Consider the following 57671-nt stretch of genomic DNA (forward strand, 5'->3'; position numbering starts at 1 on the left):
ATTAATCAGCTCCCCCCTTTTTAGGTAAGTTCGATTTTAACGACTAGATCGATTCAATTCGAGCTTTTTGAGCTTCAAATTTAGCAATCGTAGTTTCGAACTCCGCCAGTTTTTCACGTTCTTTGGCGATAACCGCTTCGGGTGCTTTACCAACAAATTTCTCGTTGTTTAGCTTACCTGATACACGGTCTAAGTCTTTTTGTACTTTTTCCATTTGCTTGTTGATACGGGCAATTTCAGCATCTTTATCGATGAGACCAGCCATTGGAATTAAGATTTCCATGCCGCCTAACAATGATGTTGCTGAGATAGGCGCTTCTTCATTATCGCTAAGGATAGTGATAGCTTCTAATTTTGCTAACGAGCTAAGGAACTGTTGGTTTTCGTCTAGACGACGTTGCTCTTCAGATCCGACGTTTTTCAACAAGATTGAGATTGGTTTACTTGGACTGATGTCCATTTCGCCACGAATATTACGGATAGCGATAATGAATTTCTTCACCCATTCTAGATCTTGCATTGATTGCGCATCAACTTTATCTGCATCAAACTCAGGGAATGCCTGTAGCATGATCGTTGCGCCTTCAGTGTGCTTACCAGCAAGTGGTGCAACACGCTGCCAAATCTCTTCAGTGATGAACGGCATGATAGGGTGCATCAAACGTTGTAACGCTTCTAAGATCGTTACTAGCGTATGACGTGTACCACGCAGTTGTGCTTCAGTGCCTTGTGCGAATACTGGCTTCGTTAATTCTAAGTACCAATCGCAGAACTGGTTCCATGTGAATTCGTAAGCGATGTTTGCCGCAAGATCGAGACGGTAAGTATCAACTGCTTCACGGTAAGTTTTGATGGTTTCTTGGAATTGACCTAGGATCCAACGATCTGCAAGGCTGAACTCCATGTCGCCGCCATTTTGGCCACAATCATGTTCTTCTGTATTCATTAATACGTAACGGCTAGCGTTCCATAGTTTGTTACAGAAGTTACGGTAACCATCAAGACGTTTCATGTCCCAGTTAATGTCACGACCAGTCGATGCCATTGCTGCTAATGTGAAACGCAGTGCGTCAGTACCGTGTGCTTCGATGCCGCCTTCGAATTCTTTACGCGTTGCTTTTTCAATTTTCTTAGCAAGTTGTGGCTGCATCATGTTACCAGTACGTTTTTGTACTAGTGACTCAAGGTCGATACCGTCGATCATGTCGAGTGGATCAAGTACGTTACCTTTTGATTTTGACATTTTATCGCCAGCTTCATCACGTACTAAACCAGTCACATAAACAGTTTTGAATGGTACTTGTGGCTTGCCGTTTTCATCTTTGATGAAGTGCATGGTCATCATGATCATACGGGCAACCCAGAAGAAGATGATGTCGAAACCTGTTACCAGTACATCACTTGGGTGGAACACTTTAAGATCTTGAGTTTGCTGTGGCCAGCCTTGCGTTGAGAATGTCCAAAGCGCAGATGAGAACCAAGTATCAAGTACGTCGTTGTCTTGACGAAGTTCAACTTCAGGACCAAAATCATTTTCCGCACGTACTTCTGCTTCATCACGACCAACGAATACATTACCTTCGTTATCGTACCAAGCTGGAATACGATGACCCCACCAAAGTTGACGTGAAATACACCAATCTTGTACGTCGTTCATCCACGAGAAATACATGTTTTCGTACTGTTTTGGCACGAACTGAATTTCGCCGTCTTTTACTGCGTCAGATGCAACTTTCGCCATTGGACCAACACTTACATACCATTGGTCTGTTAGTAGTGGCTCAATCACAACACCACTACGGTCGCCGTAAGGTACTTGTAGTGTATGTGGTTCAATTTTTTCGAGTAAACCAAGTTCTTCAAACTTAGCTACAATCGCTTTACGGGCAGCAAAACGTTCCATGCCTTGGTATTCAGCAGGGATAATGAAGGTTAGTTCTGTGTTTTCTGTGCCGTCTGAGTTGATGATTTCCGCTTCTTCACGGATATCTGCGTTTTCAGTTAGGATGTTGAACATCACTAAGTTGTTACGTTTACCAACTTCATAATCGTTAAAGTCATGGGCAGGGGTGATTTTTACACAACCGGTGCCTTTTTCCATATCAGCATAATCATCAGCAACAATCTTGATGCGACGACCAACAATAGGCAGAATAATGTCTTTACCAACAAGCGCTGTATAGCGTTCGTCTTTCGGGTGTACTGCTACAGCAGAGTCACCTAGCATAGTTTCTGGACGTGTCGTTGCTACAACGATGTAATCTTTACCGTCAGCTGTTGTTGCGCCGTCTGCTAGTGGGTAGCGGAAGTACCACATGCTGCCTTGTTTTTCTTTGCTCTCAACTTCAAGATCAGAAATAGCAGTGTGGAATTTTGGATCCCAGTTTACCAGGCGTTTGCCACGGTAAATTAGATCTTCTTTAAATAAACGTACGAATACTTCTTTTACAGCTTCAGACAGACCGTCATCCATTGTAAAACGTTCACGATCCCAATCTACCGATGTGCCTAAACGACGCATTTGACGAGTAATAGTACCGCCTGATTCGTTTTTCCAATCCCAGATCTTGTCGATAAACGCATCACGGCCATAATCATGGCGTGTTTTGTTTTCTTCAGCAGCAATCTTACGCTCTACAACCATTTGCGTTGCGATACCAGCGTGATCGGTACCCACTTGCCATAGTGTGTTTAGACCTTGCATACGCTTGTAACGTGTTAGCGCATCCATGATCGTTTGTTGGAAGGCATGACCCATGTGTAGGCTACCAGTGACATTTGGCGGTGGGATCATGATGCTGTATGCATCTTTTGTTAGATCGCCGTTTGGCTTGAAGTAACCTTGCTCTTCCCAGTTTTGGTAAAGCGCTTGCTCAATGGCTTGGGGATTGTATAATTTTTCCATAGGTCTGCTTTCTAATTCTCAATGGTGGATTGATTATTCGGCGTTTACAGTTAACAGTTGTAACCCTGTTTGACGATAGTGTTTGTAACGTTCTCGGGCTTGTTGTTTTAAGCCGTCTTGATGCGGTACAAAATCGATAATCTGATTAAAGTTGACTGCAAATTGCGGTGTATGATCGTGCAGGTTGATAAGTACCTGATAACGATGGCGAGGTGATTGAAAACCGATTTCAACGGGCGCGCCATTACGTGGACCTTCACCTTGTAAATTATGTGGTACAAAACTGTTCGCATCTAATTGCCAAAGGTATTCGTCAACCTGATTGGCTGCCGATTCATCGTTGGTATGAATGTAGACGCGTTGTCCTTGCTGATAAAACTCACCAGCCAGTTTACACGCAAGTTCATGGTGCTGTGGCATGCTTGCCTCAACGCCATTTTCAGATGCTTGCATGATATAAAAAGTGACTTTTTTCATCGGTAGTTTTACGCCAAATTACGAACAGCTAAAGTTTAAAACATAACTGCGTATAATAACACAAAGCAGGGATGGGAAAAAACAGTTGTTGCGGTAATATCTGGATATACTGAGCGGTTATGCTTTTTCAGAAACTAAAAAGGTCACCGTAGTGACCTTTTTCATATTTATTTTGCGATCTTTTTATATATTCGTCGTGTGACCTTTTACATATTCACCGAGTAAATATAATTACGCTTCGTCAGCTTGTTGTACTTCGCTGCGTTCTGTACGGTTAAGTAAGAACTGCGTCAACATAGGTACAGGACGACCTGTTGAGCCTTTGTTTTTACCACTTACCCAAGCAGTACCGGCGATGTCTAGATGCGCCCAGTTGTACTTCTTAGTAAAGCGAGATAAGAAACAGGCTGCAGTAATAGTACCGCCACCAGGGCCACCAATATTCGCTAAATCAGCAAATGGACTTTCAATTTGTTCTTGGAAGTCGTCAGTGATCGGTAGACGCCATGCTTTATCAGCTGCTTGGTCAGAAGCATTCAATAATTCATGTGCTAGTGGGTTATGCGTCGATAATAAACCGGTGATGTGATGACCAAGCGCCACAACACAAGCACCGGTTAGGGTTGCTACGTCGATGACGAGTTCTGGATCAAAACGTTCAACATAGGTTAATACGTCACATAATACTAAACGGCCTTCAGCATCGGTATTTAATACTTCCACTGTTTGCCCTGACATCGTAGTGATAATGTCACCTGGACGGTAAGCATTGCTGCCTGGCATGTTTTCACAACCCGCTAGAATACCGATAACATTAAGTGGTAAATCTAGCTTAGCCAATGATTTCATTGCACCAAGTACACCCGCTGCGCCACCCATGTCATATTTCATCTCGTCCATGCCTAAGCCTGGTTTCAATGAAATACCACCTGAATCGAACGTCAGACCTTTACCAATTAAGACAATAGGTTTTGCATCTTTATCTGGATTACCTTGATAATGAATAATAGACATCTTAGCTTCGTTTGCTGAACCTTGAGATACAGCAAGGTAAGATTCCATTTTTAATTCTTTCATTTCAGGCTCACCTAAAATCTGTACAGTGATTTTGTCACTTTCATCAGATAATTGGCGTGCTTGATTTGCAAGGTAAACAGGATTACAGATATTTGGCGGCATGTTTGCTACGTCTTTACATAAACGCATACCACTAGCTACTGCTAGACCATGAGCAATGGCTTTTTCACTTGTTGGTAAGTCGCGACGCGACGTTACGTTGAACACCATTTTACGTAATGGACGACGGGTTTCTTCTTTGTTGCTTTTTAGCTGGTCGAAACGGTAGCGACTTTCGCGTGCTGTTTCAACGGCAAAACGGATCTTCCAATAGGTATCACGACCTTTAACATTGAGTTCAGGAAGGAAACAAACGGCTTCCATCGAACCGGTTTCGTTCAAGGTGTCCATTGTCTTTTTGATTATTTGCTTGTATTGACGCTCATCTAATTCGCGTTCTTTACCACAACCAACTAATAATACGCGTTCGCTTAGTACATTGGGTACATGGTGAAGTAGTAATACTTGACCTGGTTTACCTTCGATATCTCCGCGACGAAGTAGGGAACTTAAATAGCCGTCACTGATCTTATCGAGTTGTTCTGCTGCAGGCGATAAACGACGTGGTTCAAACACTCCGACAACAACACAAGCACTGCGTTGCTTCTCAGGGCTACCACTTTTTACATTGAACTCCATGGACTCTCCGGTTTCCTAAAGACAAAATCAAATATTTATAACATAATAGGGGGTTATACGTATTTAGTTAATCAAAAACTAAACATTTTCAGATAAAATGGGTGTGCAGTTAATTATTTATACTGCCGTTGTAGCTGAGTCTACCTAATTATGAGCTGCATTTCATACAAAACATTAGTCTAATATAGGTTTTAAGTGATAATTTTCCGATATTTATTTGCTGAAACATTGAAATCACAGATCGCAGTGTTATTCATCTTATCACTTATCTTTGTGAGCCAGCAGTTTGTTGCGCTGCTCTCAAAGGTAATGACAGGTGCTTTACCCGCTAACTTCGTGATGGAGATGTTGTTGTATACCATGCCAGCTTTGGGCACATTAATTTTACCCGTGAGTTTGTTCATTGGTATTTTGTTTGCACATGGGCGATTGTATGCCGAAAGTGAGATGGTGATCTTAACGGCCTGTGGTTATACCCCAAGTCGAATTTTGATGTCATCGTTATTATTATCTTCGGTGACTATAGGTCTCGTGGCTTTTAACGCGTTTGTCTATGCACCCACAGCTGAAGAAGGCCGGGTACAATTATTAGAAAATGTAGATGCTGACGTCGGTTTAGCGACCCTAAAACAAGGGCGCTTTGAGTCGCTTGATGGTGGTCGAGCGGTAGTCTACGTCGAATCTTATGACAGTGATAAAGCACTGCGTAAAATCTTTATCGCTAAATCGCCTTCGCAAGATGGTGAACGCCCGTCGGTGGTCATCGCCGATAAAGGTAATATCGAATCGGGAGAGCAGGGTTCGCAATGGCTTAAATTAAGTCAAGGCCTGCGTTATGAAGGTGAGTTATCTCAACCCGATTTTCGTATTGTTGATTTCAGTGCTTATCGGGTATTAATTCAAGAACAAGACGTACGTGAGCGTGGTCGTAGAACCAAGGCATTACCAACGTCATTGTTATGGAACTCTAATGAATTTGAGCATAAGGTTGAGCTGCAATGGCGTATCGCGCAAGTTGTCTCGATCCCACTGCTGACGTTATTAGTGGTACCGCTGGCGATGGTGAATCCACGTCAAGGTCGTTATGCGAAACTCTTTCCTGCGTTACTTATGTTTTTAACCTACTTTATGTTATTGAGTGCAGCGCGCTCTGCCATTTTAGATAAGTCATTACCATTAGCCTTTGGTTTCTGGATCGTCCATCTCGGGGTGTTGACGTTAGCTGTGTGGTTTAATTTGGCCAATTTTTCTTGGTATCACCATGCCGTATATAAGCTAAAACTCCATTTTTCTCGAGGTAACAGCAGTGATTAAAATTTTAGATATTTATATTGGTAAAGCTATTTTATTTGCCACTATGATCTGTTTGTTTACCTTGGTTGGTTTATCGGCTGTTATTAAATATGTTGAACAGTTGCGGGCTGTTGGTCAGGGGACCTATGGTTTAGGTGAAGCATTGATATATGTTTTATTGAAAATGCCTCGCGAAATTACTATCTTCTTTCCGATGGCAGCGTTATTAGGTGCACTGATTGGTTTGGGCGCCATGGCAAGTTCGTCTGAATTAGTGGTCATTCAAGCTGCAGGCCAGTCTCGTTTTAAAATTGTACTTTCAGCAATGAAAACAGCAATCCCGATGATGATCATTGTAATGTTGATGGGTGAATATGTCGCGCCTTATACAGAGCAAAAATCTGCTGAACTTCGTGGTGAGGCTATCTCTGGTCAATCTATTATTCGGGCGCAGAAAGGGGTCTGGGCAAAGGATAAAGAAAACTTTATTAATATCGGCAAAGTGAATAATGGCAGTGAACTACATAATGTCACTATCTATGAATTTGCAGATAGCCAGCGTTTAGTTAAAACGACGCAAGCTGAGAAAGCAATTTATGCAGATAAGTACTGGCAGTTAACCGATCTGCGAATTACCCATTTTGAGCGTGACAGTATTACCGTCACACAGCAGGCTGCACAGCGCTGGAATTCGACACTGACACCTGAGAAATTAGATGTGGTTACGATTGACCCTGAAGACTTATCCATATCAGGTTTGTATTCTTACATTACTTATTTAGACAGTAATAAGCAGGATGCTGACACTTATGAGTTAGCCTTTTGGCGTAAGATATTCCAGCCGGTATCAATTGGTGTGATGGTATTGTTGGCCTTGTCTTTTGTATTTGGCCCGCTGCGAACAGTGACCATGGGTGCACGTATTTTAATGGGTGTGGTTGCAGGCTTTACTTTTTATCTTGCGAGTGAGACCTTTGGCCCAATTAGTTTAGTGTACTCGCTGCCGCCGTTTCTTGGCGCGGTAGTCCCCAGTGCGCTCTTTACCTTTATTGCGGTTGTGCAGTTAAGGAAACATGGTTAGGTGAACGCTTAGCGCGAAAAATGGCAACCAATTGGTTGCCATTTTTGTTTCAGCTTATCGACACTGCCTCGTATTAAGCAGAGATAAGTCGATTATTTTTTCTTTTTCAGTTTGTCCGCATAACGCAGTAATGAACCGTTTTGATCTTTGCTTAAACGTAATACATTACAGTTTGACCAGTGATCTTGAAAGGCACGGTTTTTCATATCAAACGGTACTTGTAAGTTACCTAAGCCACACGCTGCTGTTGCAAGACGAATCATTGCTTGAGTTAAGCTGATCGCGCTGCCATCGGTATTTTGTACGCGTAAACGCCAAGCTCGCATACCAACAGTTTGACCGCCGTGAGTCCAGAACCACAGATAGAAGCCACATACAGAACCCCATACCAGTAGTGCAAACCAAATCTGATGACCTGCATACGCGGCAGTATCAACATAACGCCCAGCAATATCGACAATACCGGATGCAATTAATGCTTCTGCAATACCAAGTCCTACTGCACTGGCAACTGCTGCGATACCAATAACAATCAATGCGTCATAGACAAGTGCACCGATACGCGGCCCAAACTTGGCAATTGATGCGGTTTCGCCTGCTTCAGTTTCTTGTTTTGGTTTTCTTAGTTTATTTTTCTTCGCCATTATTGAATCCAGCCATGTCTTCAGGGTTATCTCGAAAGTGGCAACAGTGTAGCAAAAAAAATGCCCTTGGTAGTGATAAATAGTCTGTGCTGGTGGATAGCGACTGACAGAGTGCAAGGGGAACAGTACTGATATCTAAGGTGTTGATTACCGATTAGGTTACTGCCTGATGCTTTTAAACTGCACTTTGCTTTAATTTTGAACAGTTGTTTTTAGTATTATCAAAAACGCCTTGCTTGGGATCGTTTGCTATGTATAATACTGAGCTATGCCCGAGTGGTGAAATCGGTAGACGCGGTGGATTCAAAATCCTCTTCCGAAAGGAGTGGCGGTTCAAGTCCGCCCTCGGGCACCATATTTAAGTAATAGAGCCTCAACGAAAGTTGGGGCTTTGTTGTTTCTAGCACAATCAAAAGCTTACCTCGTATTCCCTTAAGTCATATCCTCAAAATATTCAGCAATAAACTATCTTTATTACCCTTTGAAAAATTAGCGACTGTCCATATCCGGTACTTTCGCATGTAGAATCTGTGCGCAAGCTATTTAAGTAAAGAGTTCACTAGATCCAACACTGTCCTGTACTTTGAAGATTGTTAACTTTACTGGTGGCTGTAACTGGCAGTATTAGCATGTGAGTAGGTTGGGTGGTTTTCGGTACTTTACGGTCCACTTCTGGTCCTAGTCCTGTCCTTTGGAATTGCTATGCGTAATTTGGTGAATTTATTGCTGGTGAAGGTCGTAGCGATATTGTTTTTCGTAATCGGTTATTGCTAAAAGTACATATGCTATATGAAGCTATGTGGTTTGCTGGTAGGGATAGTTGACATGCTCATCATCCGGCCCCTCCATATTAAAGTAAAGCGGGTATTTAATATGGAGGGAGTTCCTCACACCCTTTACCTTTTCTTAGATAATCATATCACGCAAATAATAGAAGGAAACGTGATGATCCTTTCACCGAAAAAAGGCTGTTTTAATTTAGATGCATCATGTTTAATGACTGAGTGTAGCAAGAAGTATTTCAGAGTCAGTATTGCCGTTTAGCGCTGCTTCATTGAGCCAGTAATGACCTAATTTAATATCTTCATCTTCTATATCACAGGCATTAAATATTAGCTGCAGGGCTAATTCATGCTGTGCTTCTGCTTCCCCATTAGTAGCGGCTTTTTCAAATAATTTAAATGCATAATCCTCATCTTTATCACAATGTTTACCTTGTCGGTAAAGTGAGGCTAGACAAAGCTGAGCGTAACCATCATTAAATGTATCAGCTAGTTTTAAAAAAGGTATGGCGTTAGGGTAGTCAACCGCACAGAGATAATAGCGGTACATGAGTTCGCTAATATCGGCATTATCTACAGCGGATGCTTTAAGTGACGCTAAAAATTCTTCAGATGTTGATTCATCAAATAACTTATCTTCAAGTTGTTGTAAATCTAAATTAGTAAGCTCGGTTTTCATTAATTATTCCATTAAAAAATGTACATAGCATTTAAGATATCAATTCAATTTCATTTAATAAAATCACACCATTTTTAAAAAACCGTTTAAATTTCAATACTCCTTTTGAGGTGTGTTTTTATTTTCATTTGTTTCTCAAATACTTATCTAATTTCACTTTATGTGATCTAGATCTACTATTATTTGTTGGTTTTATATTTAGGTATAATAATGCGGCAGTTTTGAATGATTTGAATCCCGTGTTATGGATAAACTTATTCATGTTATTTGATGATGGCAGGCTAACTTCTATAATGGTCGAGCTCTGTAATGGCTTATTCAAGATTAATAAAACCTTAATTAAATGATAAATTTTTTCCCTGAACTATCCTTAAGCATATACAAAAATGGTATTAACTATTCGGGGTATGGATAATGACGATAGTAAAAAAAGCCTTTATGAGTATCGTGGGTGCTGGCGCACTCGCTCAACTATTACTTGCGGCAGCACCTGTTGCGGCTGAAGAATATAGCATTAAAGATGGAGTACTAAAGCGCCCCACAGGTTACCGAGAATGGATCTATGTCGGTACCCCGGTAACTCCAAATGATATGAATAATGGCAAGGCGGCATTCCCCGAGCATCATAATGTGTATATTGATCCAAAAAGCTGGTCGCATTGGAAAGATACAGGCAAGTTCCGTGAAGGCACTATTTTAATAAAAGAGTTAGTCAGTGTTGGCTCGAAGGCCGCCGTCAGTGGTCAAGGTTATTTTCAAGGTGAGTTTATTGGTCTGGAAGCAACGATCAAGAGTAAGAAACACTTTCCGAATGAACCTGGCAACTGGGCCTACTATAGCTTTTCCACTAAAGATCATAAAACGTTAGCTGCGACAGCGAAACCATTCCCTACAGCATCCTGTAATAGCTGTCACTTAGCCTCGGCATCTGATGACTTTGTCTTTACGCAGTATTATCCAGTGCTTAGTGCAGGTAAAGCAAAGGGTGAAAGTGCTGCGGGTGGTCATGATTCTGACTTGAATAATAGCTATGTTGAGCCAAAGGGTAACTAATTATGCGAACCATCAGATTAAAAAAATTGGGTATAAGTTTAGCGTGTGTAGCGATTGTTGGTGCTGGTTCATTTTCGGTAATGGCGGAGGCCGCATTTTCTCCGTATGTTGATGGTAAAGGCAATATTAGTTTTCCCTTAAACTTTCGAACCAATATGGTTCATTTAGGTTCATGGTTTGTTCCTTCTGGTGGCGCCAGTGGTTTTCATGATGTATATACTGAGAAAAAATCTGTAGAGGCGTTTCGTAAAACGGGTAAATTCCCTGACGGTGCAGTACTGGTTAAAGAGCTTAGGGCATCAAAATCGGGTACTTATACTACAGGGGAAGGTGTCAATTATGCCACGAGTGACATTAAACAATGGTTCGTCATGGTCAAAGATGTGAAAGGCCGGTTTGCCAATAATCCTTTGTGGGGGGATGGTTGGGGTTGGGCTTTATACAAGCCAGGTAATAAAGCCAAGAACGTTGCAACTAACTATAGAACGGACTGCTTAGCTTGCCACGTGCCTGTTAAAGATAAGGACTGGATATATACGGAAGCTTATCCTACATTAAATGCTCAATAGTACTGTACACATCAATCATTAATTAGAGTCAACACTATCCCAAACTATGGACAGGAATATTCAACAAGATCTTAGTATCTATCACTACTGCAAAAGCGTCTCTGAAGTGGTCAATTAATTTTGGCCACAGTTTTGTATTCTAAAAAGTATCTTCGTTCTAATTCATTTGGCGTTAAACCGCCGTTGTATTGATGCGGCCTAACCTGGTTATAATACCCTGTGATGTAATTAGTTATTGCTCGTTTTGCTTCATCTAAATTCAAATACCCTTTTCACTGGCATCCATTCAGATTTAAAGCTTCTAAAAAACCGCTCCATAGGACTATTATCCCAGCAATTTCCTGACCAGACTTGATTTGGTGACATTGAAACTCTAAATGTTAATGTCACACTATATATTTGATTGAAAAGTGATTTATTGTTGAGTTATTTATTTAGGGGTAGGTTTATTGTTTGGGTTATAATCGTTAACTTATCAATAATAATCTATCTGATATCAAGTAGGGATACATGAAAAAAATATTACTTTTGAGCGCATTACTCATTTCCAATACCGCCAATGCTGGTTTAAACCTTGACTATAGAGCTTATAATACGCCAGTAAATTACAACTTTGCTGAGGTTCAAGTCGGTTATCATGTCTATAAACCGGATGGTCAGAAGGACGTTGACACCACTAATATTTCGATTGGTAGTGAGTTGATGCTTAATGAACATGTGATATTAAAGTATTCATTTTCGGGTGAAGAAATAAATGATGCAACGCTGTTAGGCGCAAACGTCGGCTTATTATATAGACTACCAGTTGCTGAAAAGTTAGATCTTGTATTGGGTGGTGAGGTTAAGCTTGATTGGCTAGGTGTCGATGATATTGATGGTAGTTCGCACTATAGCCATGAAAACACAGATATAGGCGCTCACTTAGGGGTGAGGTATGGTTTTACTGATAAGCTGGAAGGCGTTACGCAGGTAGTGATATCTGATACGTCTTCGACTTCATCAATGACAACCGAAGTGACATCTAAGTTATCGTATTATGTGAGCAAAAATGTTGGTGTTGGTGCATTTTACCTCGCTAGTTTCAATGATTATATGGATGAATCTAACGTCGGTTTGCATGTTAGGTTTAGATTTTAATAAAGCGTAACTAACGCCGAGTATTTACGTTTTTATTCCTGTCTGTTACAGCTGATTGTTAACGCGAGCTAGTATATTCGCCCGCCTCTAATAACAATTCAAACTCAGCGGCAGGAACGGCTTTAGAGTACAGATAACCTTGCGCGTAATCGCAGCCTGCACGAATCAAGAGTTGCTGTTGTTCTTGGGTCTCTACGCCTTCGGCAATGACCTTGATACCTAGTTTATGGGCCATCACTATAATGGCTTCACATAATATAAGATCTTCTGAAAGCGGTTTTAGATTTCGCACGAAGGATTGATCTATTTTTAAATAATCGATATCAAAACGTTTGAGGTAGGAGAGTGATGAATAACCGGTACCAAAATCATCTAATGCGACATTGACCCCTGCATCACGTAAGGCTAATAGCTTGTCTGTCACCAGGTGGTTGGCTTCCATCAATAACCCTTCAGTGATCTCTACAACTAAGGCATCACCGGGTAAGTTCAGACTATTTAAACGATCAAACCATTCGTGCAGATCGCTGTTAGCGCAAAATTGTACCGGTGATACGTTGATGCTCATCTGAAATGAGTCGTTATGGGTCTGACGCCAAAGACTCAATTGGTTTACTGCTTGTTGGAATACCCAATTACCGATGTCGTTGATCATGCCTGTCTCTTCTGCGATAGCAATGAAATCAAGTGGACTGACTAACCCTCGTTCTGGATGTTGCCATCTGATCAAGGCTTCAGCTTTAACGATATGACCAGTTGCCAGATTTATGATGGGCTGATAAAACAGGGAAAATTGATTTTTTGCTAATGCTTGACGTAGATCGTTGGTCATATTCCGACGTGCGATGGCGTTTTCTTGCATCGTAGACGTGAAATATTGAAAACCGTTACGCCCTTGCTCCTTGGCTGCATACATCGCCTGGTCTGCATTCTTTAATAAGGTATCGACAGCAATGCCGTCTTCAGGATAGGTGGTAATGCCAATACTCGATGAAATGTGCACCATTTCATCGCCGCATTGAAATGGTTGCGATATATGATTCAGGATCTTATTCGCGATCCGTTCTACAGTGTTAAATTCATCTAACTCGCCTAACACGACGGTAAACTCGTCACCGCCTAAGCGCGCGATGGTATCCGTTTCACGGACGCATCGACGCAGCCGTTTAGCTGTATCTTGGATCAGTTTATCGCCGATATCATGACCGAGAGTATCGTTTATTTCTTTAAAATGGTCGAGATCGAGAAATAATATCGCGACACTTTTCCCAGAACGCTTTGCTTTGTTTAGTTCATTCTTGAGGCTATCATGCAACATATAACGGTTAGGTAACCCGGTTAAGAAGTCTAGATTGGCTTGTTTCCAGATTAATTCATCCGCTTCTTTACGTTCGGTAATATCACGGAAGCTCCATAATCGACCGTAATATTGACCATCATCTGCGATCATTGGTGCCGAGTAACGTTCAAAAATATGACCATCTTTGAAGGTGATTTCGTCGGTGTTTACTAAGAGATGCTGCTGATTTATTTCGTGAACTCTTTTTAGGAAAGCCTCAGGTTCATTTACTTTGTCGATAACATAGCTAATCAGTTCGACTTCGGTCTTGAGTGTTAATGCATCTGGCGTGAGTTGCCACATAGCGGTAAATCGTTGGTTAACTGAAATGATCAGGCCATCACTGTTGACCGCTAATAGACCATCAATAGAGGCATCTTGCTGGGTGGATAACAGGGTGTTTTTAAATGCCATCTGCTCGTGAGACTGTTTACGTTCCTTCACGCGAATAATGAAATAGACCGCGCTAATCGTTACTATTATGACGATGAGTGAGAGTAAGGCTGCATACCACCAGAACATATTAGCGGGCGGGTTAGGTTCATAGAGGAAACCCTTAAACGGGTAATTTAGCGGTAACATGCCAAGCTCTGCATAGGTATTGGCAATATGCTGCCAGCGCTCCGGATTCATATAACCGACTTCTACTAACACTGACTCTATCAAAGGTTTTATTTGTCGCGCTTCATATAATAAATGTTCACGCGAATTACGTTGTGAATACTTGGCTAAGATAAGGTCTACAATTTCTTCAGGGTGTTGTAATGCATATTTCCAGCCTTTGATACTTGCTTGGCGGAAGGCTTCAACTCGTTCGGGGTATTCCTCAATTTCCTGCCTACTGGTAAACAGGTTATCACCATAAAAATCGATGCCGGCAGAGCGAGGGCTATAGGATTGATAACGAAATCCTGCGCGATCAAGATAATCTGGTTCATTGGTGACATAAGCAGAGAATACATCGACGCGACCTTGGATCAGGTCTTCTGGATCGAAGCTGTGTGGTAATTGTTGTAAACTTTCTAGCGAAATAGCTTCTTTATGGAGGTAGGCAATAAGTTCGTCGGCTTGCGCTGCGATCATAACGCGTTTACCGACGATGTGCTGAATGGCTTGTGTTGCATCCTCTAATGGGACTAATAAAAGATATGGCGAGTGTTGTAGTATGACGCTAAGCACCACAAGTGGTTTTCCTGCACTGTGTGACAGGACTAAGCTACTGCTGCCAACACCATATTGAGCTTTGCCTGACAATACATTTCTTTCGGGTTCGCTACCGTCAAGGCCTTCGAGGATGGACACATCAAGTCCCGCATCTTGGTAATAACCTTTTTCCAATGCAGCATAATAACCAGCGAACTGAAATTGATGTAAATATTTTAGTTGCAGGGTGATATTTTCAAGCGCGTTGCTTACCCCTGGATAAAGGCTAACAAAAAGTAACAGGGGAAGCCGGAGTCTTCTGTATCTGCGGCAAAGTCGTAGCCACAAGGATACGGGTTTATTACGGGGAAATAACAGTTTTATCAAAGATAAGTTCAATAGCATTAAATACCTATTAATAATTAACTTGCGAGATAAATAAAGAGAGAGCCTCTCGCTGGAATACGCCCTTCAAGTCTGTTACTCAGCGCTATGCCCATTATTGAATGAAGAAATGGTCAAATACACAGTACTCATAACCTACATTGCTGACGAACAACCTGTCAAATGTAATATTATATAAACCTTAGTGTTATCACTATAAAATAGAATATTGACGTAATGTGTAAGCCAAATTAGGTATAATATGCTTTATTGTAATAATGCCTTAACATGATATTAAACGATGTTAATAATTCACGAGTAATTACTCAATGTCATCAACAACGCGGGTGATGAAGGCATGAATAAAATAGTAATTTTGTGATTAACTGGAAGTAATTATAATAAATATTATAGTATTATAAAGCATTTGATGCTATCCGTGATATTCAATGCTTGTACTAGATAACCGCACACTCCTCGTAGTAACAGCCCTTATTTCAATTGGTTCAGCAGTGGCTTTGACTTTTTTGTGGCGAGCGCAATTGCGACGTAACGGAGTGGGGTTCTGGGCCGCAGGTATGTCTTGTGTCGCTGCAGCCAGTATTTTAATTTCAGGGCGTGAAACTATTCCCGATTTTCTCTCCCTTATTGTGGCAAATTCACTCTATGTTATCGGTTTTCAGCTTATCTTACGCGGCATTAGAATTTTCACTGGCCGTCCTCCATTCTTGTTGTTTGATGTTGGTCTTTTCCCTATCACAGCCTCGCTGTTTTATTATTTTAACTACGTCGAACCGAATCTGAATATTAGAATAGCGGTGCTTTCTGCTGCGTTTGTCATGATCTGTGGGGCGACTGTGTTTACCTTATTGCGGGAGAAAAATGTACCTTGGCGAACGGCTGGATTTGCTGTTGCGACGGTTTTCGCTTTATTCGGTATTATCCATGGCGTTAGGGGGAGTATCGCGCTGCTAATGCCATCAGCGCAATCTTTTATGCATTCAAGTATGACCTCATCGATAGTGTTTCTAGGCGGGATATTTATCATCGGAGGGATTGCTATAACCTTAATTCTGCTGACTTACTCAGTATTAGAATCAGAATTGCGGATTTTTTATCAAGCAGTCAAACAATCTGCTTCATCGATAATTATTACCGATAACGCTGGTGTGATTAACTACGTCAATCCAGCTTTAATTGAAAAAACTGGCTACCTTACTGAAGAACTTATTGGGAAAAATCCTCGCCTCTTTAGATCTGGTGAAATGTCTGCTGAGGATACCGCTTTGCTTTGGAAATCGATCTCAGCGGGAGATACCTGGCGGGGTGAGTTTCATAACCGCAAAAAGAATGGTGAACTATTTTGGGAAATTGCGTCGATAACACCAGTCAAACAACGAGATGGTAAAATCAGTCATTTTGTCGCTGTAAAAGAAGATATCACCGCCTTGAAAGAGGCGAAGGAACGCATTTATCATTTAGCCTACCATGACATTTTAACTGGACTGCCTACGCGGGAACTTTTTATGGTACAGCTTTTAAAGGTTTTGGCTGTTGCACGACGCAATGCGACAACGGTGGCTGTTTTATTTGTTGATCTGGATGGTTTCAAAAAGGTAAATGATACTCACGGCCATGATGCCGGTGATCGACTGCTAAAGAAAACCGCAGAACGCTTGTGTTCCAGTGTTCGAGATGTTGATACCGTCGCGCGTATCGGTGGCGACGAATTCTTAATATTACTGCCGGACCTTGTTGATAATCGTGTTATTGCAGCAGTAGCTGAACGGGTTGTTCAAGCAGTGGCGATGCCATATTATGTGGAGGCAATGGAGCTGAGCGTTACGGCTAGTATTGGTATTGCATTATATCCAGAGCATGCTGAAAATAGTCAGGAGTTAGTCAAGCATGCCGATCTGGCAATGTACAAAATAAAACGACAAGGGAAAAATAATTTTTCCTTCGCCGACACGATTCGAACGCCCTCTGTGACGAACACGATTTGACACTGCATATCGATACAATAGAGCCTTAACTTATGTTGGGGCTCTATTGTTCTGGCATTATAGAATTATCCATTAAAGCTTAATTACGACCAGCCATCACACCACCATCTACATCCCAGATCGCGCCGGTTACCCAGCTTGCTTGATCAGACAGTAAGAAACAAATGCTGTTAGCAATATCTTCCGCTGTGCCGACTCGACCAATAGGATGAAAGGCGTTAAAACTCGCCAATGTTGCATCCATCTCTTCAGGGCTAATAAAGGTTTCATAAATAGGTGTTTTCACTACAGCTGGTGATACCGCATTAACACGAATGTTATGTTCAGCCAGTTCCATTGCCATGTGTTGAGTTAACGCATGTAATCCTGCTTTTGCCATCGAGTAGGCTGAAGACGGCGTCGCTTTAATCGCTTGTTTACCCCACATAGAACCAATGTTAACGACGTTACCGCCACCATTAGCGATCATTACTTGCGCTACGGCTTGGCTGATCTTGAATGTCGCTTTGTTGAGTTCGTGGTATTGGTCATAGTCTTGTTCGCTATGGTCTAGAAAAGGTTTTGGATTAAAGTAACCCGCCGCATTAACAAGGTAACCAATATTTTTTTCTTGTTCAGTAAGCTGTTGAATAAATTCTGCAACACTGTCGTTATCGTAAAGGTTTAATTGAATACCTGATACGTAGCCTATCTGGCTAAGCGTTGCGACGGCGTGATCTAGTTTCTCGGTATTGTTACCTACAATAACCACAGGAATATGTTGCGCCGCGAGTTGCTTGGCAGTTTCAAAACCCATGCCACTTGTGCCACCAATAATGAGTGCGATACCTGATTGCGTAAATGTCATTTTCTTGCTCCTAAGATTTTGTATGTGGTAATCTTAGGCGTTAATTAACCTATTAAATAGTAAGTACAAATTGGTTACCTAGGTACTTATTGGTACATCTTTATGAATAACAAAGAAAAAGTTTTTACAAGAAAAGCCGCGCCCGAAAATAGCGCGAGAATGGTCGAAAGTATTTATGGCTGTAAATGGTCATTGACCGTGTATCAATTGCTGGCACACGAAATCAACAGGCCTGGTGAGATGGTACGTAATGTTGACGGCTTAACGACAAAAGTCTTAAACCAATGCTTAAAACGCAATGTTGAATTTGGTATTTTAGATAAAGTCAGTTTTAACGAATTACCGCCTAGGGTGGAATACCATGTGACGGCGTTTGGCACTAAATTTCTCGGTATATTAGCGCAACTCGATACTTTGCAGGATGAGATTGATCAGCAATATCATCGGTGATGAACACAACAAAGCTGCAAGTCATGTTGAAGCTTTGCTGTGTCAGGCTATTATAAACGGCAACTCGCGGTAATATCTAAGCGCGGGTTAATGACACTACTTTTGACCCCATACAATCCCAGTAAAGTATGGAATAAATTATCGTGCGAGAAAGTACCTTGTTTGGCTTTCTCTATTAAACAGCGTTTATCAATACCTTTAGCATCGGCGTATTGCTGCGGTAACCACATAAACAAGGGCACTTGAGTTTGTTCTTCAGGGGCGAATGCATAAGGTGTACCGTGTAGATATAAGCCTTTTTCACCCAGAGATTCACCGTGGTCAGACATATACAGTAATGCCACATTGTAATCTTTTGAATAACCCTGCAATTTCTTAATGGTTTCAGCAATCACATAATCGGTATACGCGATAGTATTGTCATAGACGTTGATGATTTCTTTGTCAGTGCAATTTTCAATATCACTTTTGTTGCATGATGGTGTGAATAATTCTTGTTGATGCGGATAGCGCTGAAAATAAGTCGGACCATGACTGCCGATTAAATGCATCGCGATTAATTTATTACCTGCCATATTGGCAACTTCATCATCAAATGATTTCAACATCACTTCGTCATAACAGGTCTCACCATTACAAACGTCGGTATTTTTGTTGGCATCTATGGTGATCAGCTTAACGCCTTTCGCGACTGATTTATCGCCACCATCATCGTCTTTCCAAAGTACGTCAACGTTGGCATGTTTTAATACATCCAATACATCGTCTTGGCTGCTCGCTCTATTTTTGTTGTAGTTACTGCGGTTTAAATTCGAGAACATACAAGGTAATGAATGCGCAGTTGCGGTGCCACAAGACGAGACATCTTGGAATGAGATCATCCCCATATCTTGTGTGTAAGGGTTGGTGTTACGCGCATAGCCGTTATAACCTATATTCATTGAACGTGCTGTTTCGCCGATAATGAGTACCATTAAGGTTGGCTTGTCATTTATTGCAGAAGGCAACACTGCATCTTCACCTTGGCGTTTGTAAGCCAGTTTTTCAGTAAAGAATTCATTTTTGAGATATTTGACACTATTAAAGATATGCGCGGGTACTATCATTTTATTAAGGTAAGCATTATTACGCCCAACAGAAGCATAGTCCTTATAAAAACAAACTGTAATTAGCAGGCTTATCACGATAGCGACAACGACTAATACGATCCTTTTTAAAATACGTGTGAGTAATGGTTCTTGGGTATTAAATCGAACTAAGGCAATTAATATCGCCGGTACAATACCCGCAAAAAACAGGTAACTCATTGAGCTTAAATTGACATACGAAATAACTTCACCGGAATTGGTTTCAATCAAATTTTCAATCATGCCGTAGTCAAATAATACCCCATATTTCCATGTCGCATAACAAGCCGCTGCGGAAGATATAACGACTAGTATGAACAAGGGTTTCGCTATATAAGGCAGCGCCAATAACGAAAAAATAACCACGAAGGCACAAGTGAGTAATAGTGGTGCAGTGTAGATAAATAAGCCGAGGTTACTCTCGGCCGTGATATCCATTAAACGAGAGATGATCGGGGTATTGAGTACAAAGCCGAAATATACTGAATACAGTAAGATAAATTTAGTCATACTGATATTAATACGGGAATTTTTCATCGTTATAACACCACAATCATGAACCAAACAAATGCACTTAAGCACAAACTCACAAATACCGCGGCTGAGCCAATATCTTTCGCACGACCACTTAATTCATGGTGTTCAGTACCGATACGATCGACAACGGCTTCTATCGCTGAGTTAACAAGTTCGACAATGAGCACCAGTACTAATGAGGCGACTAGCAGTATTTTATCGACATTACTGACGTCTAATAACAGCGCAATGGGCGTTAAAATGAGCAGTAACAATAATTCTTGTCTGATCGCTGACTCGTATTTAAATGCAGCGCGTAGTCCTTTAAATGAATATTGAGTGGCTTTAATTATACGATTCAAGCCTGTTAAACCAGGTTTACCGGTGCTGTTTATTGTATTACTTTGATTCATTAGTTCATCGCCCCTATGTTAATTTCAATCACTATCTGAATTAAGACAACATAATCGTGCGATATATCGTAACAAGCTGTAAGCGTATGTAAGCGAGCCCATCGATATCCTCACCTGGATAATCTTTAGTGCTTATAAATAAATTATCGGCACATATTTCAGGTTTTTTTGTTGTGACCTCGCTATGTGTTCGGTACTATCGCTTTTTGACAACATAAAGTATTGGATGAACAACATGAAGAAAACTCTGTGTGCAGCGATGATTATATCGGCTGCAGGATTGTCAGGTTGTACGTCGACTGAATCAACGCAAGATAGTGTTGATAATAACAATGCTGTTGCAGTGTTAGATGAAGCCGAATTGGCAATACAAAAAGTAAAAACCTTAGCTGAGCATGTTGAACAACAATATGACGCAGGTAAAGATGCGGACTACGTGTTTTTTGCACCGGACAGCTGGAAAAAGATTAATTCTGCTGTGCGTTCAATGCGCACATTGGTGGCTAAGTTTGATCCTAACGATCAAGGCTTTTTTGGCGGCCCTTCAGAAAGCAAAGTAACTGATAAAATTGAAGAAGCGCAAGAAGCGTTAGATAACGCTGTGCGTATCAAAACATTAGTGTCTGTATTTTTAACTCAACAACTCGCGGACATGGAATACTTATCTCCCCACGTTCATGGCCAATGGCAGAATGAATTAGATGATATTCATGAAAGTACTGCGGACTTAATTGCAGATATTGAAGATGATGAGTCGACAGACGGTTATGAAAAGCGCAGTGCCAAAGTACAAGATCGGTTATTACAACTTGAAATAAGAATTGTTAAAAGCAACTTCTATACGCCGTTGGTTAAGAAAATGAAAAAGCTGGATCAAGAGTTGATCCCAGAAACATATGCTCAAATCCAACAACGTATTCTGCAATTAAAAGATGCAATTGAACTAGCACCGCGCGAGCAGCATATTATTGATACTATCGTTACCAAAGTTGAAGATGATTTACGTCGTGCAAATAACGTGACGACGGAAGTGAACTGGATCAAGAGTGTAGATCGTTCGGACAGTGAAAAAATTGCGCTGCGTTATCGTGATGCCATCGCGACTGTGGCATTTAATTTATTTGCAAAAGATATTTCGAGCTTAACGTATATCGAACAAATCGCGTATTTTGATAATGCCCTACGTCATAAGTTAGACCAACAAAAAGTCCTTAATGACGAACAGGCTGAGCTTATTATTAGCTTAACAGAAAAAGTTAAAGGTGCTTTGCTTGAGACTGAGAGTGATGTTTTAACTGGTGATTTAACTGATAGCTTAACGGATGATGTCGTTGAGCAACAAATTGTGACGGACTTAAATCGTATTGCAAAGGATGCGGATGTTGAAACACTGGCGTCATCGATTGAAGAGTAATCTACATGCACATTGAGTTACTTACTCCGCATATTGGTGCCTTGATCCACGATGTGGATCTGGTTAATTGTGATGATGCTACGTTTGCAGGCGTTTATAAAGCGTGGTTTACCCACCAGGTGATTTTTTTCCGTGACCAAACGTTTTCACCGCAGCAACATTTAAAAATTGCGGCGCGTTTTGGGGAGTTGGAACCGACACATCCTTTTTTCCCGCATGTCGAACAAGCGCCACAAGTCAGTATTATTGAAACGGTTAAGGGCAAACCACCGTTAGAAAGTTTTTGGCATACGGATTTAACCTGGCGTCAGCAACCTTCTATTGCCTCGGTGCTGCATGCCCAACATGTGCCTCACTGTGGCGGTGATACCCTGTGGTGCTCGATGACCGCAGTATTTAACGCATTACCAGAACAAGATAAAAACCTGTTACGTCAATTATCCGCGATGCATGCCTTATTTGCGTTTGACGGTATTGAAAGTAGCGAGATCACTGAAGATTGGCAGAAAAATGTCATCGCGATATCAGCAAAAAATCCACCGGTATCGCATCCGGTTATCACGCGCCATCCTGACACCGGGGAAGAGATATTATTTATTAACGAGCAATTTACCCGTTATATTATTGGTATGGATCGCACGGACAGTAATGCGTTACTCGTCAAGCTGTTTGCCATGGCTAGACAACCCGAGTATCAAGTGCGTTTTAAGTGGCAGGCCAATTCATTAGCTATTTGGGATAACCGCAGCACGCAACATTATGCAGTAATTGATTATGCCGATAGCCCACGTAAATTGCACCGAGTGACAGTGGTTTAACTTACTAAATAATAAATATATTGTAATACCAATTCCTATAAATAACTGTACAGAAAAATGCTATTGCTATCGCAAACATACATGGCCTTGTCTAAGCGAACAGGGATGTCTTGAGCGGTTTGCAGGAGTAATATCATTTTGATCACTTAATTTTCGGAATTGGTATAATAAATATAACGTAAGAAATTCGGTGTAATAAAAAAGAGCAATACGGCAGCCGTATTGCTCTTTTTTTTAGCTGGTATGTTATGAATAATGCGTTAATTAACGAGTGCCATCTCAGTATCAATGTCAAACAAGTGGCAATGCGACATATCAAAATGCATATAGTGACTTTCACTATGCTGAATATTGATCTTTGGATCAAAATGACAACGCGCAATGATCTGCTCTTGTCCCAATGCGCAATAGAGATACATTTCATTACCCATCGACTCCACTACTTTGATGTAAGTGAGTTCAATATTTTGTTCTTGGGCTGTCGCTGCTTCTGTCGATGGCGCAACGAGAGATATGTGCTCTGGGCGTAATCCAAACCAAACTTGTTGACCGATTTTCCCCGTCACTTTTTCCGCTTTTTCGCTTGGTAATAAAAATTTAGCCCCATTATCTAATTGGATGTAAGTGGCATCATTTTCTTGGTTTACTGTTGCGCGCAGTAAGTTCATTGCCGGAGAACCAATAAAGCCTGCAACAAATTTATTTGCTGGTGAATGATACAAGTTCATCGGTGTATCGACTTGCATGATTTTGCCTTGATCAAGCACGCAAATACGATCACCGAGTGTCATCGCTTCAACCTGATCATGGGTGACATAAATCATCGTCGCATTTTGGCCTTCGGCTTTTAAATCATGGTGAAGTTGGGCAATACTGATACGGGTAGATACACGTAATTTAGCATCTAAATTAGATAAGGGTTCATCAAATAAAAACACATCTGGTTTACGTACCATCGCTCGGCCTAAGGCCACTCGCTGGCGTTGACCACCTGACATTTCACCCGGTTTACTGGCTAATAAGTGGGTGATTTCTAATGTTTCAGCTGCATCACTAATACGACGTTCTATTTCGCGTTTATTGATTTTTTGCTGCTTTAAACCAAACGCCATATTTTCATATACTGACATGTGCGGGTAGAGGGCATAGTTTTGAAAAACCATGGAGATACCGCGATCTTTAGGCGGTAAATTATTAACGCACTTATTGCCGATCATGATCTGGCCATCACTGATGTCTTCTAATCCCGCGATCATGCGTAATGTGGTCGATTTTGCACAGCCCGACGGACCAACAAAGACCATAAACTCACCTTCATGGATCGTAAGATCGATACCGTGAACAGCTTTAAATCCATTTGGATAAACTTTTTCTACCTGACGTAATATTACTTCAGCCATTATGATTTCCGTATTATTTGTGGTAATTATTCGTGATAATGATTAGCCGCTATTAGCGCTGATTAATTGTCATCAACAAATCAGTATTAAAGTCAGCAACTGAATACAGGACAATATCTGCATAAGGCTTTAATTCGTTTTCGGTTGCTGTGCCAGTTAAAACACCGATGGTGCTCGCGCCTGCATTACGGCCAAATTTCATATCAGAAACGGTATCGCCAAACATGATCACTTGCTCTGGTGCTAGATCGCAGACCTGGCAAAAAGCATTCAATAATGCTGGTGCTGGTTTCGGCGCAATATCGCCATCGGAATAACCAACAAAGTCGAACAAATCGTGTAATTGCGTCTGTATTAAGCTATAGAGAGTGGCGTCTTTACTATCCGCTGTGGCAATACCCAATTTGAAGCCTTGGGCTTTTAGATCTATTAATTTGTCTTTAACCTCAGGTAAGGCTTGGATTAAGGCTGGATTATCTTCAACCTGTTTATTGAACAGTTTTTTCACGGTCTGGCTGAATTGGCTTTTATCACTGCTTAAGTGCAGTAATTGATACCAAGCCTCAGCCGTGTCCTCGACAGGGTTGGAAGCCAGCAATCCATGATTATCAACATAGTCACCGTGCACACCAATGGCAGCCAACAAAGCTGTAATATCTACGTTGGTTTTATCATCATCGCAGCTACTTTCAGCTGGGTAAGCGTTAAGGGTATCAGCAGCTGCGCCTTTGGCTACTTGTAGCCACATCTGATGAAACTCGAGCAAGGTGCCATCTTTGTCGAATAGTAATCCTTTAATTTCCATGGGTATTTGTCTCTTCCATTAATTCGCCCCAGATATTTACCAGAGGGTGGCTAAAGATAGTTTTGGTCGCGTTATAAATCGGGTTTATTAGCCCTTCAAATTCAGCAGTGTCGTTGTCATAACTGTTATTAAGAAAAGTGCCGCGACGAATATCAATACGTAGCCAAGCATAGTTGCTCATATCAACTTGGAAATGAGTGTCTTCATCGGTTATTTTTATACGGCTTATCACTTCGCCATCGGCGATACATTCGGCATAATATGCAGTGCGTTTATCTGTGACTGCCAGGCGATAATCGATAACCTTGTTACCGACATCTTGACCCGGTAATACCGTGCCATTATTAATTTGAAAATCCAAACCACATTGACGTTCTAGATAAACATGTCCTTGACGTAGGCCTTGTAAAATACCGTTACCCGACAGTGTATCGGCATGCACAAAAGTACTTGGATCGCCATAAATGGACGGTTCCGTTGCATTCGCGTTACGTTCATGGGGTGCTAGGTGCGAATCACTGCCGCCAACGCCTGCGATACGATGACCACAATTCCATAGCTGCGTGAGTAGAATTAATGCGCCTTCAGTGGCTTTCGGTGAGGTAGGCCATGTTGGATCACAACAAATTTCCAAGGTATTTACTTTATCTAATTGAATATTTTGATAATGCCAATGCCATGGTTTCATCATTGGGTGGTTAATACTGATATTGCCTTCATCGTTGGCAACTAAACCAAGACCTTGTTCGATCAGTGCTGCACTTGAATAAGCGGCGTTGAACATGTTGAGCATACGGCGAGGGCCGTGAACATTAAAATGTCCTTGGTCTGTGGTGATCTCAATCGCAGGTAAGATTAATGTTTTGTCGGTAACGGGCAATGCAGGATGACAAATATTGTGTTCGGTAATAAAAAAGAAATCGAGAGCTTGTTGCTCGGCTATTTGCGCCGCTGCAGCAAGGGTATTGTGACCATCGGATAATAAGGTATGAGCGTGTAAATCACCGCGATACCAAGCTGCATTATTATTTTTACTGTGGTGGTAATCAAAATGAATGCTGTGATCTAATGGTGAACCTGGATTGGCAAGCAAGCAGGCTTGAGTCGGTGTCTCGAGTAATTGTGTGTTGGTGCTGTATTCAGTATCAATATTAATAGCATAATGCATTGCCTTTGGTGTGCGATTTTCACCTTCAAGGTTATATAGGTGTAATTGCCAATCACCAGCAGGGAGGTTTCCTGCGATACCGCCAAGTGAAGCAGATTCAGGCGTTAAGATTAGTGTTTTATCGGTTTTTTGAAATAATAAATTGGCGCGTAATTGCTGCTCACTGTCATACAGGTAAGCATATAAAAAGCCTTTTTTAACTGTGGTGCCAGTTAGGGTGAGGGTTTTAATATTAGCGCTAACATTAAAATTCAAAACTCGATGGCCAAAGACCAATTCACCGGTAAAATTCAACATGGTTAATCCTTGTTGTTATTAGTTATGTTGGTGATGAATGCTGAACACCCATCACCAATTATTCGTCATATTTTTCTTTATCTATGTTTCATACTTATGTTTCATATCAAGACATAGATAAGTTTAGCGATTAGCACGGTCTAGTGCGCGCTGTGCACGTTTAGCCGCTTGCTTAAGGGCTTTTTCAGCTGGAATATTTTCAATTAAGATCTGATCCGCAGCAATAGACAGTGCATCAGTGATCTTGCCTTTAGTTGGATCAAAGAAGTCCTGACTTGCCGTACTTGCTTGCAGTAATGGGATCAACGCTTGTGGGTTTTTAGCTGCGTAAGCTTGGTATGCCGGTACTTGTTTTACACTCTCACGTACCGGGATATAACCTGTGGTCATAGACCAACGCGCAGTATTTTCTGCCGATGTGTAAAACTTCATGAACTCGAAGGCACCTTGTGCAGCTTCATCATCAGTGCCTTTTGGCATAACAAAACTAACCGCACCCGCTTGTGGTGCTGCAGGGTTATTACCCCAACCTGGTTGCGTTGTTGCGCCAAGTTTAGTGAAATCAAGATCACCTTGATCGCCTGATGAACCGGTATAACCCAGTGCACGATCTTTAACTACATCATCAATCGTCTTGTACCAGTATTCCCAGCCTTGACCACCGTGATGAATGCGCATCGTTTCATCTTCGTGGATCCATTTACGGAAGCTATTCCAAACAGTTATCCACTCTGGAGAATTAATTAAAATTGTTTTACCGTCATCACTAATGATTTTTCCGCCATTAGAATAAGCCGCATCAATTAAGTTTTCTTCGCCCCACATTGGTTCCCAACCATAAAATGTCGTGTTGCCTTTGGCATCTTTTTTGGTTACCGCAGCAGATACTTTTGCTACGCCTTGCCATGTGTTTAAGTCTTTGGCAGTGAAACCATGGTCTGCTAATACTTGCTTGTTGTAATAGAATATTTGCGTAGTGCCATACGCTGGAAGTCCGTAAACCTCGCCATTATCTGCAGTTACCTGATCGCGGAATGCATCAAGGAAATCAGCATAGTTAAAGCTGTCGTCCATGTAAGGGCGAAGATCACGAGTCAGATTACGCGCTACCATCATTTTTGCTTGGCTAGAATAAAGCAGTACAAACTCAGGCGCTGTCTTTGATGCTAAACCCGCTTGAAGTTTCTGATAGGTTTCATCGTAATTGCCTTGTAAGGCACTTTTAATCACATAGTCTTGTTGGCTACTGTTAAATTCAGATACCAGAGAGGTCATTAACTGCTGCTGCTTTGAGCCACCAGAATACCAAAAGTCCACTTCGGTTGTCGCCATTGCGCTACCTGCAAACGCTAATGCGCCCGCTGCGTAGCTAGAACATACAATTGCTAATGTTTTCAGTTTCATGTTTATTTACTCTTTTACGCCGTTATCGGCAATGCCGGACAAAATTGTTTTTTGACAAATAATGAATAGAATCAACAGTGGCATTACTGCAATTGTGCTTGCTGCCATAATCTGTGACCAGTTCAAACCGTAGTTACCTTCGGCAATAAAGAACTGCCTGATCCCCGTCGCAATCAAATTAAGATCTTGTGAGGTGATAAGTAGGCTTGGCCACATATAACTGTTGTAGTTAGTAATAAAGGTAATCAAGAACAAGGTAGCTAGCGCTGCTTTGCATTGTGGTAGCACGATTGCCCAAAGAATTTTAACTTCTCCGGCTCCATCAATTCGCGCAGCTTCAATTAGTGACGGATGCACTTTTAAAAATACTTGGCGTAGGTAAAACACCCCGAATACACTTGCAGCATTCGAGATAATCAAACCTGTGTGGCTATCTAATAAACCTAAGTTAGCTAAGGTAATATAAGACGGAATATAGGTCACCGCGCCGGGTAACATGTAGCACGCCATTACGATGAAATAGAGCACTGTTCGCGATTTAAATTTAAGTTGGGTGATGGCATAGGCAAACATCGCTGAGTTAATCATGACGATCAGTGTCGTGAAAAATGCCACCGTGAAACTGTTCATGATGTACAGACCAAACGGCGCACTTTCAAATGTTTCTACAAATGTTTGCCAGCGAAATTGTTCTGGAAAAATATTTAATGGGTTGCTAAATATTTCATCATTGGATTTCATCGAACCCGACAACATCCACACAAATGGGAACACCATAATCAAACCAGCAAAACTTAAAAAGCTATGTTTGACTAATAAACTACTCGCCGACTTTAATAGTGTGCTCACGGGTGTTGCCGGTTTCGCTAGTTTTTGTTTTTTATCAGCTTGTTGCTGCTGAACTTGGTAATTTCCCAAGGGTAAATCAATAGATTGAGTGCTCATCAGTGTATTCCTTAATAATATATCCAGCGTTTACCCATCTCGGTATTAATCAATGTTAATACGCCGGTGATAGCTAAAATGATGAGTGATGTTGCTGCCGCAGGGCCCATGTCGTATTGCTCAAATGCTTGCTGATAGAACAAATATAATAATGTTCTGGTACTACCGCTTGGGCCGCCTTGCGTTAATATTTGGAATTGATCAAAGGCTTGTACCGAATTGATCATGTTGACAATAATAAGGAAAAATGTGGTTGGTGAAATCAGCGGTAAAGTGATTTTTATGAAGCGTGTTAATGGACTGCAGCCATCAATGAGTGACGCTTCATATAACGATGTCGGGATTTTGTTTAGCGCGCTAATGAAGAACAACATAGTCCACCCAACGGCTTGCCAAACAGTGACAACAATCACCACGGTCATCGCCGTATCACCGCTTTCTAACCAAGCGATTGGCGCTATGCCTACTTTAGCTAACAGCAAATTAACTAAACCAGATTTAGTTTCAAACACCCATGACCAAACGATTGATACTGCAACAGTAGGGGTGATCCAAGGCGAAAATATAACGGCGCGATAAAGTTGGCTGCCACGGAAGTTTTTATGCAATAACAAGGCAAAGCCCAATCCTAGCATTACCGTTGGAATCACAACGCCCAGAGAAAATACGAAGGTATTGTAAAGCGCCTCAGTAAAGTAACTGTCTTCAATCATGTATTGATAGTTTTCAAAACCGACGTAGCTATATTCTGGGGAAATATAATCCCAGTCGGTAAAGCTGATGTAGATGCTCCAACCAAATGGCACGATCCAAAAAGCCAATAGGGGGATCAATAAAGGCGCTATAAATAATAGTACTTTTAGTTTTTCCGACATAATGTGTGAATTAATTTTCATGATAAATGTTGTCCTTGGCTGTATGGCTACATCATAGAGTTGCACTGTGACAAATTTGCTTGTGTCATCATCATATTTTCCATCGTCAGGCATAAGAAAAACTGATGGCTATATCGATTACGCATTAGAAAATATTACTGGGTTAGCGTCATGACTCTCTTTTTTAGGCTATTTTTTCAGGTCATATTGTTGTCTGCGTTCTTGTTGGTCGAGCCAATCGCAAAAGAAATTTACTTTGGCGCTGCGCTTATTAGCAGTAATGATGTAATGGCTTGAATCAGAAGGCATGCTGCCTGCCATCGCTAGTACAAGTTCGCCAGAGAGTAGCGCTTTTTCGGCTACTAGCGAGCGCACAAGCATTAAGCCAATACCTTGTTTTACGGCTTCTAAACCATGTAGTGAGTTACTGATTTCGAGTTGAATATTAGGTGAGACAGGCGCGATATCATGATGACATAACCATTGCATCCAGCTTTCTTCATAACCTTTTACTTGAATGGCTGGCAGCTGCGAAATATCATTTTTTTCCAGTGCATCACAATGTTTTTGTTTGAATGCTGGGCTGCACACCATGATCCATTGCTCTTGGCATAGGCGCATTGCTTGAGTGTCTTCGCTGTCGATAAAGCCATTGGTGATTTCAACATCGGCATCACTACAGGGTTGTCGAGATGGCCAATCCACTAACGTAAGATCTAATTTAATAAAGGTAAATTTATTGGTGAAATCAGCTAATTTGGGAATCAACCAATTGTGACAAAACGACGTATTTATTTTAATGCGCAAGACATCAGCTTGTTGCTGACCAAATAATATTTGAGTTTGTAATTTAAGGTGCTGCAGTGATCCCGCTACCACGGGTAAGTACTGTTGCGCAGCTTGGGTTAATGTCACGCCACGTTGATTACGAATAAACAAAGTACAATTAAGGAATTGTTCAAGATTTTTTAGCTGTTGGCTTACCGCGGCTTGGGTAACGTGAAGTTCACGTGATGCAGCGCCTATTGAACCGAGTCGAGATACGGCTTCGAAAGCTAATAATGAACGTTGTGGTGGAAGCATACATAACCTTAACCATAAAATGGCTAAAGTAATGTATGTTTATGACAGTATGATGAAACTACCAGATATGCCTGTTTATTAATGGGAAATTTTTATTTTAAAATAAATTGATAAACCATATTAGTGCGTTATGGTGGTTGAAAATACATTTATAATGACGCTGCCAATTAATATTAAACTTATCCCCAGAATGGCAACCCAGTCGAGTTGTTGGCCATACCACAGCCAGCTAATCATAGTGACAAGTACGATACCTGCCCCGCACCAAATTGCATACGCAACGCCAATCGGCACAGATTTTATGGTAATAGACAGTAAGAAAAATGCCAGCGCATAGCAAATTAATACAATCGCACTGATTAACGGTTGACTGAATTGCTGAGTTTTGGGTAATAAAGATGTCGCGATCACCTCAAAGATAATCGCCAGTAGCAGTAATAAATTAGGTGGCATTGTTGTCAGTATTTTCAGCATGGTATTTTTATCGTTTCTATCAATATTAATGAGCGCGCCACAATACCTGAATAAGATGACAGTATCCAGCGTGTAAGCATTAGATTTAATGATATTACCGTTAACTTAAATTTAAGTTATATCTTTTGGGTAACAAGTGTTCACTTATGCGTATTCAGGTTAATTTTTGTTTTTAATTTAAGTTGCTGTATTTTATATTTAAATTTTACATTTAAATTATTTATTTTAAAAAATAAAAACTGATGGATCATTCTAGAGTACAAGTGTAAGCTGTTTTCAACTTTTAGGGAGAACGCTACATGCTTAATGAACTAACCAATAAACTGTCATTGACGTTATTTAATAACGATACGTTCAAGGCTTACTTTTCACCATTCTCAAATAAACCTGTTGCCGTACTTATGGGTGAAATGTTTGCCGCAACAGTGGTGGCGATAGCACCTGAAAATAATGATATGTACTCATTAACATTAACGATCACTGGCAAAGTGAACACACAGTCGTTTACTTTCCAGCCCGGTCAATATGTGGAACTGCAGGTAAAGCAAAATGGCCGTTATATTAAACGTCCCTTTACAATTTCATCGTCGTTAGCGCAGTTACAACAAGATAAGACAATTACCTTAACCATTAAAAAACAATCGGCTGGGCGTATTACGCCTTGGTTGGTTGATGCTGTGTCTCAAGGTGATCTGTTAGCGATTTCGCCAGCGAAAGGTGATTTTGTATTGCACGCTTGTTTACCGGCAGATGCCAGTCAACAAGTTAAAAAAGAAGTGCTGTTTATTGCTGGTGGCAGTGGCATTACCCCGTTTCATAGTTTGCTGTTATCGCATGTCGCGGATTATCCGAATATTAATTTCAGCCTGCTGTATTACGCGCGTACTCAGCAGCATGTATTACACGATGACCTTGTTGCGTTAGAAATAGACCAAGCTAATTTCAGCTTAAAATTATTACACAGTGAACGTGATGGGCATTGTTCTTTAGCGCATCTTCACGGCATTACGACAGATCTGAATAACAGTGCGATTTATATCTGTGGTCCAAACAGCATGATGGATAATACCCAAGCATTATTACTCGAAATAGGCTTGTCTGGAGACGCTATTCACCTTGAACAATTCGGTCTCGCGAGTTTTAACAATGTTGACATTAATGTTGCGCGTAACGTGTCATTTACTACCACAAATAAAAATATTGTCGTGAGTGAAGTCAATCAACAAACATTATTAACCTTGGCTGAAGACAACGCTGTACCAGCTAAATACGGCTGTCGAATCGGCATTTGCCAAGAGTGCAAATGTAAGAAAGTAAGTGGTGTGGTTTATAACAGCCAAACCAAAACATATTCAGATACCGGTGAAGAAGATATCCAAGCCTGTATTAGTGTGCCAGTGACTGATGTCGTGATTAATTTATAGGGATAAGATGATGGCAGAGTTAAATAAAGAGTTAAATAAAGAATTAAATAAGAACTTTGGTAAAAAGTTAAATGAAGAGCAATTAGAACAACTGGCAATAGATCTTGATGGCGTAAAAGCCAAGGCCATGAAACAAGTTGGTAGTACCGATGAACGTTACATTAAAAAGATTGTACGCCTGCAGCGTAGCTTAGAAATTGCGGGACGTATTTGTCTGGTATTAGGTTTTATGTCGCTGTATTTCTGGGGAGTGGGCGTGCTGCTATTAAGCGCATCGAAGATCTTAGATAACATGGAAATTGGCCATAACGTTTTGCACGGTCAATATGATTGGATGAACGATCCAACGCTGAATTCGCAAACGTTTGAATGGGATAATGCCTGTAGCTCAGAATCGTGGAAGCGGGTGCATAATTATGAACACCATACTTACACCAATATTGTCGGTAAGGATCGCGATTTTGGTTACGGATTATTACGCTTAAGTGATGATTTCTCTTGGCGCTTGCGTAATTCATGGCAGTTCGTTACCTATCTTGTGCTCAGTACTTTATTTCAATGGGGTATCGCATTCCATGAAATGGCTGGTGAACGGGTATTCTTTGGTAAGAAAAAAGAAGGGCGAGGATCACACGTTGATGTTGAGCAATTAAAGAAAGTATTCTATAGCAAATCAACACGTCAAATTCTCAAAGATTACGTTATCTTCCCATTATTAGCGGGCCCGTTTTTTGTGATGGTATTGCTGGGTAATTTAGCGGCTAATTTACTGCGTAACTTTTGGACTTCAACGATTATTTTCTGTGGGCACTTCCCAACAGAAGTGTATACCTTTACTGAAAAAGAATGTGAAAATGAATCGCGTGGGCATTGGTATTATCGTCAAATTTTAGGCTCGGCTAATTTAACTGGCCCTAAATGGTTCCATATTTTAACCGGTCATTTAAGCTGTCAGGTAGAGCATCATCTATTTCCAGAAGTGCCTGCGCATCGTTATGTTGAAATGTCGAAAGAAGTGCAAGTTATTGCGGCTAAATATGGCATTGCTTATAACACCGGTAGTTTCTTTAGCCAGTATGCCTCGGTTGTACAACGGGTGCTTTATTTCTCATTCCCGGTGGGTAAAGTGACGGGTAAGAAAGCGGCGCTGTATCCACGGTTTTAACCCATAAATACTCAGTTAATATACTTCAGGATATAAGACAATTGTTATGCAAAAACGCTGCAAGTACATCCTTGTAAGCTTGGCTTTTTCATCCATGAAAAAGACATTTTGCCAACAAATGTCTATATCCTTGAGTTGGGTTAATTATGTCTACTTCCAGACTGTTTATTTCCAAATCAGCTGCGGCCAGTTTTGTGCTTGTGCATGCTCGGCTAATTGCGGACAAGGGTTAACAACATGTGGATAGTGGCTAAATAAGCATAAGGGTAAGTCGTTAATCGAGTCGGTATAAAAATAAACATCACTATAGATCGCAGTCTGCTCGGCTAACCAAGACTGTAATCGTATTACTTTGCCTTCGCGATAACTAGCAACACCGAGAATATTCGCCGTATAGCAGCCATCTTCTACCTGCATATCAATGCCCATCGCATGTTCAATACCGAGTTTTATCGCTACTTTTTTAACAATAAAACTCACTGTCGCCGAGATCAATACCGTGGTGATATTGTCTTGATTAAGTTGCGCTAATAATTGCTGTGCTTGCGGAAATAGCGTTGGCATTATGTGTTGTTCGACACATTCATCAACGAGGTTATCGACTTGCGCTTTAGTTAGTTTCGCCAGTGGTGCCATGGCAAAATGAAGGTATTCTGGCATATCTAAGTCACCGGCAGCATAAAGGCCCATTAAGCGTTTATCCTCAGCTAAAAAATTGCTATCAGTGACGATGTCTTTCTCGACTAAAAATTGATGCCATAGCATTGAGCTGTCGGCGTTAATTAACGTTTCATCAAGGTCAAAAATGTAGAGAGGTTGGCTCATTTTAATTTATTCTCTTCGCCGTAAGTGATCATTGGATAGATATAATAGCGAATGTCTGTGACAGCTTTATTACTTTATATAATATTTTAATTAAAAGTTAATAAGTGCCACACTAATGCGAGGTTTACGGATTAAATTAGCGTTATATGCTGTTATCCAGAGTTTTACGCTATGTCGTTGTATACCCATTTTTGCTGTTTCGGTTTATATTTTTGTCCTGTATGATCCGTCGTCCATTAGCAACAGAAGGTTGAACTAATAAGGATGTGTATGTTCATTAAGTTAATTAATGTTAAAAACAATATCACTAGAAAAAAAATTATTATTACTGGCAGGTACTCTGTCTGTTTTATTTATCGCGTTAAGTACCAGCTATTTTTTGTATGTCCGTAATAATGTAATCGATCAACGCCGATGTGCATTGGAACCCCGTATTAACTTTATCGGTACTATCATCCAGGGTTACTATCAAGATTACCTTGACGGTGAATTGAACCTTGAGCAAGCACAGCAACAAGCGATCGACGAAATTCATCAGATAAACCAAGTGAATGAAAATTATATTTTTGTGTTTAACGACGATTATTTACTGTTAGAATCAGTTAACAATGCGGCAATGCTGAATAAAAATGTAAAAGAAGACCGTGATATTAAGGGCGTTAAGTTATATCAGTTATTGTATAACGAAGCGATATATCGTAAAAATGACGGCTACTCGCATTATTTTTATCACTTTAATACCGACGGGACAGAGCAAAAGAAAATATCTTACAGTCAATACTTTAAACCTTGGGGTTGGGTCTATGGCGAAGGTGTTTATATTCTCGATGTCGATGCGTCTATTCTTAATATGCTGACTTCTCACTAGTTACAGTACGTTCATTTATCATGTTGTTTATATGATTTATAAAACCTCAGCCTGCTGGGGTTTTGTTGTTTCTAAACCCTATTTTTCCTCTTAGTTATTCATGTCCTGGCTGTATCCTTTCATTGCAATTACAGCGTTCCTCAGTATTGAAGCTCGGTCTACTTACCAGCCTTTTTGACCATATGACGTTATGCCTCCGGCGTAACTGTTGGCTTTAAATATATTATCGCCATCGATTCTGCTGGTTAATCGCGCTGACGATGGTCGCCGTTTTTAATTCATTTCAAGTGTAAGCCTGCGCGATAAGGTAATAACTTACTTAACGTTTTACTTAACCTTTTACTTAACTAAGGTTCAATAATTACAGATTTATTAATCTGACAGAGTGTTGATAATAACAACATCTTAAGTCGGACTCTTAAGTCTAACTCTTATTATATGCTGAGGTGAAAGATGAACAACCAAGCGACGCATGGCATCAGCCAGGCACAACTAGATGCCCACTGGATGGCATTTACTGGAAACCGTGAGTTTAAAAAAGACCCCCGTATAATTGTTTCTGCAGAGGGAAACTATTATACCGATGCTGACGGTCGTAAAATTTTTGACGGTTTGTCAGGCCTTTGGTGCTGCGGCGCTGGACATAGCCGCCCGGAAATTACCGAAGCGGTTAGTAAACAAATAAAACAATTAGATTATGCCCCTGCGTTTCAATTTGGGCATCCGAAAGCATTTCAACTAGCTGAAAAAATTGTCGAGTTTATGCCTAAAGGCTTAAACCGCGTTTTTTATACCGGTTCGGGTTCTGAGGCTGTTGAAACCTCACTTAAAATGGCACGTGCTTACTGGCGTAAAAAGGGCATGGGCACTAAGACTAAGTTAATCGGTCGCGGCTTGGGTTATCACGGTGTTAACTTTGGTGGGATCTCTGTCGGTGGTATTGGTGCTAACCGTGCGTTATATGGACCAGCGGTTGAAGCGGATCATTTACGTCATACCATGTTAAGCGAAAACACTTTTGTTAAAGGCCAGCCGAAAACAGGCTGTGAGCTTGCCAATGACTTACTCGATTTAGTGGCTTTACATGATGCTTCGAATATTGCGGCGGTTATCGTTGAGCCAATGGCAGGGTCTGCTGGCGTTATTCCACCGCCAGTAGGTTACTTGAACCGTTTACGTGAAATTTGCGATCAACACAATATTCTATTAATTTTTGATGAAGTGATTTGTGCATTTGGTCGCATGGGGGCAAATACTGGGGCTGAAGCTTTCGGTGTCACTCCTGATATTATCAATATAGCTAAGCAGTTAACCAACGGTACTATTCCGATGGGGGCGGTCATCGCCAAACAAGAAATTTACGATACCTTCATGGAGCACGGCGGTCCAGAGTACATGTTGGAATTTCCGCATGGTTATACCTATTCGGCACACCCTGTTGCTTGCGCTGCTGCGCTAGCAGGGTTAGAGCTGCTGCAAAAAGACAAGTTAATTGAGCGTGTTAAAGATATTAGCCCTTATTTTGAGGAAATGGTCCATAGCCTCAAAGGTTGTAAGCACGTTACTGATATCCGTAATTATGGTTTAGCCGCTGGTTTTACTATTGCGCCGATAGCGGGCGATGCCGGTTTACGCCCGTATCAAATCGCGATGAAAATGTGGAAGAAAGGTTTCTATGTTCGTTATGGCGGCGCAACGATCCAACTTGGTCTGCCATTTACCAGTGAACGCGAAGAAATAGATTTGTTGATTAACGCCCTCGGCGAGACTTTTAACGAAATAGCTTAAACAATTTGATAATGAGGTTTGATAACCTCGCATGGAGAATTTATATGAATAACGTAATTGGTCATTTAATCAATGGTGAAATGGTAGACACGAATGTTGGTGATAGTAACCGTACTCAAGATGTCTTTAATCCAGCGACTGGCAACGCAGAAAAGACAGTCGCTTTAGCGTCAAAGCAAACTGTTGAACAAGCTATTTCTGCGGCTGAAGCTGCTTTTCCACAATGGCGCAATACCCCTGTGATAAAACGTGCGCGGGTGATGTTTCGTTTCAAAGAATTATTAGAAAAAAATGCGGACGCTATCTGTCGATTAATCGGCGAAGAACACGGTAAGATATCACACGACGCGGCAGGTGAATTGCAGCGTGGGATCGAAAACGTCGAGTACGCCTGCGGTGCACCTGAGTTGCTTAAAGGCGAGCACAGCAAGAATGTCGGCCCTAATATTGATTCATGGAGCGAGTTTCAACCACTGGGCGTTGTTGCCGGTATTACGCCATTTAATTTCCCTGCAATGGTGCCAATGTGGATGTTCCCACTGGCGATTGTCTGTGGTAATTGCTTTATCCTGAAACCATCGGAACGTGATCCAAGCTCAACGTTATTGATCGCTCAGCTGTTAAAAGAAGCGGGATTACCTGATGGTGTGATGAATGTGGTTAACGGCGATAAAGAAGCCGTTGATACTTTATTAAGTGACGATCGAGTTAAAGCTGTCAGTTTTGTTGGTTCAACGCCGATTGCGGAATATATTTACAGTACCGCCAGTGCGAATGGCAAACGTTGTCAGGCATTGGGCGGGGCTAAAAACCACGCCATCATTATGCCAGATGCAGATATGGATAATGCCGTAAATCAATTATTGGGCGCGGCGTTTGGTTCATCAGGTGAACGCTGTATGGCACTGTCGGTCGCTGTTGCCGTCGGTGATGAGGCTGCTGATTCGTTGGTGAAGAAAATGAGGGTGGCAATGAAAGACCTTAGTATTGGTGCTTATGATAATGCCAGCAATGATTTTGGTCCGGTCATTACTCAGGCACATAAAGAAAAAGTAGAAGGCTATATCACCAGCGCTGAAAATCAGGGCGCTGAAATTGTTGTTGATGGCCGTCAGCCTGTGGTTAAAGGTTATGAGAATGGCTTCTTTGTTGGTGCCACTTTAATTGATGGTGTTACGCCTGAAATGGAAAGTTACGATGCTGAAATATTTGGGCCCGTGTTACAAGTCATGCGGGTTAAAACCATGGAAGAGGCGATGCAGTTAATTAACGATCATGAGTATGGTAACGGTACTTGTATCTTTACCCGTGATGGTGAGGCTGCGCGTTATTTCTCGGATAATATCCAAGTGGGTATGGTGGGTATTAATGTGCCGCTACCTGTGCCAGTTGCCTACCATAGTTTTGGTGGTTGGAAACGCTCATTGTTTGGTGACTTACATGCCTACGGCCCTGATGGCGTACGTTTTTATACTAAACGTAAAACGATCACGCAACGTTGGCCATCGAGTGGTGTCCGCGAAGGCGCAAGTTTTGCGTTCGTTTAGTTAATTATTTGCAATGAAATAAGTGCGGTTTAATCAATGTTAAACCGCATTTTTACCAGCGTTAATTCATGTTTTAATACAACTCCTCGTTTAACCTCTTCATCTTTAAAACTGCTTTAATTACTGCAGCTTATATAGACTGTGAATTAAATCGCAACGAAATAAGTCCGATATCACATCCGCCTAATGGCTACCCTGAGTAGATATTGACTGATACTTTTTCGACTGCTAACTTAAATCAATTCAAACGTTATTCATTTTAATTAAATATTTATTTACCTATTGGTGAAGTATGACTTTTAAGAAACGAGGTTTCACAGGCCAGGTCAGCAATATTGATCTGCGTATATTACGTATATTTAAAACCGTAGTGGATTGTGCAGGCTTTTCAGCCGCAGAGGTCGAATTAAATATTAGTCGTCCGGCAATCAGTATCGCTATTTCAGATCTTGAACAGCGACTTAATTTAAAACTTTGTCAGCGTGGCCGTACCGGTTTTTCGTTGACGGAAGAAGGCGCAGAGGTATATCAGTCTATTATCGAACTGCTTAGTGCGTTAGAAACATTTCGAACTCAGGTCAATGGCATTAATCAGCAGCTGAAAGGTGAACTTAATATCGGTATTACCGATAACCTGGTTACCATCGAGCACATGAAACTGACTAATGCGCTCATGGCGTTAAAAGATTTAGGGCCTGAAATTCAGATCAATATTAGGATGATGCCGCCAGATCAAATTGAAATTAATGTGCTTGATGGTCGGTTACATGTCGGTGCGGTTCCTGAACTACGGTTATTGCCCGGTCTCAATTACACGCAGTTATATCCAGAGGCATCACTACTGTATTGCAGTAAAGATCATCCGTATTTTAATCTTGATGATAAACAATTGACCAACGCGATGATCTCAGAGTCTGATGCGGTAGTGTTATCTTATCAACAGACACCTGAAATTAAGCGGTCGTTGCAAAAACTTAATAACATGGCAAGTGCCACAGATCGTGAAGGCATCGCTTTTTTGATTCTTACCGGCCGCTACATTGGTTACTTACCTGACCATTTTGCTCGGCAATGGGTGGCAGATGGCAAAATTAGGGCTATAAAACCGGAGCGATTTCGCATCGAAAGCTGTTATTCGGCGGTGACCAGAAAAAGTGCACGCTCAAATATTATTGTTGATACCTTCATGGAACTACTCGCTAATACCGTGGTGAAATAACCTCCCTTTCTAAATCATATTGTTCTATTCAAGCACATTAAAAATACAGTTCTAGTCTCAAAATTGATGAGAATAAGCGCCATGTTAGGCGCTTTTTCTTTGTTGTGACCTTGGTCGTCTTAGCGTAATAATTTGCTTTTAAGGTTAATTTCAAAGTAATAATCTGTAATAAAGTGACAATTAGGTCCATGAGGTTATTTATGGGTATGCAAACAACTGACAAACACTAAGCGCACATTAGGTTAACAAATGGTTAACTTTAGTTAAGGTTTCTTGAATTTATATAAACTATAAAACGGAGCAGAATCAATTTGACCTCGCCTAAATTGGAATAAAAATCATTCTAAAGTAAGGCTTATAAAATCTAAAATAGAGGATTAATATTGTGTTGAATAAAACAAAACGTATTAAAACAAGATTGATTACTGCTTGTAGCTTTGCCGCCGTGTTGAGCGTGTCGACAACCAATACTGCGATGGCTGGTGAGGAGTTTATTTTTGCCCAGGCTTATAACACCGAACATATTTTCCACCACTCTTCTCAGAAATTTATCGAACAATTAAAAGAACAGGGTTCTGCTTATAAAGCGGATTATCATCCAGGTGGCGATCTCGGTGATTGGACCTCGCAGTTTGAACAAACGATGATGGGTGTTATCCCCATGACCATTACGTATGGCGCGTCTGAATTTGATGGTCGACTTGATCTGACTTGGTTGGGTTATGTGGTCGATGACTGGGAAAGTGCACGTAAAGTTTACGGCCCCGGTGGCCCGATGCTCGATGTGTACAATGATATTTTTGCAGATATGGATCTCGTGGCGCTCGGTACGATTCCAACTGGTTTTGGTTCTATTACTATCCGTAAAGGCGTCGACAAAATTCCAACCAATTTTCCTGAAGATGCAAAAGGCATAAAAATGCGGGTGATCCCGTCACCCCTCGCAATTGAACGCTTTAAAAACTGGGGATTTGCGGCGGTTCCTATGCCGTATTCCGAGTTGTACACGGCATTGCAACTGGGCACGGTCGATGGTCGAGCCTTTGGTCCGGCAGTTGAAATTTACCAAATGCGTGATGTATTAGAAGCTTACATCTTAACCCGTGATTATTTTGAGCATGCTTTTTGGTTAGTGAATAAAGACTGGTGGGAAGATCTACCAACGGCCGAAAGAGAAAAAATGCAAGCGGCAGCCGATGCCACACTCAAATGGGCTTGGCAGGAAGCTGAATCGCTCGATAACGGATTCTTAGACAAGGTGCGCGATAGTGGCATTAAAGTTATCGAATTATCAGACCAAGAGCGTACTAAAGCTAAAGATATCCTGTACGCAAAAGAATGGCCATATATGGAGAAAAAAGTGGGTAGCGATATCATGAATATGATGCGTGAAATAGCTGGTATTAAATAATCCCTTCTTATGCCTAATCTGGGTTCAGGTTTGTAATTACATGACCTGGCCCAAAAATTCCAGATGTAAGAGGATATATTTATGAATCCCAGCAAATTAGCATCCGCGACTCTACCGCCGCTGGTTAGCTCACCAGATAAAGTAAAAAAATCCGTGCTGCAGCGGTTTGAATTTTTGCTCGATTGCTGTCTCAAAGCGGCGATGATCTTTAGCGGTCTCGGACTCGCCATATTAATGTTTGCCCAAGTCATCATGCGTTATGCGCTCGATTCTCCTTTTGCGGGAATAGAAGAAGCTGCAATTTTAATGGCGGTATGGACATACTTTCTGGGTATGGGTTATGCGACTAAGCAGCGGGCACATATTCACGGCGGTATCGTGACCCTTGTTGTTAGCGACCCGTTTAAAATTGAAATGATCCGTTTTATCGGCTCAATTATTTGTGCTATTGCCGCCTGTATCTTTGGTTATTATGCGGCTAAATACGGATTATATATGATTGAAAAAGGACGCATGAGTCTGTATTTGCAATGGCCAAAAGGACTCTGGAGTGCCAGCATGATCTTTGGTTTCTTTATGATGGCAGGTTACTTCCTACTACATGCTGCCAAAGACTTTCGTGCGATGATGTTAGCCGCGAAAGATCAATCTCAAGCCCTAGGGCATCAATCTTTAATTAACGATAAGGACTAGCATTATGGTTATCTTCCTTTTATCTATGTTAGTCATAGTTATTTTGTTATTAGCTGAAGTTCCGGTGGCATTTTCATTTGGTATTGGCGCTATTTTATTTACCTATGCGACTGGTAATGATATTTCATTTTTAGTCACGCATGGCTTTAATACCGCGAGTGGTTTTGCGCTGTTAGCGTTGCCCTTGTTTATTTTAGCTGGGATTTTAATGGCCGAAGGCGGGATCTCAGAGCGTTTACTTGATTTTGTCAATTCAATCGTTGGTCGCCTTAAGGGTGGATTGGGTGCTGTAACCGTATTAACCTGCGCGCTTTTTGGTGCAATTTCTGGCAGTTCATCGGCCGCGATTGCGGCGATCGGACAAATAATGATCCCGCGGATGATAAGAGAGGGCTACCCAGAGGGACATGCGACGGCTTTAGTAGCTTGTTCTTCGGTATTAGCATTGTTAATTCCGCCAAGTATCCCAATGATTATTTTTTCGATTACCGGTGGACTGTCTGTCGGCGCGGCTTTTTTATCGACTATTATTCCGGGTATCTTGTTAACGATAATATACTGTTGTTTGAATTTTTGGTTTTTACGTAACGATACATCGATAAAAGTTGACCCGCCTTTACCTTTCGCTCAAGCAGTGCGTGGCGTCGCTAAATCGGGATACAATGCAATGTTCGCATTGTTGATGCCAATCATTATCTTAGGTGCTATTTATAGTGGCATTGCGACGCCAACAGAAGCGGCAGCCATTGCGGTGATTTATGCGATTCCAGTTAGTTTGATGGTCTACAAGGGCCTGACATTTAAAACATTAGGCAGTGCAACCGTTCGTGCGGTGACGATGACCGGATCCATTATGGCCGTATTGTTTTTCTTGTTTATTATGAGCCGGGCAATGATCTTGGAACAAGTCCCCAAACAACTTGCTGAAGCCTTATTAACAATATCTGATAATAAACTCGTTATCCTGTTGGTCATCAATGTATTACTATTGCTTATCGGGATGATTGTCGATGATATTTCTGGTGGTGTATTAGCGGCGATTATTTTCTTGCCCGTTGTGCAGGCGCTTGGTATTCACCCGATTCATTTTGCTGCCATTGTTGGCGTAAACCTTGGACTCGGTAATGTTTCGCCACCGTGTGCGCCCATGCTCTATATGGCAGGGGGGGTGGCTAAGTTACCGCTCAATAAATATATTGTGCCGACGGTTAAATTATTATTATTTGGGCATTTACCTATGGTGTTATTGGTGACTTTTGTTCCTGATATAGCGCTGTTTTTACCCCGTTTATTGATGGGGATTGAGTAACTTAGACTCGTGCTTCTGGGCCATCAGATCTTTCTTTAAGTCTGATGGCCCAGACGTTTTGGCGCAGGGTTTCATGCCATCGAAACGCAACGCAAGATAAGCCCGTATAATCTATTTTTTGACGAAATAATGACTCACTCACTACCGCGAACATCACCTTCCTCATATTTTTCAGTATTAAAATAGTCACTAAACTAGTATTTAATGCCAACGCTGCTTTATGATGAGGTATGGTGCATAACAATACAGCTGTTTATTGCTGATAACGCGGTGACGAGAAACGAACATGACTAAACCAACAACCAAGCAAAACATAAATCAACCTAATCAAGTTGTTGATGAACCGCTTGTTGCTGAAACAAACGTGACAGAACCGATAATGGCTGAAAATTATTTAGTCTCGCAACCGTGGCGTACATTGTTACTTTTGGCTGGCTGTCTTGCCGTCGCTTTAGGTGTATTAGGTATTTTCTTACCGCTATTACCAACGGTGCCGTTTTTATTGTTAGCCGCTGCCTGTTTTAGTCGTTCTTCACGCAAACTCCAATTATGGCTGTTTAATCATCGCTATCTTGGCCCTTACTTAACCAATTATTTATTGCGTAAAGGTATTAGCAAAAAGCAGTTAGTAAGTTCTCTTTCAAGTATGTGGCTGGCGATGCTATTAGCCATTTATTTTGCCCCTATTTGGGCGGTGAAAATACTATTAGTGATCACGGCTTGTCTTGTTAGTCGCCACCTTCTATCCTTACAACGCTTACCATAAAGACTATTTTTATGATTTATAGGTGGTGTATTCGCTTAAATGCCCTGCAAAACTGCAGTTAAATACTAATTATTTTATATAAATCACATTTTCTTTCTATTTCTGATAACTAACCCATATTATTTTCGTATCTTTAATGTAACACTCCGGCAGCATTAAATTTCGTAAGTTAAGAGGCCCTTGGTATGTTTAAAGCGTTAGATGCACTTTCACCGTCGTTTATAGATCGTCCTATGGATGAACTTTGGCAGTTAATATCTCCTTTGTATATGGTTGATGAGTCAGAATGGTTAGCAGAATTGCTACCAATGGCCCGTCCATCTGCAGAAGAGAAATCTCAGATCACAATCAATGCAACTGTGTTAATTGAACGCGTGCGCGCTGATAAACAAGCCATTCAAATGATTGATGCCTTGTTATTGGAATACAGCTTAGATACTAAAGAAGGTATCTTGTTGATGTGTCTTGCCGAAGCCTTAATGCGTATTCCTGACGCGGCAACAGCTGATGCATTAATTCGCGATAAATTAAGCGTAGCAGATTGGAAATCACATTTAAAAAATTCTGATTCAACCTTTGTGAATGCATCGACATGGGGACTATTACTGACCGGTAAAGTTGTCAGCATGGATCGCAACGATACTAAATCAGCGGGTAATACCATTAGCCGTTTAGTAAATAAAGTATCAGAACCTATTATTCGTCAAGCAATGAACCAAGCCATGAAGATCATGGGACACCAATTTGTATTGGGTCGTGACATCGCTGAAGCACAAAAAAATGGCCGTCCACAACGTGACAAAGGCTTTACCTACTCATTTGATATGTTAGGTGAGTCTGCATTAACGACCGATGATGCCAAAAAATATTTTAATGATTACATCAAAGCGGTTGAGTCGGTAGGCAAAAATACCTATGCCAAAGATAAAACGCCAGCGCCGACCGTGTCTATTAAATTATCGGCATTACACCCACGTTATGAAGTTGCTAACGAAGCGCGTGTAATGACAGAAATGCACGACACGGTATTAGAATTATTATTACGTGCGCGTGATTTAGATGTCGGTATCACCATTGATGCGGAAGAAGCCGATCGTTTAGAGCTGTCATTAGCCTTATTTGAAAAACTATACCGTAACCCGAGACTACAAGGTTGGGGTAAATTCGGTATCGTTGTTCAAGCTTATTCTAAGCGTGCATTGCCAACATTAGTGTGGCTTGCAGCATTAGCGAAAGAGCAGGGCGATGTGATCCCGCTGCGCTTAGTGAAAGGTGCTTATTGGGATACTGAGCTTAAATTATCACAGCAAAATGGCTATGATGCTTACCCCGTTTATACACGCAAAGAAGCGACTGATGTTGCCTATTTAGCCTGTGCACGTTTCTTACTTAGCGAACAAATTCGTGGTTGTATCTATCCACAGTTTGCCAGCCACAATGCCCACACGGTATCTGCTATTGCGACGATGGCTACGCATAAAGATTTTGAATTCCAACGTCTACACGGTATGGGTGATGCGCTCTATAACCACGCATTAGACATCTATGGTGTGAACGTACGTATTTACGCGCCAGTCGGTAGTCACAAAGACTTGCTACCATACTTGGTTCGCCGTCTATTAGAGAATGGTGCAAACAGCTCGTTTGTACACCGTTTGGTTGATGCTGATTGTCCGATTACGGAATTAACAGAGCATCCGGTTGATACCTTAGACAGTCGTCCGACATTACATAATAGTTTGATCCCATTACCAACGAAGATTTTTGCCGGGCGTAAAAACTCATGCAACATCAATGTTGATATTATCAGTGAGATCACGCCGTTTAATACCGAACTGACATTACAAATGCAAAAAACGTGGCAAGCAGCGCCAGTGGTTAATGGTCAAGTGATCACCACTGAATTAGCTAACGCTAAGCCTGTTAGTGCACCATACGACCGTCGTATTCACGTGGGTCAAGTATTGTGGTCAACACCTGCTGAAGTAACAACTGCGCTAGATACGGCAGCGGATTACTTCCCAACATGGTCTGCAGTACCAGTCGCAGAACGTGCTGCATGTTTAAATAATATAGCCGATTTATTAGAAGAAAACTTGGCTGAATTAGTGGCGTTATGCCATAAAGAAGCCGGTAAAACCATTCACGATAGCTTAGATGAAGTACGTGAAGCGGTTGATTTCTGTCGTTACTACGCAATGCAAGCCACTGAAAACTTCTCGGTAGCAAAAAACCAAGTACGTTTTGATGGTATTGCCCAGCAAGTAACACGTCAGGGACAAGGTGTCTTTGTTTGTATTAGCCCTTGGAACTTCCCGTTAGCTATCTTCCTTGGTCAAGTTGCCGCAGCGTTAGTCGCGGGTAATACCGTGATTGCGAAACCTGCTGAGCAAACGAGTTTGATTGCAGCGCGTACCATGGAACTGATGTTAGAAGCTGGTTTCCCTAAAGAAGCGATACATCTACTGCCTGGTAGCGGTGCTGTCGTTGGTTCATTACTGACTGCGGATGAACGTATTGCTGGTGTGGTATTTACCGGTTCGACTGAAACAGCGCAAGTGATTAACCGTTCATTGGCTAAACGTGATACCAACGTGGCGACACTGATTGCTGAAACGGGTGGTCAAAACACCATGATTGTTGACAGTACGGCACTGCCAGAACAAGTCGTTCGTGATGTCATGCGCTCTGCGTTTGCGTCAGCGGGACAACGTTGTTCAGCATTACGCGTATTGTTTGTGCAGGAAGACGTTGCTGACCGTATTACCACCTTGATCCAAGGTGCAATGAAAGAATTACACGTTGGTCTGCCGCAACAGCATCATACTGATGTTGGTCCGGTGATTGATTTATTGGCGAAGAATAAACTGCAAGCGCACATTGATATAATGCGTGCAACAAGTAAATTAGTTGGTGAAGTAACGCTGAGTGAAGAATGTAACTTTGGTGATTTTATTGCGCCAATCGCATTTGAAATTAACAGCATTGACCAATTAGAAAATGAACAGTTCGGTCCTATTTTACATATCGTGCGTTATAAAGCCGCTGAGTTAAACAAGGTGATTAGCGAAATCAATGCCACTGGTTTTGGTCTAACGATGGGTATCCACAGCCGTAATGAACGTACTTACACTGATATTGAACGCCAAATAAGAGTCGGTAACTGCTACATCAACCGCGACCAAGTCGGTGCTGTGGTTGGTGTGCAACCATTCGGTGGTCAAGGTTTATCAGGTACGGGTCCAAAAGCGGGTGGTCCACATTACCTCTATCGTTTCACTAAGCAAGTTGTTAGCGCTTAAGCTGCGTCATTGTAAATTAAGGAGTTAAACCATGGTTGTAAAAAATAAAGTAGTACAGACGCAGCAGCTGATTGAAACCGGTCTTTGCGCATGGCAACACTGGAATGATTTGGGTGTGATTGCCCGTGCAGAATTGATTGCTAAGTGGGTTGATATCATTAGCCAAGAGGCGGCATTAGGTAAACTTGCTGGTGAAATGGCGAAATATCAAAAACACCAAGCGGTGACGTTACTGGGCGATGAAAAATTAATGCCAGGCCCGACGGGTGAAGTGAACGAACTTTACAGTGCCGGACGTGGTTTATTTGTTGTTGCAGCGACAGACGCAGAGCAGAGCAGCACGATTAATGCCATCGTTGGTCATATTAGTGCGGCATTGTTAGCCGGTAATACCTTGGTATTGGCGCTACCACAAGCGCAGCAAGCATTACAGTTTGTGTTGCTTAATACGTTACACGCCGCTGGCATCTCGAATTTAGTCGTGCAAGGCGCTGAAGAAACAGCGTTAACTGCATTGATTGAATCGCCAAAAGTGGCTGGTGTTGCCTTTACGGGTGATGCGAAGACAGCACAAAACATTAACCGTACCTTATCGACTCGTAGCGGTTTATTGGCACAGCTGGTGGCTGAAGTCAGCGGTAGTGCATTGGCATACGTAACGGATAATCATTTTATCCTGCGCTTTATTACTGAGCGTACGCGTACGATCAATATTACTGCGGTCGGTGGTAATGCTACCTTGCTAGAACTCGGTGGCGGCGACCATTAACCGAATTATAAATATAGTAATGTGAATAACCCAGTTTGGTGCTCGTTTGAGTCGCTGAACTGGGACTCCTATCCGTGTATCTCCGCTTATTTAGTAGTATCATCAGCCCCATTCTCTTAAATAGTCTTAAGTTATTTTTTTAAAATTAACAGTAGGTCACTGATGCAAAAAATTACCCGTTGCATGGCAGCTAACAAACGTATCGCGCTTGTAGCCCATGATCACATGAAGTCAGATTTAATTGCTTGGTCAAAAGCACGTGTTGAGATCCTGCAAAAACACCATTTGTTTGGTACTGGCACCACTGCCACGTTATTGACTAAACACGTAGGACTGCCTGTTAAAGCATTGTTTAGTGGTCCAATGGGCGGCGATCAACAGCTTGGTGCGCTGATTGCAGAAGGCGAGATTGACATGATGATCTTCTTTTGGGACCCAATGAATGCGGTACCGCACGATCCCGATGTTAAAGCATTATTACGCTTAGCGGCAGTATGGAATATTCCGGTAGCAACGAATCCTGCCACGGCAGATTTTATTATCGATTCGATTCATACCAGCAGTAAATACGAACATGAAATTCCAGATTACCAAGGTTACTTAGCAGAGCGTACTAGCGAACTTTAACGTGACGATTTAGACATAATAGACGTAATGGTGGGTGGCAAATAGGTTACTTGGCATTGTGGTATGAAACGAATAACAGCAGCCAATGGCTGCTGTTATTGTTTATAGCGGTAGCTGTTATTAATAACAGCAGCGCTTATTGATCTTCTTTGAAATGCGTTTCCGTCATCATATGACCAAGCTTGTCAGCTTTGGTTTTCAAATAATGCTCATTGTGCATATTCTTACCCACTTGTAATGGCTCACGTGCCACGACATTAACGCCGTATTCTTCCATCGCCGCTAATTTTTTCGGATTATTGGTCATTAACTTCACTTTGTTAACGCCAAGATGATCTAACATCGGTTTGCACATCGCATAATTACGTAAGTCCGCAGCAAAACCTAACTGTTCATTGGCTTCAACGGTATTCGCACCAGCATCTTGTAAATTATACGCGCGGATCTTGTTTAACAGACCAATACCACGGCCTTCTTGACGCAGATAAAGAATAAATCCAGCACCCGCTTCAGTGATATTTTTCATCGCTGTTTCAAGTTGAAAACCACAATCACAACGCAAACTAAACAGTGCATCACCGGTTAAACATTCTGAATGGATACGTCCTAGAATGACATCATCGCCCGTTAACTCACCATAGGTTAGTGCAACATGCTCTTTACCTGTTTCTGAGTCTTCGAAGCCGTGCATGGTGAAAGTACCAAAAGGTGTTGGTAGTTTTGAAGATGCGATAAATTTAATAGACACGGATTACCTCTTACTATTCAGCACTTATGATTAGCGATGAACGTCAAATAGAATTATTTAGTTAGTTTACGCGTTTATGGCGGCAATCTGAATAGAGAATTGTAAAAAGACGGGATAATTATCATTCGCTGTAACGATCAAAGCAAAGTACACCAAATTATGTACTCTGCTGTGTTGCTTTCGTGCACGTTCGTGAGCCTTGGCGTCAGCTCAATCAGTGAGGGGTCACAACGGGGTTATGCACAGCGGCTTGTTATTGATGCAAGCTTAGTGGCGAACGTAAAACTCTTTAGCAAATGCAGGACGTGCTGATTTCAGCGCTTTCGCTTGTAAATCAGTCATCTTGCCTTCTGGGAAACCTAAGGCTTTATGATCCAGTAACGGGCGCGCTTTAATGTTGATACACAGTTTAATCTTGCTACCTGTACCGATGATCTCTTGGCTGTTTAATGCTGGTACCAAAATACAATTATCAACTAAATTAGCCACGGCGGCTGCTTCTAATGGCAGTGAAATGATATCTTTCTTTTGGAAAATAAATTCACGGATCACCGCTTGTTCAGAGGTATTCATTACCTTGACCATTTGATGGATCTTGTTCATGGTGCCGGTTTCGACTTGTTTATCAAGTACCGATTGCCCGGTTTTAACCAGCAGTAAAGCGATAAAATAAGCCAGCGCAGAGATGACAATAATAGAGATGTAACCACGGTATTGGCTGACCCATTGATCTAAGCCTGAGACCGACAGTGCAGTTGTTGGCAATAGTAATACTAATGCAGCTGCAAGCAGTAACCAAGTGGTGGCGATGTTTATCTGTTTGTAATTTTGAATATACTGTTTAAGTTCTTGCATGATAAACCTTCTACTGATGACCGGAGTCAAAAAATTGTCTGACGCGTGACATAATTCCGCTGTTCTATTGCATATTTCTTGTCATATTTCTTTATTTATAGATATAAGCATTTTCTGTGCCACTAAATTAATTATTTTCTATAGTCGTGATATTGATGACTATCAGCAGCTTGCGCCGTATACTAACCCCTGTTTATGCACTTTTAAATGGATGTAACATGCAGTATTTGCCAATATTTATGGATGTAAATGATAAGAACGTACTGGTTGTCGGTGGCGGCGAAGTAGCGAGTCGAAAAGTTGACTTGTTATTGAGTGCTGGCGCTAACGTCACGGTTTTGTCACCGCGTTTAAATGATACTCTGCAACGCTATCGTGATAGCGGTGGTGATAATTGTAGTGGGCGAGCCAAAATTACGGCGATCATCGACGGTTACAACAGCGATTATTTAGATGACTGCGTAGGTAGTTACGCGATGGTATGGGTAACAACCGACAATACCGCGCTGAATAAGCAAGTATGGCAAGACTGCTGTGAACGTAACTTATTAGTGAACGTTGCCGACCAGCAAGAATTATGTGAATTTATCACGCCTTCTATTATTGACCGTTCTCCGTTACAAATCGCAATTTCCAGTGGTGGCACTGCGCCGGTATTAATTCGTTATTTACGTGAAAAGCTCGAAGCCCTATTACCGGAAACACTGGGGCTGCTAGGTGCATTCTCTGGTGAGCAACGCGACCGCGTCAAACAACAATTTGACAGCGTGACCGAGCGCCGTCGTTTTTGGGAGCGCTTCTTTAGCTCTAAAGCCGTGGCACTGGCAACTGATAAAGTGCAATTACAGCAAGAATTTGATCTGCAGTTAGCGACGCCACAAGGCGATGTTGCCGGTGATATTTATTTAATTCAATTGCCTGATGAAACTGATTTATTACGTCTAAGAGCCCTGCGTTTGATGCAACAGGCCGATGTCATCTTATACGTTGAAGACGATGATGAACGTAATAGCGGTGACAACAGCATTACTGACTTTATTGAATTGTGCCGTCGTGATGCCGAACGTTATCCGACATTAAGTGCTGATTTTGCTAGCCAAGCGCAAACGCGTCAGCAGCAAGGTGAACGAGTGTGTTTGTTGATCAATGACAGTGCACAGTTTAAAGAACTCTCTAATGCGCTTAATGCCGTGAGTGTTGTCGCTTAATGATTGTCGCTTAACTGCTACTGCTTAATTGTTGTTGCTAATAGAACATGGACTGACGTTAGATGTATTCAGGATTTTTAATTGTAATCGTGCCCTTGGTATTGGGCTATTTTGTTGCGTTAACGCAGCAGAAACATATTCATTGGGTCAACGTATCAACCAGTAAAATGGTGTACGTGATCTTATTCTTGATGGGCATTAGTTTGTCGCATCTGGATAACTTTGCCGAAAATATTCAGAATATAGGTCTATATAGTTTTACTGTGTTGGCTTGTGTGTCTGTCGCTAACTTGCTGGCGTTATGGGGCCTAGATAAACGTTTATCGAAAACCGTTGAAGGTGAGGGTGAGACATTAAGTAAATGGCACCTCATTTTAGAATCGGTACAGTTAATCTTTGTGATTGCAGCAGGCTTTATAGTCGGCCTGTTTGTATCGCCAGAGCTAATTGATATTGATGCCATCACCGAAGGTGCGTTGGTATTGTTATTACTGCTTATAGGTTGCCAACTGCGTAACAGTGGCATGAAGTTACGCGAAATATTACTTAATAGCTGGGGCATTAAGATTGCTATTGTGGTGATGTTGAGTTCTTGGATTGGCGGATTAGCCGCTGCGTTTTTATTGGATATACCATTAAGTAATGGTCTGGCGCTAGCATCGGGTTTTGGTTGGTATTCGTTATCGGGTATTTTGATCACCGATGGTTTGTCTCCGGTATTTGGTGGCGCGGCGTTTATTATTGATTTAGGTCGCGAGCTGGTGGCTATTTTGATTATTCCATCGCTTATTCGTCTGCACCCATCAACCGCGATTGGTTATGCTGGGGCAACGGCCATGGACTTCACGCTACCGATGATCCAAAAGTCTGGTGGTAATGGTTATGTCCCTTTGGCTATTGTCAGTGGCTTTATATTAAGCCTGGCATCACCGTTATTTATCAGCTTGTTCTTGGCGCTGTAATTATTCACCATTGACCATAATGTGAAATCGTAATGTGAAATAATCATGCGCTAAAGAAACTGGCTTGAATTAACGCTAGATAAACAAAAGGGAGACGCTGTCTGACAGCGTCTCCCTTTTGTATTTATAAGCTTGTTGTTAGCGGTTAGCTAATTCTACCTTCGACTAATAATTGGCGGATCAGTGGTGCACAGATAAGCTCCATCGCCAGTGCCATTTTACCACCAGGTACAACCAAGGTATTAATACCGGAAATGAACGAACCATCAATCATGGTTAGCAGATACGGAAAATCTACATTTTTCACACTTTGGAAACGGATCACCACCAAACTTTCATCCAGAGTTGGGATCGTCGTCGCACTAAATGGATTCGAGGTATCCACTAACGGTACACGCTGAAAGTTAATGTGGGTGCGTGAAAACTGTGGGGTAATGAAGTTAATGTAATCATCCATCGAACGGACGATAGAATCTGTTACCGCTTCACGAGAGTGACCTCGGTCTTCAGTGTCACGGACTAACTTTTGGATCCACTCCAAGTTAACGATAGGCACCATGCCGATCAACAGATCTACATGTTTCGCCACGTCATTGTCTTTAGTTGCGACACCGCCGTGTAGGCCTTCGTAGAATAAGATATCCGTGCCCGCATCAATCTCTTGCCAAGGGGTAAAGGTACCCGGCATTAAGTTATACGGCACGGCTTCATCAAAAGTATGCAGGTAGCGACGGTATTTACCCGTGCCATCACGTCCATAGTCTTGAAAGAAGTTTTCCAGTAACTCAAAATCATTGGCTTCAGGGCCAAAATAACTGATATGTCGGCCTTGTTCACGGGCTTTACGGATCGCTACATCCATTTCAGGACGGGTATAGCGATGAAAACTGTCACCTTCAATGAAAGAGGCTTTGATGTTTTCTTGTCGGAACATGTGAGCAAAGGCCAAGCTAGTGGTAGAAGTACCGGCGCCTGATGAACCTGTCACAGCAATAATAGGATGTTTTGCTGACATTTTATCGACCAACTAGTTGAGTTTAAGGGATGAGTGCTATGTTATACGAGTTAAATGAATGGAGATCAAGTATAAAATTCACACAATTATTGTGGGTTTTTAAGAACTTCGCTCTTTGGTAAAATGTTCACGCTGTCATGTAATTCAGAGTAAACGATGACCACATCACCGGTATCAAGTTGTTTGGTGACCTGACAGACTTTTTCTGACATCGACATCTCAAGGGTGCCATAATCAGTGCCTTCTCGTAACACGAAGTGTTCTATAAGGGTATTTAGTGTATCTTTATCTAATTGCTTATAGGGAATGATCATAATTGCGCTCTGCAGTGTGGTTACCAATAATGAACACAATATTAACATATATTTTTGATTTGATTGCTAAATACAATTAGCTTAAATATAATGATTCTCATTTAGGTTAGCCGTGGCTTATTAGTTAATCCCCCGAATACCTTTTTAAGTACCGTATTTAAGCATCACATTTAATCACCATGGCATAAACAGTGGAATAACATGAACTATTCAGCAATTTGGTCAATCGGGTTACTTGCAGGCACATTAATCATGCCTGTCCAAGCAACCAGCGAACTCGATAATATTATCGGCAGCAAGCAACAATCACAGGCACAAGCACAGCGCACGCAAAATAACATTGCTGCATTAGATGAAGAAACCAGTGAAACCGTGGCTGAATATCGCAGTTTATTACGTGAAAATGCAGTACTCACGGCTTATACCAATCAACTCGAAAAACAAGTCGCGCAACAGCAGACATTATTAACCAGTTTAGAAGATAACATGGCGAGCGTACGTGAAACACGGATGGAGTTAACGCCATTAATGCAGCAAATGGTACAAGTACTCACGTTGTTTGTTGAGCAAGATATTCCATTCTTATGGCAAGAACGTCAATTACGTTTAGCCGAACTTAATCGTTTATTAGATAACCCCAATATTAGTATTGCAGATAAATACCGCCGCATTTTAGAAGCGTATCAAATTGAAACAGAATACGGCGATACCATCGAAACATGGCAAGCGCAATTACCGTTAAGTGATGCTGACAGAACTGTGCAACTTATTCGTGTTGGCCGTGTTGCCTTGTATTATTTAACGCCCGATCAGCATACTGCCGGGTATTGGGATAACAGCACTCGTACTTGGTTAATACTACCTGATTCGTGGTTACCAAAAGTGAAACAGGCTTATGCCGTGGCAGATAATAAAACCGTACCGACTTTATTGGCGTTACCCTTGTTAGAAGCATCGCTTAATACTAGTTCAGAAACGCAACTGCAGGAGGCACTATAATGGATCGACTTCTTAAAGCACTAACGACTTTCTCGCTGCGTTTTAGTGCTTATATTTTTCTTGTGTTTAGTTTATTGATGTTAGACGTTTACGCAACGCCATTAGATGACCTGTTAAAACAAGTTAAACACAGTAATGTGGCAGAAACGCAAATAGATAACGCGGCATTAACGCGTTTCAAAGCAAACCTGACAACACAAAAAGCTAACCTAGCCAAGCAAGCGCAGCGTAATCAAGCCTTACAGCAACAAATGACGCAGTTACAAAATGCTATTGCGGGTAACAACAAATTGATCTTAGCGAAGCGTAAACTCGCCAATAGTGAAAAATCAGATTTGGATAAAGTGTTCAGTGAATTTCGCGGTGCTAGCCAAGACCTACGTGGTCAGTTAAATAAGAGTCCATTGAGCGCGACACTATCAGGTCGTTCAACTCAGCTATCGCCTTATAGTGAAGCAAATTATGAACCTAATTTAGCGGCGATTAAAAATTTATGGCTACTGTTTACCGAGCAAATGGTAGCAAGTAGTAAAATCACTACCGCAGATACACCCGTCACGATGGCGGATGGCAGTAAAGAAATATTAGCCGTTACTCAAATTGCTGGGTTTACAGCCTTTACCGCGCAAGGACCATTACTGTATCAACCCGCGAGTGAAAGCTATCAATTATTACCGTCAAACTCGGCGGATATCAGCGCACGCATTGCTGGATTCTCGCAGCCACAAGATGGCTTTGTGAGTACCTTAATAGACCCTTCTGCAGGTGGTTTACTGCAACGCGCGACAGAAGAACGTGTGTGGTGGCAAATATTTTCTGATGCCGGCATTATCGGTTTCATTATTGTCGCGGTGGGTTTGATCGGCATGGTTATCGGTTTATTCCGTTTATGGGTGCTATCGCGTGAAGCCAAGCAAATTAAAACGCAAAAGCAGCATTTAGATAAACTGACCGATAATTCACTCGGTCGTATTATTGGTGTTGCTGATCGCCACGAAAACAGTAACGCAGATGAATTAGCGCGTTTTCTTGATGAAGCTATTTTGGCTGAATTACCGGAATGTCGTAAAGGCTTAGGCTCGTTAGCGGTATTGGCAACGATAGCCCCGTTATTAGGGCTGTTAGGCACCGTAGCGGGGATGATTGAAACCTTCCAAGCTATCACGGCTTATGGCAATAGCGACCCACAAGTATTATCCAGCGGTATTTCACAAGCCTTGTTAACCACTAAATTTGGTTTGATTGCGGCCGTACCACTGATGTTATTACACAGTTTATTAACCAGTAAAAGTGACAGTATTGTCCATGTCATTGAACATCAAAGTGCTGGGTTATTGGCGCAGCGACAACAACGTCTTAATGTATGTGTGAATGAATCGCTGACTGCACAGGTGGTTACTCATCACCGACAAACAGCTGGTAATTCATAATTATGTCGGCGTTTATTGAATTTCTTCATGATGCATCGCTGATCTTCTGGGTCATTATGCTGCTGTCGGTAGTGATGTGGTGGACGATCGCCCGCTGCTATTTACAGTATTTTTTGCAATATCCGACACTCTCTAAGCATTACCAAGCAGAATGGGCGCAGTGGCAAGACCAATCGCACTTATTGGCTGTGGCGGTGCGTGATGGTTTTATTTCTGAATTAAAAAGCCAGCTCACGCGTAACCTTATTTTTATTAAAACCTTAACTGGGGTATTACCGTTATTAGGCTTGCTTGGTACGGTGGATGGCATGATTGATAATTTCTCTGTGCTATCTGACAGTCTCGGGGTTTCAGAATTATTTAGCAGTGGTATTGCTCAAGCATTATTAACCACCTTAGCGGGATTAGTGACGGGTTTGTCGGGGTTGTTTTTTTGTCATAGCTTGAACAAACGCGCGAACTTGCTGACCTTGGATTTGGCGCAAAAATTAGTTGTGAAAGGGATTTAAATGAGAACACGATTTAGTCGAAATAATAGCGATGCGCTTACTGTCGATTTAACGCCAATGATTGATATGGTGTTTATTTTACTTATCTTTTTTTTAGTTACCGCATCGTTTAACAAGATGAATGCCATTGATATTCAACGCCCCGATGGCGCGACCAATGATATGCAAGGCGCGGTGAGTTTAGTGGTGTCTATCGATGCAGAAAACGGTGTGTGGATCGAAGGCGAGCCAGTTGATATTCGTAAATTACGTAGTCGAGTGAAAACATTAAGTGGTGGCGATCATACTTCGGTGATGTTGAATGCTGATCGCAGTGTTGATACCGGCCGTTTAATTGAAGTATTAGATCAAGTCAGATTAGCTGGGGTGGACAATGTTGCAGTCGCAACAGCGAGGCAGTAAGGGTCATTGGCTGTTGGCGTTCGGGCTGGCAGTCGTGGTGAATGTCAGTTTAGCGGGATTAATTTATTCGTTAACGGTTGGCAGCAATAAACCCCCTGTACAAGATCCTATTTCGATCGACTTCCGCCAATTCACCGATTCAAGTGTTGAAGAACAGGACATTAGCCCTGAGCTAGAAGTGATCCCTGAACCAAAACCACAGCAAGAAATGGTGACCTTACCGCAACCTGTGC

The 57671-nt window shown here is 41.6% G+C and carries 51 protein-coding genes, 1 tRNA gene and 1 pseudogene (1 of these 53 running past the window's edge); 30 read left to right on the plus strand and 23 right to left on the minus strand.

Annotation, left to right across the window (positions count from 1 at the left end; all coding sequences use genetic code 11):
• Positions 1-43: 43 nt before the first annotated feature.
• From A923_RS0115170 to pepA, 3 genes are all read right to left on the minus strand, one after another.
• Positions 44-2905: a valine--tRNA ligase gene (locus A923_RS0115170; protein ID WP_017222532.1), complete on the minus strand. Its 2862-nt coding sequence runs from the start codon at positions 2903-2905 to the stop codon at positions 44-46.
• A 33-nt stretch (positions 2906-2938) separates the two neighbouring features.
• A complete protein-coding gene (locus tag A923_RS0115175; protein WP_017222533.1) occupies positions 2939-3382 on the minus strand; it encodes a DNA polymerase III subunit chi in 444 nt (147 codons plus the stop codon).
• A 231-nt stretch (positions 3383-3613) separates the two neighbouring features.
• Positions 3614-5137: a leucyl aminopeptidase gene (pepA, locus tag A923_RS0115180; protein WP_017222534.1), complete on the minus strand. Its 1524-nt coding sequence runs from the start codon at positions 5135-5137 to the stop codon at positions 3614-3616.
• 195 nt (positions 5138-5332) lie between these two features.
• On the opposite strand from pepA, the gene lptF reads away from it, so the two are divergent.
• Both lptF and lptG read left to right on the plus strand, forming a co-directional pair.
• Positions 5333-6451 (plus strand): LPS export ABC transporter permease LptF, encoded by a 1119-nt coding sequence (gene lptF / locus A923_RS0115185; RefSeq protein WP_017222535.1) that lies wholly within the window; start codon positions 5333-5335, stop codon positions 6449-6451.
• Positions 6444-7511, plus strand: coding sequence for an LPS export ABC transporter permease LptG (lptG, locus tag A923_RS0115190; protein WP_017222536.1), 1068 nt, complete (start codon positions 6444-6446; stop codon positions 7509-7511). Before lptF ends, lptG begins: the two co-directional genes overlap by 8 nt.
• A gap of 92 nt (positions 7512-7603) precedes the next feature.
• Here lptG and A923_RS0115195 read toward each other — a convergent pair whose 3' ends face one another.
• On the minus strand, positions 7604-8155 hold the full coding sequence (locus A923_RS0115195; RefSeq protein WP_017222537.1) for an RDD family protein: 552 nt from the start codon (positions 8153-8155) through the stop codon (positions 7604-7606).
• Between the two features lie 270 nt (positions 8156-8425).
• Here A923_RS0115195 and A923_RS0115200 point away from each other — a divergent pair.
• A tRNA-Leu gene (locus A923_RS0115200) sits at positions 8426-8510 on the plus strand.
• A 638-nt stretch (positions 8511-9148) separates the two neighbouring features.
• Here A923_RS0115200 and A923_RS0115205 read toward each other — a convergent pair.
• Complete coding sequence (locus tag A923_RS0115205; RefSeq protein ID WP_017222538.1) at positions 9149-9616, minus strand: tetratricopeptide repeat protein; 468 nt, start codon at positions 9614-9616, stop codon at positions 9149-9151.
• Between the two features lie 414 nt (positions 9617-10030).
• Here A923_RS0115205 and A923_RS0115210 point away from each other — a divergent pair, with 414 nt between their 5' ends.
• Positions 10031-10669 (plus strand): cytochrome P460 family protein, encoded by a 639-nt coding sequence (locus A923_RS0115210; RefSeq protein ID WP_017222539.1) that lies wholly within the window; start codon positions 10031-10033, stop codon positions 10667-10669.
• A 2-nt stretch (positions 10670-10671) separates the two neighbouring features.
• Positions 10672-11238: a cytochrome P460 family protein gene (locus A923_RS0115215; protein WP_017222540.1), complete on the plus strand. Its 567-nt coding sequence runs from the start codon at positions 10672-10674 to the stop codon at positions 11236-11238.
• A 110-nt stretch (positions 11239-11348) separates the two neighbouring features.
• Here the strand turns inward: A923_RS0115215 and A923_RS22890 are convergent.
• Positions 11349-11583 (minus strand): annotated as a pseudogene (locus tag A923_RS22890) (integrase core domain-containing protein); the annotation flags it as partial.
• Positions 11584-11748: 165 nt separating this feature from the next.
• Here A923_RS22890 and A923_RS0115220 point away from each other — a divergent pair.
• Positions 11749-12375 carry a hypothetical protein gene (locus A923_RS0115220; RefSeq protein WP_017222541.1) on the plus strand — a complete coding sequence of 209 codons (627 nt, stop codon included), beginning with the start codon at positions 11749-11751 and terminating at the stop codon, positions 12373-12375.
• Between the two features lie 58 nt (positions 12376-12433).
• Here the strand turns inward: A923_RS0115220 and A923_RS0115225 are convergent, their stop codons facing one another.
• Positions 12434-15262, minus strand: coding sequence for an EAL domain-containing protein (locus A923_RS0115225; RefSeq protein ID WP_017222542.1), 2829 nt, complete (start codon positions 15260-15262; stop codon positions 12434-12436).
• A 428-nt stretch (positions 15263-15690) separates the two neighbouring features.
• Here A923_RS0115225 and A923_RS0115230 point away from each other — a divergent pair, with 428 nt between their 5' ends.
• Complete coding sequence (locus A923_RS0115230) at positions 15691-17247, plus strand: GGDEF domain-containing protein (RefSeq protein WP_017222543.1); 1557 nt, start codon at positions 15691-15693, stop codon at positions 17245-17247.
• A 79-nt stretch (positions 17248-17326) separates the two neighbouring features.
• On the opposite strand, the gene A923_RS0115235 is transcribed toward A923_RS0115230, so the two are convergent.
• The gene (locus A923_RS0115235) at positions 17327-18094 is read right to left on the minus strand and encodes an SDR family NAD(P)-dependent oxidoreductase (protein WP_017222544.1); all 768 of its coding nucleotides are present in this window, start codon (positions 18092-18094) and stop codon (positions 17327-17329) included.
• A gap of 102 nt (positions 18095-18196) precedes the next feature.
• On the opposite strand from A923_RS0115235, the gene A923_RS0115240 reads away from it, so the two are divergent.
• Positions 18197-18544 (plus strand): winged helix-turn-helix transcriptional regulator, encoded by a 348-nt coding sequence (locus tag A923_RS0115240; RefSeq protein WP_017222545.1) that lies wholly within the window; start codon positions 18197-18199, stop codon positions 18542-18544.
• Positions 18545-18594: 50 nt separating this feature from the next.
• Here the strand turns inward: A923_RS0115240 and A923_RS0115245 are convergent, their stop codons facing one another.
• Complete coding sequence (locus A923_RS0115245) at positions 18595-20208, minus strand: phosphoethanolamine transferase (protein ID WP_017222546.1); 1614 nt, start codon at positions 20206-20208, stop codon at positions 18595-18597.
• Positions 20209-20210: 2 nt separating this feature from the next.
• The gene (locus A923_RS0115250) at positions 20211-20600 is read right to left on the minus strand and encodes a diacylglycerol kinase (RefSeq protein ID WP_017222547.1); all 390 of its coding nucleotides are present in this window, start codon (positions 20598-20600) and stop codon (positions 20211-20213) included.
• Between the two features lie 235 nt (positions 20601-20835).
• Here A923_RS0115250 and A923_RS0115255 point away from each other — a divergent pair, with 235 nt between their 5' ends.
• Positions 20836-22014, plus strand: coding sequence for a hypothetical protein (locus tag A923_RS0115255; RefSeq protein WP_017222548.1), 1179 nt, complete (start codon positions 20836-20838; stop codon positions 22012-22014).
• A 5-nt stretch (positions 22015-22019) separates the two neighbouring features.
• Entirely contained in the window at positions 22020-22832 is an 813-nt protein-coding gene (locus A923_RS0115260) for a TauD/TfdA dioxygenase family protein (protein WP_017222549.1), read from the plus strand.
• Between the two features lie 260 nt (positions 22833-23092).
• On the opposite strand, the gene A923_RS0115265 is transcribed toward A923_RS0115260, so the two are convergent.
• From A923_RS0115265 to A923_RS0115300, 8 genes are all read right to left on the minus strand, one after another.
• A complete protein-coding gene (locus A923_RS0115265) occupies positions 23093-24232 on the minus strand; it encodes an ABC transporter ATP-binding protein (RefSeq protein ID WP_017222550.1) in 1140 nt (379 codons plus the stop codon).
• 52 nt (positions 24233-24284) lie between these two features.
• Complete coding sequence (locus A923_RS0115270; RefSeq protein WP_017222551.1) at positions 24285-25037, minus strand: HAD family hydrolase; 753 nt, start codon at positions 25035-25037, stop codon at positions 24285-24287.
• The gene (locus tag A923_RS0115275; protein WP_017222552.1) at positions 25027-26502 is read right to left on the minus strand and encodes a CehA/McbA family metallohydrolase; all 1476 of its coding nucleotides are present in this window, start codon (positions 26500-26502) and stop codon (positions 25027-25029) included. Before A923_RS0115275 ends, A923_RS0115270 begins: the two co-directional genes overlap by 11 nt.
• Before the next feature lie 123 nt (positions 26503-26625).
• Complete coding sequence (locus A923_RS0115280) at positions 26626-27906, minus strand: extracellular solute-binding protein (protein ID WP_017222553.1); 1281 nt, start codon at positions 27904-27906, stop codon at positions 26626-26628.
• A gap of 6 nt (positions 27907-27912) precedes the next feature.
• Positions 27913-28851 (minus strand): carbohydrate ABC transporter permease, encoded by a 939-nt coding sequence (locus A923_RS0115285; RefSeq protein ID WP_017222554.1) that lies wholly within the window; start codon positions 28849-28851, stop codon positions 27913-27915.
• Between the two features lie 11 nt (positions 28852-28862).
• Positions 28863-29747 (minus strand): carbohydrate ABC transporter permease, encoded by an 885-nt coding sequence (locus tag A923_RS0115290; protein ID WP_017222555.1) that lies wholly within the window; start codon positions 29745-29747, stop codon positions 28863-28865.
• A 168-nt stretch (positions 29748-29915) separates the two neighbouring features.
• Complete coding sequence (locus tag A923_RS0115295; RefSeq protein WP_017222556.1) at positions 29916-30809, minus strand: LysR substrate-binding domain-containing protein; 894 nt, start codon at positions 30807-30809, stop codon at positions 29916-29918.
• A gap of 120 nt (positions 30810-30929) precedes the next feature.
• On the minus strand, positions 30930-31283 hold the full coding sequence (locus tag A923_RS0115300; protein ID WP_017222557.1) for a DMT family transporter: 354 nt from the start codon (positions 31281-31283) through the stop codon (positions 30930-30932).
• Between the two features lie 299 nt (positions 31284-31582).
• On the opposite strand from A923_RS0115300, the gene A923_RS0115305 reads away from it, so the two are divergent.
• Together A923_RS0115305 and A923_RS0115310 are read left to right on the plus strand one after the other, a co-directional pair.
• The gene (locus A923_RS0115305; RefSeq protein ID WP_017222558.1) at positions 31583-32707 is read left to right on the plus strand and encodes a ferredoxin reductase; all 1125 of its coding nucleotides are present in this window, start codon (positions 31583-31585) and stop codon (positions 32705-32707) included.
• Positions 32708-32717: 10 nt separating this feature from the next.
• Complete coding sequence (locus A923_RS0115310; protein WP_017222559.1) at positions 32718-33872, plus strand: fatty acid desaturase family protein; 1155 nt, start codon at positions 32718-32720, stop codon at positions 33870-33872.
• A gap of 165 nt (positions 33873-34037) precedes the next feature.
• On the opposite strand, the gene A923_RS0115315 is transcribed toward A923_RS0115310, so the two are convergent.
• Positions 34038-34697 carry an HAD family hydrolase gene (locus A923_RS0115315; protein ID WP_017222560.1) on the minus strand — a complete coding sequence of 220 codons (660 nt, stop codon included), beginning with the start codon at positions 34695-34697 and terminating at the stop codon, positions 34038-34040.
• 289 nt (positions 34698-34986) lie between these two features.
• Between A923_RS0115315 and A923_RS0115320 the strand changes: the two genes are divergently transcribed.
• From A923_RS0115320 to A923_RS0115375, 11 genes are all read left to right on the plus strand, one after another.
• A complete protein-coding gene (locus A923_RS0115320) occupies positions 34987-35565 on the plus strand; it encodes a cache domain-containing protein (protein ID WP_017222561.1) in 579 nt (192 codons plus the stop codon).
• 453 nt (positions 35566-36018) lie between these two features.
• A complete protein-coding gene (gene aptA, locus A923_RS0115325) occupies positions 36019-37353 on the plus strand; it encodes an omega-aminotransferase AptA (RefSeq protein WP_017222562.1) in 1335 nt (444 codons plus the stop codon).
• A 44-nt stretch (positions 37354-37397) separates the two neighbouring features.
• Positions 37398-38900 carry a CoA-acylating methylmalonate-semialdehyde dehydrogenase gene (locus tag A923_RS0115330; protein WP_017222563.1) on the plus strand — a complete coding sequence of 501 codons (1503 nt, stop codon included), beginning with the start codon at positions 37398-37400 and terminating at the stop codon, positions 38898-38900.
• Between the two features lie 292 nt (positions 38901-39192).
• A complete protein-coding gene (locus A923_RS0115335) occupies positions 39193-40119 on the plus strand; it encodes a LysR family transcriptional regulator (protein WP_017222564.1) in 927 nt (308 codons plus the stop codon).
• Positions 40120-40504: 385 nt separating this feature from the next.
• Complete coding sequence (dctP, locus tag A923_RS0115340) at positions 40505-41530, plus strand: TRAP transporter substrate-binding protein DctP (protein WP_017222565.1); 1026 nt, start codon at positions 40505-40507, stop codon at positions 41528-41530.
• An 81-nt stretch (positions 41531-41611) separates the two neighbouring features.
• On the plus strand, positions 41612-42223 hold the full coding sequence (locus A923_RS0115345) for a TRAP transporter small permease (protein ID WP_017222566.1): 612 nt from the start codon (positions 41612-41614) through the stop codon (positions 42221-42223).
• 4 nt (positions 42224-42227) lie between these two features.
• On the plus strand, positions 42228-43532 hold the full coding sequence (locus A923_RS0115350) for a TRAP transporter large permease (RefSeq protein ID WP_017222567.1): 1305 nt from the start codon (positions 42228-42230) through the stop codon (positions 43530-43532).
• Between the two features lie 286 nt (positions 43533-43818).
• Positions 43819-44298, plus strand: coding sequence for a YbaN family protein (locus tag A923_RS0115360; RefSeq protein ID WP_017222569.1), 480 nt, complete (start codon positions 43819-43821; stop codon positions 44296-44298).
• Between the two features lie 185 nt (positions 44299-44483).
• Positions 44484-47600, plus strand: coding sequence for a bifunctional proline dehydrogenase/L-glutamate gamma-semialdehyde dehydrogenase PutA (putA, locus tag A923_RS0115365; protein WP_017222570.1), 3117 nt, complete (start codon positions 44484-44486; stop codon positions 47598-47600).
• Between the two features lie 31 nt (positions 47601-47631).
• Positions 47632-48369, plus strand: a complete 738-nt coding sequence (locus A923_RS0115370) for an aldehyde dehydrogenase family protein (RefSeq protein ID WP_017222571.1) — start codon at positions 47632-47634, stop codon at positions 48367-48369.
• A gap of 162 nt (positions 48370-48531) precedes the next feature.
• The gene (locus A923_RS0115375) at positions 48532-48996 is read left to right on the plus strand and encodes a methylglyoxal synthase (protein ID WP_017222572.1); all 465 of its coding nucleotides are present in this window, start codon (positions 48532-48534) and stop codon (positions 48994-48996) included.
• 136 nt (positions 48997-49132) lie between these two features.
• On the opposite strand, the gene ribA is transcribed toward A923_RS0115375, so the two are convergent.
• Together ribA and A923_RS0115385 are read right to left on the minus strand one after the other, a co-directional pair.
• Entirely contained in the window at positions 49133-49744 is a 612-nt protein-coding gene (gene ribA, locus A923_RS0115380) for a GTP cyclohydrolase II (RefSeq protein ID WP_017222573.1), read from the minus strand.
• A 267-nt stretch (positions 49745-50011) separates the two neighbouring features.
• On the minus strand, positions 50012-50599 hold the full coding sequence (locus tag A923_RS0115385; protein ID WP_017222574.1) for a super-infection exclusion protein B: 588 nt from the start codon (positions 50597-50599) through the stop codon (positions 50012-50014).
• Between the two features lie 218 nt (positions 50600-50817).
• On the opposite strand from A923_RS0115385, the gene A923_RS0115390 reads away from it, so the two are divergent.
• Complete coding sequence (locus A923_RS0115390; protein ID WP_017222575.1) at positions 50818-51807, plus strand: precorrin-2 dehydrogenase/sirohydrochlorin ferrochelatase family protein; 990 nt, start codon at positions 50818-50820, stop codon at positions 51805-51807.
• 62 nt (positions 51808-51869) lie between these two features.
• Positions 51870-52769, plus strand: coding sequence for a LysO family transporter (locus A923_RS0115395; RefSeq protein ID WP_017222576.1), 900 nt, complete (start codon positions 51870-51872; stop codon positions 52767-52769).
• Between the two features lie 145 nt (positions 52770-52914).
• Here A923_RS0115395 and A923_RS0115400 read toward each other — a convergent pair whose 3' ends face one another.
• Together A923_RS0115400 and A923_RS0115405 are read right to left on the minus strand one after the other, a co-directional pair.
• On the minus strand, positions 52915-53784 hold the full coding sequence (locus A923_RS0115400; protein ID WP_017222577.1) for a phosphoribulokinase: 870 nt from the start codon (positions 53782-53784) through the stop codon (positions 52915-52917).
• 86 nt (positions 53785-53870) lie between these two features.
• On the minus strand, positions 53871-54098 hold the full coding sequence (locus A923_RS0115405) for a YheU family protein (RefSeq protein WP_017222578.1): 228 nt from the start codon (positions 54096-54098) through the stop codon (positions 53871-53873).
• Between the two features lie 201 nt (positions 54099-54299).
• Here A923_RS0115405 and A923_RS0115410 point away from each other — a divergent pair, with 201 nt between their 5' ends.
• The 5 genes in view from A923_RS0115410 to A923_RS0115430 are tightly spaced (at most 2 nt apart) and all read left to right on the plus strand, a layout consistent with a single transcriptional unit that may run on beyond the window.
• On the plus strand, positions 54300-55097 hold the full coding sequence (locus tag A923_RS0115410; protein ID WP_017222579.1) for a DUF3450 domain-containing protein: 798 nt from the start codon (positions 54300-54302) through the stop codon (positions 55095-55097).
• Positions 55097-56527 carry a MotA/TolQ/ExbB proton channel family protein gene (locus A923_RS0115415; protein WP_017222580.1) on the plus strand — a complete coding sequence of 477 codons (1431 nt, stop codon included), beginning with the start codon at positions 55097-55099 and terminating at the stop codon, positions 56525-56527. The genes A923_RS0115410 and A923_RS0115415 overlap by 1 nt, the downstream gene beginning before the upstream one ends.
• Positions 56528-56529: 2 nt before the next feature.
• Complete coding sequence (locus A923_RS0115420) at positions 56530-57036, plus strand: MotA/TolQ/ExbB proton channel family protein (RefSeq protein WP_017222581.1); 507 nt, start codon at positions 56530-56532, stop codon at positions 57034-57036.
• Positions 57037-57438, plus strand: coding sequence for an ExbD/TolR family protein (locus A923_RS0115425; RefSeq protein ID WP_017222582.1), 402 nt, complete (start codon positions 57037-57039; stop codon positions 57436-57438).
• Positions 57410-57671, plus strand: partial view of an energy transducer TonB gene (locus tag A923_RS0115430; RefSeq protein WP_017222583.1) — the 5' end (the start) only. 443 nt of this gene lie beyond the right edge of the window; only the first 262 of its 705 coding nucleotides appear in the window; it begins with the start codon at positions 57410-57412; the stop codon falls past the right edge of the window. Before A923_RS0115425 ends, A923_RS0115430 begins: the two co-directional genes overlap by 29 nt.

Origin of the sequence: Moritella dasanensis ArB 0140 (genome assembly GCF_000276805.1) — a bacterium.
Classification (GTDB): domain Bacteria; phylum Pseudomonadota; class Gammaproteobacteria; order Enterobacterales; family Moritellaceae; genus Moritella; species Moritella dasanensis.

Excerpts from the sequence above, each read along its gene's own strand:
- A923_RS0115425 (WP_017222582.1), top strand. The coding sequence starts at position 57,037 with ATGAGAACACGATTTAGTCGAAATAATAGCGATGCGCTTACTGTCGAT.
- A923_RS0115175 (WP_017222533.1), bottom strand. The coding sequence starts at position 3,382 with ATGAAAAAAGTCACTTTTTATATCATGCAAGCATCTGAAAATGGCGTT.
- putA (WP_017222570.1), top strand. The coding sequence starts at position 44,484 with ATGTTTAAAGCGTTAGATGCACTTTCACCGTCGTTTATAGATCGTCCT.
- A923_RS0115170 (WP_017222532.1), bottom strand. The coding sequence starts at position 2,905 with ATGGAAAAATTATACAATCCCCAAGCCATTGAGCAAGCGCTTTACCAA.
- A923_RS0115245 (WP_017222546.1), bottom strand. The coding sequence starts at position 20,208 with ATGAAAAATTCCCGTATTAATATCAGTATGACTAAATTTATCTTACTG.
- A923_RS0115290 (WP_017222555.1), bottom strand. The coding sequence starts at position 29,747 with ATGAAAATTAATTCACACATTATGTCGGAAAAACTAAAAGTACTATTA.
- A923_RS0115210 (WP_017222539.1), top strand. The coding sequence starts at position 10,031 with ATGACGATAGTAAAAAAAGCCTTTATGAGTATCGTGGGTGCTGGCGCA.
- A923_RS0115330 (WP_017222563.1), top strand. The coding sequence starts at position 37,398 with ATGAATAACGTAATTGGTCATTTAATCAATGGTGAAATGGTAGACACG.
- A923_RS0115255 (WP_017222548.1), top strand. The coding sequence starts at position 20,836 with ATGAAGAAAACTCTGTGTGCAGCGATGATTATATCGGCTGCAGGATTG.
- A923_RS0115280 (WP_017222553.1), bottom strand. The coding sequence starts at position 27,906 with ATGAAACTGAAAACATTAGCAATTGTATGTTCTAGCTACGCAGCGGGC.
- A923_RS0115260 (WP_017222549.1), top strand. The coding sequence starts at position 22,020 with ATGCACATTGAGTTACTTACTCCGCATATTGGTGCCTTGATCCACGAT.
- A923_RS0115420 (WP_017222581.1), top strand. The coding sequence starts at position 56,530 with ATGTCGGCGTTTATTGAATTTCTTCATGATGCATCGCTGATCTTCTGG.
- A923_RS0115375 (WP_017222572.1), top strand. The coding sequence starts at position 48,532 with ATGCAAAAAATTACCCGTTGCATGGCAGCTAACAAACGTATCGCGCTT.
- A923_RS0115205 (WP_017222538.1), bottom strand. The coding sequence starts at position 9,616 with ATGAAAACCGAGCTTACTAATTTAGATTTACAACAACTTGAAGATAAG.
- A923_RS0115360 (WP_017222569.1), top strand. The coding sequence starts at position 43,819 with ATGACTAAACCAACAACCAAGCAAAACATAAATCAACCTAATCAAGTT.
- A923_RS0115215 (WP_017222540.1), top strand. The coding sequence starts at position 10,672 with ATGCGAACCATCAGATTAAAAAAATTGGGTATAAGTTTAGCGTGTGTA.
- A923_RS0115345 (WP_017222566.1), top strand. The coding sequence starts at position 41,612 with ATGAATCCCAGCAAATTAGCATCCGCGACTCTACCGCCGCTGGTTAGC.
- A923_RS0115320 (WP_017222561.1), top strand. The coding sequence starts at position 34,987 with ATGTTAAAAACAATATCACTAGAAAAAAAATTATTATTACTGGCAGGT.
- A923_RS0115390 (WP_017222575.1), top strand. The coding sequence starts at position 50,818 with ATGCAGTATTTGCCAATATTTATGGATGTAAATGATAAGAACGTACTG.
- A923_RS0115275 (WP_017222552.1), bottom strand. The coding sequence starts at position 26,502 with ATGTTGAATTTTACCGGTGAATTGGTCTTTGGCCATCGAGTTTTGAAT.
- A923_RS0115415 (WP_017222580.1), top strand. The coding sequence starts at position 55,097 with ATGGATCGACTTCTTAAAGCACTAACGACTTTCTCGCTGCGTTTTAGT.
- A923_RS0115315 (WP_017222560.1), bottom strand. The coding sequence starts at position 34,697 with ATGAGCCAACCTCTCTACATTTTTGACCTTGATGAAACGTTAATTAAC.
- A923_RS0115300 (WP_017222557.1), bottom strand. The coding sequence starts at position 31,283 with ATGCTGAAAATACTGACAACAATGCCACCTAATTTATTACTGCTACTG.
- A923_RS0115250 (WP_017222547.1), bottom strand. The coding sequence starts at position 20,600 with ATGAATCAAAGTAATACAATAAACAGCACCGGTAAACCTGGTTTAACA.
- A923_RS0115335 (WP_017222564.1), top strand. The coding sequence starts at position 39,193 with ATGACTTTTAAGAAACGAGGTTTCACAGGCCAGGTCAGCAATATTGAT.
- A923_RS0115230 (WP_017222543.1), top strand. The coding sequence starts at position 15,691 with ATGCTTGTACTAGATAACCGCACACTCCTCGTAGTAACAGCCCTTATT.
- A923_RS0115270 (WP_017222551.1), bottom strand. The coding sequence starts at position 25,037 with ATGGAAATTAAAGGATTACTATTCGACAAAGATGGCACCTTGCTCGAG.
- A923_RS0115395 (WP_017222576.1), top strand. The coding sequence starts at position 51,870 with ATGTATTCAGGATTTTTAATTGTAATCGTGCCCTTGGTATTGGGCTAT.
- A923_RS0115240 (WP_017222545.1), top strand. The coding sequence starts at position 18,197 with ATGAATAACAAAGAAAAAGTTTTTACAAGAAAAGCCGCGCCCGAAAAT.
- A923_RS0115385 (WP_017222574.1), bottom strand. The coding sequence starts at position 50,599 with ATGCAAGAACTTAAACAGTATATTCAAAATTACAAACAGATAAACATC.
- A923_RS0115400 (WP_017222577.1), bottom strand. The coding sequence starts at position 53,784 with ATGTCAGCAAAACATCCTATTATTGCTGTGACAGGTTCATCAGGCGCC.
- A923_RS0115410 (WP_017222579.1), top strand. The coding sequence starts at position 54,300 with ATGAACTATTCAGCAATTTGGTCAATCGGGTTACTTGCAGGCACATTA.
- A923_RS0115370 (WP_017222571.1), top strand. The coding sequence starts at position 47,632 with ATGGTTGTAAAAAATAAAGTAGTACAGACGCAGCAGCTGATTGAAACC.
- A923_RS0115405 (WP_017222578.1), bottom strand. The coding sequence starts at position 54,098 with ATGATCATTCCCTATAAGCAATTAGATAAAGATACACTAAATACCCTT.
- A923_RS0115305 (WP_017222558.1), top strand. The coding sequence starts at position 31,583 with ATGCTTAATGAACTAACCAATAAACTGTCATTGACGTTATTTAATAAC.
- A923_RS0115195 (WP_017222537.1), bottom strand. The coding sequence starts at position 8,155 with ATGGCGAAGAAAAATAAACTAAGAAAACCAAAACAAGAAACTGAAGCA.
- A923_RS0115235 (WP_017222544.1), bottom strand. The coding sequence starts at position 18,094 with ATGACATTTACGCAATCAGGTATCGCACTCATTATTGGTGGCACAAGT.
- A923_RS0115225 (WP_017222542.1), bottom strand. The coding sequence starts at position 15,262 with ATGCTATTGAACTTATCTTTGATAAAACTGTTATTTCCCCGTAATAAA.
- A923_RS0115310 (WP_017222559.1), top strand. The coding sequence starts at position 32,718 with ATGGCAGAGTTAAATAAAGAGTTAAATAAAGAATTAAATAAGAACTTT.
- A923_RS0115350 (WP_017222567.1), top strand. The coding sequence starts at position 42,228 with ATGGTTATCTTCCTTTTATCTATGTTAGTCATAGTTATTTTGTTATTA.
- A923_RS0115220 (WP_017222541.1), top strand. The coding sequence starts at position 11,749 with ATGAAAAAAATATTACTTTTGAGCGCATTACTCATTTCCAATACCGCC.
- aptA (WP_017222562.1), top strand. The coding sequence starts at position 36,019 with ATGAACAACCAAGCGACGCATGGCATCAGCCAGGCACAACTAGATGCC.
- pepA (WP_017222534.1), bottom strand. The coding sequence starts at position 5,137 with ATGGAGTTCAATGTAAAAAGTGGTAGCCCTGAGAAGCAACGCAGTGCT.
- A923_RS0115295 (WP_017222556.1), bottom strand. The coding sequence starts at position 30,809 with ATGCTTCCACCACAACGTTCATTATTAGCTTTCGAAGCCGTATCTCGA.
- A923_RS0115285 (WP_017222554.1), bottom strand. The coding sequence starts at position 28,851 with ATGAGCACTCAATCTATTGATTTACCCTTGGGAAATTACCAAGTTCAG.
- A923_RS0115265 (WP_017222550.1), bottom strand. The coding sequence starts at position 24,232 with ATGGCTGAAGTAATATTACGTCAGGTAGAAAAAGTTTATCCAAATGGA.